Annotated in this window: 53 protein-coding genes (1 of these 53 running past the window's edge); 31 read left to right on the top strand and 22 right to left on the bottom strand. The window is 70.4% G+C overall.

All coding sequences use genetic code 11. From position 1 onward, the window contains the following. A protein-coding gene (locus BWR60_RS10565) for a penicillin-binding protein 1A (RefSeq protein ID WP_088150976.1) crosses the window boundary here: on the bottom strand, positions 1–620 show its beginning. The gene continues 1,960 nt to the left of window position 1, outside the view; the window shows 620 of its 2,580 coding nt (coding positions 1–620); the start codon lies at positions 618–620; its stop codon lies beyond the left edge, outside the window. Positions 621–791: 171 nt separating this feature from the next. Here BWR60_RS10565 and BWR60_RS10560 point away from each other — a divergent pair, with 171 nt between their 5' ends. Beyond that, on the top strand, positions 792–1,259 hold the full coding sequence (locus BWR60_RS10560; RefSeq protein WP_179221713.1) for a phosphatase PAP2 family protein: 468 nt from the start codon (positions 792–794) through the stop codon (positions 1,257–1,259). A gap of 4 nt (positions 1,260–1,263) precedes the next feature. Here the strand turns inward: BWR60_RS10560 and BWR60_RS10555 are convergent, their stop codons facing one another. The 3 genes from BWR60_RS10555 to BWR60_RS10545 form a co-directional block, all read right to left on the bottom strand. Next, positions 1,264–1,686 carry a VOC family protein gene (locus tag BWR60_RS10555; protein ID WP_088150974.1) on the bottom strand — a complete coding sequence of 141 codons (423 nt, stop codon included), beginning with the start codon at positions 1,684–1,686 and terminating at the stop codon, positions 1,264–1,266. A 158-nt stretch (positions 1,687–1,844) separates the two neighbouring features. Beyond that, entirely contained in the window at positions 1,845–2,258 is a 414-nt protein-coding gene (gene irrA / locus BWR60_RS10550; RefSeq protein WP_088150973.1) for an iron response transcriptional regulator IrrA, read from the bottom strand. Between the two features lie 80 nt (positions 2,259–2,338). Next, on the bottom strand, positions 2,339–3,985 hold the full coding sequence (locus tag BWR60_RS10545) for an electron transfer flavoprotein-ubiquinone oxidoreductase (RefSeq protein WP_088150972.1): 1,647 nt from the start codon (positions 3,983–3,985) through the stop codon (positions 2,339–2,341). Between the two features lie 170 nt (positions 3,986–4,155). On the opposite strand from BWR60_RS10545, the gene BWR60_RS10540 reads away from it, so the two are divergent. From BWR60_RS10540 to BWR60_RS10520, 5 genes are all read left to right on the top strand, one after another. Then, a complete protein-coding gene (locus tag BWR60_RS10540; RefSeq protein ID WP_088150971.1) occupies positions 4,156–5,031 on the top strand; it encodes a uracil-DNA glycosylase in 876 nt (291 codons plus the stop codon). Positions 5,032–5,106: 75 nt separating this feature from the next. Next, on the top strand, positions 5,107–5,640 hold the full coding sequence (gene moaB / locus BWR60_RS10535; protein WP_088150970.1) for a molybdenum cofactor biosynthesis protein B: 534 nt from the start codon (positions 5,107–5,109) through the stop codon (positions 5,638–5,640). 5 nt (positions 5,641–5,645) lie between these two features. After that, a complete protein-coding gene (locus BWR60_RS10530) occupies positions 5,646–6,551 on the top strand; it encodes an alpha/beta hydrolase family esterase (protein WP_144445580.1) in 906 nt (301 codons plus the stop codon). 351 nt (positions 6,552–6,902) lie between these two features. Then, positions 6,903–8,564, top strand: a complete 1,662-nt coding sequence (gene leuA / locus BWR60_RS10525; RefSeq protein WP_088150968.1) for a 2-isopropylmalate synthase — start codon at positions 6,903–6,905, stop codon at positions 8,562–8,564. Between the two features lie 107 nt (positions 8,565–8,671). Beyond that, entirely contained in the window at positions 8,672–8,878 is a 207-nt protein-coding gene (locus tag BWR60_RS10520; RefSeq protein WP_088150967.1) for a hypothetical protein, read from the top strand. 7 nt (positions 8,879–8,885) lie between these two features. On the opposite strand, the gene BWR60_RS10515 is transcribed toward BWR60_RS10520, so the two are convergent. Both BWR60_RS10515 and BWR60_RS10510 read right to left on the bottom strand, forming a co-directional pair. Continuing rightward, positions 8,886–10,112, bottom strand: a complete 1,227-nt coding sequence (locus BWR60_RS10515) for a DUF1501 domain-containing protein (protein WP_088150966.1) — start codon at positions 10,110–10,112, stop codon at positions 8,886–8,888. 4 nt (positions 10,113–10,116) lie between these two features. Beyond that, on the bottom strand, positions 10,117–11,436 hold the full coding sequence (locus tag BWR60_RS10510; RefSeq protein WP_088150965.1) for a DUF1800 domain-containing protein: 1,320 nt from the start codon (positions 11,434–11,436) through the stop codon (positions 10,117–10,119). A 196-nt stretch (positions 11,437–11,632) separates the two neighbouring features. Between BWR60_RS10510 and BWR60_RS10505 the strand changes: the two genes are divergently transcribed. Further along, positions 11,633–14,053, top strand: a complete 2,421-nt coding sequence (locus BWR60_RS10505; protein ID WP_230983015.1) for a transketolase — start codon at positions 11,633–11,635, stop codon at positions 14,051–14,053. Positions 14,054–14,088: 35 nt separating this feature from the next. On the opposite strand, the gene BWR60_RS10500 is transcribed toward BWR60_RS10505, so the two are convergent. Further along, complete coding sequence (locus BWR60_RS10500; RefSeq protein WP_088150963.1) at positions 14,089–14,895, bottom strand: class I SAM-dependent methyltransferase; 807 nt, start codon at positions 14,893–14,895, stop codon at positions 14,089–14,091. Between the two features lie 94 nt (positions 14,896–14,989). Continuing rightward, a complete protein-coding gene (locus BWR60_RS10495; protein ID WP_088151018.1) occupies positions 14,990–15,769 on the bottom strand; it encodes a 2-keto-4-pentenoate hydratase in 780 nt (259 codons plus the stop codon). 68 nt (positions 15,770–15,837) lie between these two features. Here BWR60_RS10495 and BWR60_RS10490 point away from each other — a divergent pair, with 68 nt between their 5' ends. From BWR60_RS10490 to BWR60_RS10470, 5 genes are all read left to right on the top strand, one after another. Continuing rightward, positions 15,838–16,590, top strand: coding sequence for an SDR family oxidoreductase (locus BWR60_RS10490; protein ID WP_088150962.1), 753 nt, complete (start codon positions 15,838–15,840; stop codon positions 16,588–16,590). A 49-nt stretch (positions 16,591–16,639) separates the two neighbouring features. After that, the gene (locus BWR60_RS10485) at positions 16,640–17,413 is read left to right on the top strand and encodes a FadR/GntR family transcriptional regulator (RefSeq protein ID WP_088150961.1); all 774 of its coding nucleotides are present in this window, start codon (positions 16,640–16,642) and stop codon (positions 17,411–17,413) included. A 373-nt stretch (positions 17,414–17,786) separates the two neighbouring features. After that, positions 17,787–18,779, top strand: coding sequence for a Bug family tripartite tricarboxylate transporter substrate binding protein (locus BWR60_RS10480; protein ID WP_088150960.1), 993 nt, complete (start codon positions 17,787–17,789; stop codon positions 18,777–18,779). 21 nt (positions 18,780–18,800) lie between these two features. Next, positions 18,801–19,820 (top strand): aldo/keto reductase, encoded by a 1,020-nt coding sequence (locus BWR60_RS10475; protein WP_088150959.1) that lies wholly within the window; start codon positions 18,801–18,803, stop codon positions 19,818–19,820. A gap of 37 nt (positions 19,821–19,857) precedes the next feature. Beyond that, complete coding sequence (locus BWR60_RS10470) at positions 19,858–20,784, top strand: sugar kinase (protein WP_088150958.1); 927 nt, start codon at positions 19,858–19,860, stop codon at positions 20,782–20,784. 84 nt (positions 20,785–20,868) lie between these two features. Here the strand turns inward: BWR60_RS10470 and cobT are convergent, their stop codons facing one another. Continuing rightward, on the bottom strand, positions 20,869–21,897 hold the full coding sequence (gene cobT, locus BWR60_RS10465) for a nicotinate-nucleotide--dimethylbenzimidazole phosphoribosyltransferase (protein WP_088150957.1): 1,029 nt from the start codon (positions 21,895–21,897) through the stop codon (positions 20,869–20,871). A 118-nt stretch (positions 21,898–22,015) separates the two neighbouring features. Between cobT and BWR60_RS10460 the strand changes: the two genes are divergently transcribed. Continuing rightward, positions 22,016–22,666 (top strand): hypothetical protein, encoded by a 651-nt coding sequence (locus BWR60_RS10460; protein WP_088150956.1) that lies wholly within the window; start codon positions 22,016–22,018, stop codon positions 22,664–22,666. Positions 22,667–23,078: 412 nt separating this feature from the next. On the opposite strand, the gene BWR60_RS10455 is transcribed toward BWR60_RS10460, so the two are convergent. Next, positions 23,079–23,531 carry an NUDIX hydrolase gene (locus tag BWR60_RS10455; protein WP_230983014.1) on the bottom strand — a complete coding sequence of 151 codons (453 nt, stop codon included), beginning with the start codon at positions 23,529–23,531 and terminating at the stop codon, positions 23,079–23,081. A gap of 148 nt (positions 23,532–23,679) precedes the next feature. On the opposite strand from BWR60_RS10455, the gene BWR60_RS10450 reads away from it, so the two are divergent. After that, positions 23,680–25,347 (top strand): Na/Pi cotransporter family protein, encoded by a 1,668-nt coding sequence (locus tag BWR60_RS10450; protein ID WP_088150954.1) that lies wholly within the window; start codon positions 23,680–23,682, stop codon positions 25,345–25,347. Between the two features lie 115 nt (positions 25,348–25,462). Here BWR60_RS10450 and BWR60_RS10445 read toward each other — a convergent pair whose 3' ends face one another. Beyond that, entirely contained in the window at positions 25,463–26,107 is a 645-nt protein-coding gene (locus BWR60_RS10445) for a TetR/AcrR family transcriptional regulator (protein WP_088150953.1), read from the bottom strand. A gap of 163 nt (positions 26,108–26,270) precedes the next feature. Between BWR60_RS10445 and BWR60_RS10440 the strand changes: the two genes are divergently transcribed. The 4 genes from BWR60_RS10440 to BWR60_RS10425 are packed head-to-tail and all read left to right on the top strand — an operon-like array spanning position 26,271 to position 29,795. Beyond that, positions 26,271–27,665, top strand: coding sequence for an MATE family efflux transporter (locus tag BWR60_RS10440; protein WP_218823435.1), 1,395 nt, complete (start codon positions 26,271–26,273; stop codon positions 27,663–27,665). 2 nt (positions 27,666–27,667) lie between these two features. Then, positions 27,668–28,420 carry an adenosylcobinamide-GDP ribazoletransferase gene (gene cobS / locus BWR60_RS10435; RefSeq protein ID WP_088150952.1) on the top strand — a complete coding sequence of 251 codons (753 nt, stop codon included), beginning with the start codon at positions 27,668–27,670 and terminating at the stop codon, positions 28,418–28,420. Further along, the gene (locus BWR60_RS10430; protein ID WP_088151016.1) at positions 28,417–29,046 is read left to right on the top strand and encodes a histidine phosphatase family protein; all 630 of its coding nucleotides are present in this window, start codon (positions 28,417–28,419) and stop codon (positions 29,044–29,046) included. The genes cobS and BWR60_RS10430 overlap by 4 nt, the downstream gene beginning before the upstream one ends. 53 nt (positions 29,047–29,099) lie before the next feature. Beyond that, positions 29,100–29,795 carry a lipid-binding SYLF domain-containing protein gene (locus BWR60_RS10425; protein WP_088150951.1) on the top strand — a complete coding sequence of 232 codons (696 nt, stop codon included), beginning with the start codon at positions 29,100–29,102 and terminating at the stop codon, positions 29,793–29,795. A gap of 122 nt (positions 29,796–29,917) precedes the next feature. Here BWR60_RS10425 and BWR60_RS10420 read toward each other — a convergent pair whose 3' ends face one another. After that, complete coding sequence (locus BWR60_RS10420) at positions 29,918–30,580, bottom strand: sulfite oxidase-like oxidoreductase (protein WP_088150950.1); 663 nt, start codon at positions 30,578–30,580, stop codon at positions 29,918–29,920. Positions 30,581–30,746: 166 nt separating this feature from the next. Here BWR60_RS10420 and BWR60_RS10415 point away from each other — a divergent pair, with 166 nt between their 5' ends. Further along, on the top strand, positions 30,747–32,990 hold the full coding sequence (locus BWR60_RS10415; RefSeq protein WP_088150949.1) for a mechanosensitive ion channel domain-containing protein: 2,244 nt from the start codon (positions 30,747–30,749) through the stop codon (positions 32,988–32,990). Here the strand turns inward: BWR60_RS10415 and BWR60_RS36955 are convergent. Next, a complete protein-coding gene (locus tag BWR60_RS36955) occupies positions 32,966–33,127 on the bottom strand; it encodes a hypothetical protein (protein ID WP_161790448.1) in 162 nt (53 codons plus the stop codon). The two genes, BWR60_RS10415 and BWR60_RS36955, sit on opposite strands and share 25 nt — an antisense overlap. 112 nt (positions 33,128–33,239) lie before the next feature. On the opposite strand from BWR60_RS36955, the gene BWR60_RS10410 reads away from it, so the two are divergent. The 3 genes from BWR60_RS10410 (at position 33,240) to BWR60_RS10405 (ending at position 35,558) form a co-directional block, all read left to right on the top strand. Beyond that, on the top strand, positions 33,240–33,641 hold the full coding sequence (locus tag BWR60_RS10410) for a Fur family transcriptional regulator (protein WP_034843967.1): 402 nt from the start codon (positions 33,240–33,242) through the stop codon (positions 33,639–33,641). Beyond that, positions 33,619–33,864: a hypothetical protein gene (locus BWR60_RS36310; protein ID WP_034843963.1), complete on the top strand. Its 246-nt coding sequence runs from the start codon at positions 33,619–33,621 to the stop codon at positions 33,862–33,864. Before BWR60_RS10410 ends, BWR60_RS36310 begins: the two co-directional genes overlap by 23 nt. Positions 33,865–33,926: 62 nt before the next feature. Beyond that, the gene (locus BWR60_RS10405) at positions 33,927–35,558 is read left to right on the top strand and encodes an adenylate/guanylate cyclase domain-containing protein (protein WP_088150948.1); all 1,632 of its coding nucleotides are present in this window, start codon (positions 33,927–33,929) and stop codon (positions 35,556–35,558) included. 149 nt (positions 35,559–35,707) lie between these two features. Here BWR60_RS10405 and BWR60_RS10400 read toward each other — a convergent pair whose 3' ends face one another. The 4 genes from BWR60_RS10400 to BWR60_RS10385 form a co-directional block, all read right to left on the bottom strand. After that, positions 35,708–36,385, bottom strand: coding sequence for an exopolysaccharide biosynthesis protein (locus BWR60_RS10400; protein ID WP_088150947.1), 678 nt, complete (start codon positions 36,383–36,385; stop codon positions 35,708–35,710). A gap of 299 nt (positions 36,386–36,684) precedes the next feature. Next, complete coding sequence (locus BWR60_RS10395; protein WP_088150946.1) at positions 36,685–37,335, bottom strand: ThuA domain-containing protein; 651 nt, start codon at positions 37,333–37,335, stop codon at positions 36,685–36,687. Between the two features lie 22 nt (positions 37,336–37,357). Continuing rightward, positions 37,358–38,461, bottom strand: coding sequence for a Gfo/Idh/MocA family protein (locus BWR60_RS10390; protein WP_088150945.1), 1,104 nt, complete (start codon positions 38,459–38,461; stop codon positions 37,358–37,360). Positions 38,462–38,472: 11 nt separating this feature from the next. Then, positions 38,473–39,696, bottom strand: a complete 1,224-nt coding sequence (locus BWR60_RS10385; RefSeq protein WP_088150944.1) for an ROK family protein — start codon at positions 39,694–39,696, stop codon at positions 38,473–38,475. Positions 39,697–39,925: 229 nt separating this feature from the next. On the opposite strand from BWR60_RS10385, the gene BWR60_RS10380 reads away from it, so the two are divergent. The 7 genes from BWR60_RS10380 to BWR60_RS10350 all read left to right on the top strand — a co-directional run bounded on the left by BWR60_RS10380 (position 39,926) and on the right by BWR60_RS10350 (position 48,324). Beyond that, the gene (locus BWR60_RS10380) at positions 39,926–41,197 is read left to right on the top strand and encodes an ABC transporter substrate-binding protein (protein WP_088150943.1); all 1,272 of its coding nucleotides are present in this window, start codon (positions 39,926–39,928) and stop codon (positions 41,195–41,197) included. After that, positions 41,194–42,126 carry a carbohydrate ABC transporter permease gene (locus BWR60_RS10375; protein ID WP_218823434.1) on the top strand — a complete coding sequence of 311 codons (933 nt, stop codon included), beginning with the start codon at positions 41,194–41,196 and terminating at the stop codon, positions 42,124–42,126. Before BWR60_RS10380 ends, BWR60_RS10375 begins: the two co-directional genes overlap by 4 nt. Continuing rightward, positions 42,126–42,977, top strand: coding sequence for a carbohydrate ABC transporter permease (locus BWR60_RS10370; protein ID WP_088150942.1), 852 nt, complete (start codon positions 42,126–42,128; stop codon positions 42,975–42,977). The genes BWR60_RS10375 and BWR60_RS10370 overlap by 1 nt, the downstream gene beginning before the upstream one ends. A gap of 29 nt (positions 42,978–43,006) precedes the next feature. Then, positions 43,007–44,995 (top strand): aldo/keto reductase, encoded by a 1,989-nt coding sequence (locus BWR60_RS10365; protein WP_088150941.1) that lies wholly within the window; start codon positions 43,007–43,009, stop codon positions 44,993–44,995. A 41-nt stretch (positions 44,996–45,036) separates the two neighbouring features. Further along, complete coding sequence (locus BWR60_RS10360; RefSeq protein ID WP_088150940.1) at positions 45,037–46,296, top strand: ABC transporter substrate-binding protein; 1,260 nt, start codon at positions 45,037–45,039, stop codon at positions 46,294–46,296. 256 nt (positions 46,297–46,552) lie between these two features. After that, on the top strand, positions 46,553–47,485 hold the full coding sequence (locus BWR60_RS10355) for a carbohydrate ABC transporter permease (RefSeq protein ID WP_088150939.1): 933 nt from the start codon (positions 46,553–46,555) through the stop codon (positions 47,483–47,485). A 5-nt stretch (positions 47,486–47,490) separates the two neighbouring features. Then, the gene (locus BWR60_RS10350; protein ID WP_088150938.1) at positions 47,491–48,324 is read left to right on the top strand and encodes a carbohydrate ABC transporter permease; all 834 of its coding nucleotides are present in this window, start codon (positions 47,491–47,493) and stop codon (positions 48,322–48,324) included. A 186-nt stretch (positions 48,325–48,510) separates the two neighbouring features. Here the strand turns inward: BWR60_RS10350 and tauD are convergent, their stop codons facing one another. The 4 genes from tauD to tauA are packed head-to-tail and all read right to left on the bottom strand — an operon-like array spanning position 48,511 to position 52,041. After that, a complete protein-coding gene (gene tauD / locus BWR60_RS10345; RefSeq protein ID WP_343216396.1) occupies positions 48,511–49,359 on the bottom strand; it encodes a taurine dioxygenase in 849 nt (282 codons plus the stop codon). 43 nt (positions 49,360–49,402) lie between these two features. Next, on the bottom strand, positions 49,403–50,224 hold the full coding sequence (gene tauC / locus BWR60_RS10340) for a taurine ABC transporter permease TauC (protein ID WP_275542376.1): 822 nt from the start codon (positions 50,222–50,224) through the stop codon (positions 49,403–49,405). A 12-nt stretch (positions 50,225–50,236) separates the two neighbouring features. Continuing rightward, the gene (tauB, locus tag BWR60_RS10335; RefSeq protein ID WP_088150937.1) at positions 50,237–51,016 is read right to left on the bottom strand and encodes a taurine ABC transporter ATP-binding subunit; all 780 of its coding nucleotides are present in this window, start codon (positions 51,014–51,016) and stop codon (positions 50,237–50,239) included. A gap of 20 nt (positions 51,017–51,036) precedes the next feature. Then, positions 51,037–52,041, bottom strand: a complete 1,005-nt coding sequence (gene tauA / locus BWR60_RS10330; protein WP_088150936.1) for a taurine ABC transporter substrate-binding protein — start codon at positions 52,039–52,041, stop codon at positions 51,037–51,039. A 412-nt stretch (positions 52,042–52,453) separates the two neighbouring features. On the opposite strand from tauA, the gene BWR60_RS10325 reads away from it, so the two are divergent. Together BWR60_RS10325 and BWR60_RS10320 are read left to right on the top strand one after the other, a co-directional pair. Beyond that, positions 52,454–53,164 (top strand): M48 family metallopeptidase, encoded by a 711-nt coding sequence (locus BWR60_RS10325; RefSeq protein ID WP_179221711.1) that lies wholly within the window; start codon positions 52,454–52,456, stop codon positions 53,162–53,164. Then, positions 53,157–54,365 carry a multidrug effflux MFS transporter gene (locus BWR60_RS10320; protein WP_230983013.1) on the top strand — a complete coding sequence of 403 codons (1,209 nt, stop codon included), beginning with the start codon at positions 53,157–53,159 and terminating at the stop codon, positions 54,363–54,365. The genes BWR60_RS10325 and BWR60_RS10320 overlap by 8 nt, the downstream gene beginning before the upstream one ends. Here BWR60_RS10320 and BWR60_RS10315 read toward each other — a convergent pair. Then, positions 54,362–54,658, bottom strand: coding sequence for a YciI family protein (locus BWR60_RS10315; RefSeq protein WP_088150934.1), 297 nt, complete (start codon positions 54,656–54,658; stop codon positions 54,362–54,364). The two genes, BWR60_RS10320 and BWR60_RS10315, sit on opposite strands and share 4 nt — an antisense overlap. Positions 54,659–54,824: the final 166 nt, after the last annotated feature.

The raw sequence follows: 54,824 nt of genomic DNA, 5'->3' as shown, positions 1-54,824 counted from the left end.
ACCGGGTTGTAGTTGTTCGGCGCCTTTGGCAACGCCGCCAGATACGCCGCCTCGGACAGCGACAGCTCGACCGGCGGCTTGCCGAAATAGCGGGCCGAGGCCGCGCCGACGCCATAGGCGCCGCGGCCGAGATAGATCTCGTTGAGGTACATCTCCAGGATCTGGTCCTTGGAGAAATTGTGCTCGATCTCGAAGGCGAGGATCAGCTCACGGATCTTGCGGAGGGCGCTGACCTCGTTGGTCAGCAGTAGGTTCTTGGCCACCTGCTGGGTGATGGTCGAGCCGCCCTCGAGCCGCCGGCCGCTGCGCAGGTTCTTGACATTGGCGACCACGGCGCGGGCCAGGCCGGCGGGATCGACGCCGTGATGGTGCCGGAAATTCTGGTCCTCGGCCGAGATGAAGGCCTGCACCAGATAGGGCGGCAGGCTCGACAGCGGCACCACCACCCGGTTCTCGACGTAATACTCGCGCAGCAGCGACCCGTCGGCGGCGTAGATCCGGGTAGTCTCGGGCGGCTGATAGGCGGCGAGCTGGCTGGCATCGGGCAGGTGCAGCTCCGGTCCGGCGGCGGTGGCCAGGAGCTTCAGCAGGACGGCGGCGACGGAAAAGCTGGCGGACATGCGGGCGGTTCACTGGTCCCAGGGCGTCTCTTACTAAACGTTCGGCCGGCGAATCGGAAACGCCTTCTGCTCGATGAAGCCATGCGGAGGCTGTGGAAAGTGAGATAGGGCGATATCACCTGCGCTGCCATGCCGCTTCATCCGCGGCCCCGCGCATGGGATGATATCGGCATGAAACCGATCGTTCTCCTGATGTCGATCGGCCTGCTGGGCTGGTGGTACGTCGTGGTGCCGCTGCAGGTGATCGTCGCGGCCGTCGCCCTGGCGCACGGCCGTCGGCGGCTGGCCGTGTTCAGCCTGGCGGCGCTGGCCATGGCCGTCGTCACGGTCCGGGCCGCGCGGGCCGCCGTCGACTGGCATCCGGAAGGATTCGGCCAGGTCGGGGTGGTGCTGCCCAGCGGCCACTCGGCACTGGTCGTGGTGGCGGTGACGACGCTGGCGGCGCTGGTCTGGCCACGTTGGACGCGGGCCCGCGTCACGGTCGCGGCGGCGTTGATCCTGGCCGTCGGCGCGGTCATGACGGTTGGCGGCCACACCGTCGGCGACGTCGTGGTGGGCCTGGCGCTGGGCGGCATCTCCGTTCTTGTCGCCGGGACCGTCGCGCGCTTCCGCTGGCCGCGCCGCGCATCGGCGGTTTGAAGCCTCAGTAGTTCGGCCACAGCCCCGGGGTCGCCAGCTCGATGACATGGCCATCGGGGTCGGAGAAGTAGAGGCTGGCGCCGCCGCGCGACCAGCCCATCTCTCCCGTCAGGGCCACGCCGGCCTCGGCCAGGCGCTGGCGCCAGGCGTCGAGGCTGCCGGCCGGCACGGCGAAGGCCATGTGCAGCCGCCCCGTGCCCTCATGCCCCGGGATGGTGCCGGGGGCATCGACCACGTCCTCGGAGGTGGCGCCGGCCAGGAACAGCAGCAGCACGCCCTGGCGGCCGGCATCCAGCGCCACCAGCCGCGGGCTGCGCAGCATCACGGGCAGGCCCAGCACCTGCTCGTAGAAGGCGGCGGACCGGTCCAGATCGGCGACATAGAGCGCGGTCTCGAGCAGGCCGTCGATGCGCGGCGCGGCGGTCATGGGAGGTGACCCTCTTTTGAGGCCGTCCGGAAATGCGCTGGTGTGAGTCGGCTGGCGGTGGTTTCGAGAACCGGAGCGCAGCGCACATTGGGTGCGTGAGCACCGGAAGCGGAGAAACCGCCGTCAGACGGCCGCACCAGTAGCATTTCCGGACGGCCTCACTTGTCGGTGAGGCGGATCACCACATCCACCCGGGCGATGCGGGTGCCGGCCGGGGCGTCCGGCAGGGCCGAGACCACCACGGCGTCGCCATGGACGTCGCGCAGCTCGCCGGTCGATTCGTGGTAGAAATGATGGTGGTCGTGGATGTTGGTGTCGAAGTAGGACCGCCCGGCCTCGACCACCACCTCGCGCAGCAGGCCGGCCTCGGTGAACTGGTGCAGGGTGTTGTAGACGGTCGCCAGCGCCATGGCCTGGCCGGCCGCCAGCGCCGCGCCGTGCAGCGCTTCGGCGGTGACGTGGCGGTCGCAGCCGTCGAACAGCAGCTGCGCCAGCGCCACGCGCTGGCGGGTCGGCCGCAGCCCGGCCTCGATCAGCCGGTCGACGGGGGCGTTGGTAGGGGCGTCCGTCATTCTGATCCTGCAATGATCCATCCGCACAATAATCTGTGCGTGCCGATGGAACAACACCCCCGCGGTAGCGGTGGTTCGCCTCACATCATCTGGTAATTCGGGCCGCCGCCGCCCTCCGGCACGGTCCAGACGATGTTCTGCTTCGGATCCTTGATGTCGCAGGTCTTGCAGTGCACGCAGTTCTGCGCGTTGATCACGAAGCGCGGGTCGCTGCCGTCCTCGTTGCGCACCACCTCGTACACCCCGGCCGGGCAGTAGCGCTGCGCCGGCTCGTCGAACACCTTCAGGGTATAGGCGATCGGGATCGACGGGTCCTTCAGCTTCAGATGCGACGGCTGGTTCTCCTCATGGTTGGTGTTCGACAGGAACACCGAGGAGAGGCGGTCGAAGGTGATCACCCCGTCCGGCTTCGGATAGTCGATCTTCTTCGACTGCGCGGCCGGGCGCAGCGTCTCGTTGTCGGCATGCTTGTGGCGCAGGGTCCAGGGCAGCTTGCCGCGGGTCCACAGCTCCAGGCCGGAATAGAGCGTGCCCAGGAGGGTGCCCCAGCGGAAGGCCGGGCGGCAGTTGCGCACCACCGTCAGCTCCTGCCACAGCCAGCTCGCCTTCAGCCGATCCGGATAGGCGGTGACCTCGTCATGGCCCTCGCGGCCCTCGGCCAGGGCGTCGAACACCGCCTCGGCGCAGACCATGCCGCTCTTCATCGCGGTGTGGTTGCCCTTGATCCGCGGCACGTTGACGAAGCCGGCGGAGCAGCCGATCAGGCAGCCGCCCGGGAAGGTCAGCTTCGGGATCGACTGCAGCCCGCCCTCGTTGATGGCGCGGCCGCCATAGGCCAGGCGCTTGCCGCCCTCCAGCGTCGGCCGGATCAGCGGGTGGGTCTTGAAGCGCTGGAACTCCTCGAACGGCGACAGATACGGGTTCTTGTAGTCCAGCGCGACGACATAGCCGATCGAGACCAGGTTCTCGCCGAAATGGTAGATCCAGCTGCCGCCATAGGTCTCGTTGTCCAGCGGCCAGCCGAAGCCGTGCTGCACCAGGCCGCGCCGGTGGTTCTCCGGCTTCACCTCCCACACTTCCTTCACGCCCAGGCCGAAGGTCTGCGGGTCGCAGTGGGCGCGCAGGGTGAAGCGCTCCATCAGCATCTTGGCCAGGGAGCCGCGCACGCCCTCGCCGATCAGCGTGTATTTGGCGTGCAGCTCCATGCCCGGCGTGTGGTTGCCGGTCGGCTGCCCGTCCTTGCCGATGCCCATGTCGCCGGTGGCCACGCCCTTGACCGACCCGTCCTCGTGGTACAGCACCTCGGCCGCGGCGAAGCCGGGATAGATCTCCACCCCCAGCGCCTCGGCCTGCTGCGCCATCCAGCGCGTCACCAGCCCCATGCTGACGATGTAGTTGCCGTGGTTGTGCAGCTCCTTCGGCAGCCCGAAATTGGGGAAGCGGAAGCTGCTGACGCCGGTGTAGTAGTGGAACTCGTCCTGCGTCACCGGGGTGTCCAGCGGCGCGCCCTTGTCCTTCCAGTCGGGGATCAGCTCGTTCAGCGCGCGCGGGTCCAAGACCGCACCCGACAGGATGTGGGCGCCGACCTCGGACCCCTTCTCCAGCACGCAGACACTGACCTCGCGCCCCGTCTCCGCCGCCTTCTGCTTCAGCCGGATCGCCGCCGCGAGGCCCGCCGGCCCCGCGCCCACGATCACGACGTCGTATTCCATCGATTCGCGTTCCATCGCGCGTCCCTGTCGTTCGGTTGGCGGCATGCTACAGAAATGCATCCCCGGAATCGAATGGCCGATCATGTCGCGCCGGCTTTGGCTCCGGTTGCGACGCCCAGGCCCCGGTGACGCTGCGGCAGGCCGGCCAGGGTTGACAGGCCGGCCGGCCCGGCGGCTTCTAGCGCATGGACAGGATCAGCGAATCAGCCGTGCAGCCCGCCGAGATCATCGCCCTGCTGAGATGGTACCAGGACGCCGGCGTCGACGAGTCGATCGGCGACGATCCGGGCGCGCTCGGCCGGCCGCGCACGGCCGGGCCGGCGCCGATGGCGATGGCTCCCGTCCAGGCGGCACCGCCGCAACCAGTCCAGTCCACTCCCGCTGCTGCCCCTGTCCGCGCGGTCGCCGCCACGGTGCTGCCGGGCAGCGACGCCGCCACCGGCGACGCCCGCCGCATCGCCGCCGGCTGCAATACGCTGGAGGAGCTGGCGGCCGCGCTGGCCGCCTTCGATGGCTGCGGGCTGAAGGCCACCGCCACCCAGATGGTGTTCGCCGACGGCAATCCCGAGGCCGACATCATGATCGTCGGCGAGGCGCCGGGGGCGGAGGAGGACCGGCTGGGCAAGCCCTTCGTCGGCCAGTCCGGCAAGCTCCTGGACCGCATGCTGGCGGCGATCGGCCTCGACCGGACCACGGTCTACATCTCCAACATCGTCAACTGGCGCCCGCCCGGCAACCGCCAGCCGAACGCGTCGGAGATCGCGATCTCGCTGCCCTTCATCGAGCGGCACATCGCCCTGATGCAGCCGAAGATCCTGCTCTGCGCCGGCGGCACCTCGGCCGCGGCGCTGCTGGCGACGCGCGAGGGCATCACCCGCATCCATGGCCGCTGGTACGACCGCTCCTTCCCGGACCTGCCGGCGCCGGTGCCGACCATGCCGATCTACCACCCGGCCTTCATCCTGCGGCAGCCGGGCATGAAACGCGACGTCTGGCGCGACCTCTTGGTGCTGAAGCGCCGGATGCAGGAGCTGGGCTGCGGCTTCGCGTCCGTGACCTGACCGTCGTTTCACTTTTCCCGGCGCATTCCGTCGGCTAGCTTGGCCGCTTCGTTCGACCACCGCTTGGGGGGACGCATGCCGGGCCGGATCGACGACTCACGCCCGTTCATCGCCGTCAACATCGCGCTGCTGACCGTGTCCGACACGCGGACGGCGGCCGACGACAAGTCCGGCGACACGCTGGCCGAGCGCATCGCCGCGGCCGGCCATGCCGTGCGCGACCGGCGCATCGTCAAGGACGACCAGGCCGCGATCGAGGCGCAGCTGCGGGCGTGGATCGCCGACCCCGAGATCGACACGGTGATCGCCACCGGCGGCACCGGCGTCACCGGCCGCGATGTGACGCCCGAGGCATTCCACGCGGTCTATGAGAAGCACATCCCCGGCTTCGGCGAGCTGTTCCGCTGGCTGTCCTACGACAAGATCGGCACCTCGACGATCCAGAGCCGGGCGACCGCGGGCGTCGCCGGCGGCACCTATCTGTTCGCGCTGCCGGGCTCGCCCTCCGCCTGCCGCGACGCCTGGGACCTGATCCTGAAGGACCAGCTCGACAACCGGTTCCGGCCCTGCAACTTCGTCGAGCTGATGCCGCGCCTCCTCGAGAGATGACCGCCATGAACGTCCTTCTCCGCGCCGGCCGGCTGGCCGCCCTCGCCTGCCTGCTCGCCGTGGCCGCCTGTGCCGCGCCGGGCGGCGGCTCCCGCTCCACCACCGCGCCGGGCGCCAATGTGGCCCAGCTGCCGCCGCTTCCGACCAGCGGCTGCGGCATCCCCGCCGCGGAGGGCACCCAGACACTGAAGTTCCAGGGCGCGTCCTGGCGCTACATCGTCGACCTGCCGAGCGGCTACGACAAATCCCGGCCCACCCGGCTGATCCTGGCCTTCCACGGCCGCACCGGCACAGCCGAAAAGGTGAAGACCTATTTCGACCTCGAGGGCTCCACGGCACGCCCGGCGATCGTGGTCTATCCGCAGGCGCAGGGCGGCTGGGGCGGCAGGGCCGATCGCGACATGGCCTATGTCGACACCCTGCTGGCCCGGCTGAAGGCGACGCTGTGCGTCGACCAGAACCAGATCTTCGCCGCCGGCCATTCGATGGGCGGCAGCTTCGTCAACGACCTGTCCTGCGGCCGCGCCGGGGTGTTCCGCGCCACCGCCGTGGTGGCCGGCGGCATCGGCAGCGTCCGGCCCTGCCAGGGCGAGGTGGCGGCGATCCTGCTGCACAACCCGAAGGACAACATGGTGCCCTACAGCCAGGGCATCACCGAGCGCGACAAGCGCATCGCCCAGAACCGGCTGGCCGCCACGCCGGTCGAGGCCGACGCCGCCTTCCGCTGCAAGCGCTGGGGCAAGACCGGCATCGCCGACCCGGTGGTGTTCTGCGACCTGCCGTCGACCTTCAACCGCAAGCGCCCCTATTCCCATGGCTGGCCGGACGGCACCGGCCCGACCATCATCGGCTTCTTCGACCGCGTCACCGACCAGCGGATTCAGTTGACAGAGCGGCCGCCCGCCCCTTAGGTGGGGGCATGGTGATCCGGCTAAGCACGCTTCGACTTATCTGATCGGCGCCCCGCCCGTACAGGGTGGGGGGCGTCGACACCGAAGCTGTTGCGACCTCTTCTCCGGATCCTCTCCATGACTCCCGACCGATCGTACCGACAGGTTTCTTCCCGCACGCATCGGGACCTGCTGCGACTTATCACCGGCCGCTGAGCGGCGCATCGCGCGCCCGGCGGCCCCTTGGCGCATCCATGTCATGCGCCCGTCGTCAATTCGCCCTATCCTGATATTTCCGGCCCCCGCCGGCCGGTGCGAGAGAGAAATCCGATGTCCGCGATCCAATCCAAACCCGGCCCCTCTAAACCCGGAATGCCGATCGACAAGTACCGCCCGGTGCAGACCGTGGCGCTCACCGACCGGCAATGGCCGAACCGCGTCATCGATCGCGCCCCGATCTGGTGCTCGGTCGACCTCCGCGACGGCAACCAGGCCCTGATCGAGCCGATGGGCACCGACCGCAAGCAGCGCATGTGGGACCTGCTGGTCGGCCTGGGCTTCAGGGAGATCGAGGTCGGCTTCCCCGCCGCCTCGCAGACCGATTTCGACTTCGTCCGCCACCTGATCGACAACGGCCTGATCCCCGACGGCGTCACCATCCAGGTGCTGACCCAGTCGCGCGAGGAGCTGATCCGCCGCACCTTCGACGCCATCCGCGGCGCGAAACGGGCGATCGTCCATCTCTACAACTCGACCTCGACGCTGCAGCGCCGGGTGGTGTTCGGCCTCGACCGCGACGGCATCACCGAGATCGCGGTGCGCGGCACCAAGCTGATCAAGGAGCTGGTGCCGACGGTGCCGGAGACCGAGATCGTGTTCCAGTACTCGCCGGAAAGCTTCACCGGCACCGAGCTGGACTATGCCCGCGACATCTGCGGCGCCGTGCTCGACGCCTGGCAGCCGACGCCGGAGAAGAAGGCGATCCTGAACCTGCCGGCGACGGTGGAGATGGCGACGCCGAACGTCTATGCCGACCAGATCGAGTGGTGCCACCGCAACTTCGCCCGGCGCGACAGCTTCGTGCTGTCGGTGCATCCGCACAATGACCGCGGCACCGGCATCGCCGCGACCGAGCTGGCCCTGATGGCCGGCGCCGACCGCGTCGAGGGCACGCTGTTCGGCAATGGCGAGCGCACCGGCAATGTCGACATCGTCACGCTGGGGCTGAACATGTTCACCCAGGGCGTCGACCCCGGGCTCGACCTGCATGATGTCGGCGAGATCGTCCGCACCGTCGAATACTGCAACCAGCTGCCGGTGCATCCGCGCCACCCCTATGGCGGCGAGCTGGTGTTCACCGCCTTCTCCGGCTCGCACCAGGACGCGATCAAGAAGGGCTTCGCGGCCATGGAGAAGAGCAACAGCGGGCTGTGGGAGGTGCCGTATTTGCCGATCGACCCGCAGGACATCGGCTGCAGCTACGAGGCGGTGATCCGGGTCAACAGCCAGTCCGGAAAGGGCGGCGTCGCCTACCTCCTGCTGACCGACCATGGGCTCGATCTGCCGCGCAAGCTGCAGGTGGAGTTCAGCCAGGTGATCCAGAAGCTGGCCGACGAGACCGGCAAGGAGATCTCCTCCAAGGTGATCTGGCAGGAGTTCGAGCAGGAATACCTCGCCCCCGGCCGGGTCGAGGTCGTCGGCCACACCACGCTGCCGACCGGCCGCGGCGAGCGCCACATCGAGGCGCAGGTGAAGATCGACGGGGTGGAGAAGACGATCCGGGGCGAGGGCAACGGCCCGCTCAACGCCTTCGTCGACGCGCTCCATCAGGAGATCGGGGCCGATGTCGACATCGTCGACTATCGCGAGCACGCGCTGCGCAGCGGCTCCGATTCCAGCGCCGCGACCTATGTCGAGGCCCGGGTCGGCGGCAGGACGCTGTTCGGCGTCGGCATCGACAGCAACATCGTCATGGCCTCGCTCAAGGCCGTGGCCGGCGCCGTCAATCGCGGGGCCCGCAAGGGCGCCGTCTGAGGCCCGGGCCGGCCGGGTCCGCTATCCAGGCGGACCCGGATCGGGTCGCCGGGCGTTGTGGAAGGCGCGACGGCAGCCCGCCGGCGCGGCGACCGGAGGAGGGGACCATGCCGCAGCTTCGACCCGAGGACCTGTCCGCCGAGGAAAAGGACGCGCTGGGGCGCATCCACCGCCACGAGCCCGGCGTCGCCGATGCCGTGCGCCTGGGCCTGCAGGCCCGGGGGCTGGTCGAGGAGCGGCAGGGCAAATGGGCGCTGACCAATGACGGCAGCGTCCTCCTCGCCACCATCGGGCTGGGCAAGCTCGACACCTGACGGGCGCTCACGCCTTCCGCACCAGCTCCCGCATCGGCGGCGCCTCGGTGCTGTCGGGGAAGACGACGCGATTCAGCGCGTCCTCCGGCAGGCGCAGATGGTCGCGGAACACGCCCTTGACCACGGCGCGCAGGTCGGTGGTCGGGGCCAGGTCGCGGCCCTGGTACAGCTTGCTTGACGCGAGGCCCGGCCAGTCGGCCAGCACCCGTCCGCCATGCACCGCGCCGCCGGCCAGAAAGGCGACCGAGCCGGTGCCGTGGTCGGTGCCGCCCGAGCCGTTGGCCGCGGCGGTGCGGCCGAACTCCGTCACCGTCAGGATCGCGGTCTGCCTCCAGGATTCGCCCAGCCCGGTGCGCAGCGCCTGCAGCGTCGCGGCATAGGCGGCCAGCAGCCGGTCCAGCCGTTTCACCTGCTGCACATGCGTGTCCCAGCCATACAGCTCCATCACCGCGATGCGCGAGCCGGCGGGGTCGGCCAGGAACCGGCCGGCGGCCTCGGCCAGCTTGAGGTCGGCGCCGGCCGCGGGGGCGGCCATCGCGCCCTGGCCGGAGGAGCCCGCGGAGGCGGTCTGCACCAGCCCCTGGATCTGCCGGCCGAAGGCGGTGGTGTCGAGGCCCGAGGCATAGGCCGCGTGCAGCGCCGGGTCCTGGTCGTACAGCCGGGCGACCAAGTCGGGGAAGCCCGGCGGCAGGCCGGTCGGCTTGTCCGGCAGCCAGGAGGTGACGGGCGTGGCGCCGCGCAGCACCAGCGGGATCTCCTCGGCGAAGGCGATGCCGAAGCGCCGGTCGGTGGCGCCGATCAGGCCCAGCGTGCGGTTCAGCCAGCCGTCGCGGGTGCCGTCCAGCCGCGCGGATCCTGTCTCCAGCAGGTCCTGGCCATCGAAATGTGACCGGTCGCGATAGGGCGAGGCCACGGCGTGCAGTGGCAGGAAGCTGCCCTCGGTGTACCAGTCCTTCAGCGGCGCCAGGGCGGGATGGAGGGCGAAGCGGCCGTCCAGGTCGACCATGCCGCCGTCCCGGCCGAGGTCGGGCGGCACCAGCGCGGCGCGCAGCGCGCGCAGGTCCGGGTCGGCATAGGGCGGCATCGCCGCCAGCCCGTCCAGCGCCCCGCGCATGATGATCAGGACGAAGCGCTGCTCGATCGGCGCCTTGGCCAGCAGCAGCCGGGCCGGCAGCACCGTGGCCGCGGCGGTGGCGGCGAGGCCGCCGAGAAGATGGCGTCGGGTCAGATCCATCCTCTCACCTCCTCTGGAATTCCGGGCTCAGCAGCGCCAGGGCGATGCCCTCCCGCTGGCTCGGCGCGCCGCGCAGCACGCCCTTGGTCTGCTCCGACAAGGTCGGGCCGACCAGCGCCTCGGCGAAGGGCAGGGGCGACTGGTCGGCGACGAGGCGCGGGATCACCTGGTAGCTCCATTCCAGCCGCTCCATCACCAGCTCCGGCGCCAGCCAGTCCGATTCCCGGTCCGGCCAGCCCTGCGGCGACGGTGCGTTCAGGATCTGCTGGCCCAGGCGGCGCACCCAGGCCACCGCAGGCTGGCCAACCTCGCCCAGATCGAAGGCCCGCGCCACCGAGACCACATAGTCCAGCGGCGACTTGAACTTGCGCCGTTCGTGCTGCCAGGCCTCGGGGCTGTCGATCAGCGCCTCGGACACCGCGGCCAGGTCGCCGCCGGTGTCGAGATAGGTCTTCGCCAGCCGGTCGACCGCGGTCTTCGGCGGGTCGTCGGCGATGAAGTGGCGGGCCAGCTGGGTGGCGAGGTGCCGGGCGGTGGCCGGATGCGCCGCCAGCGCGTCCAGCGCCGCCTCGCCCTCGTCCTGCCCGGCCTCCGGATAGGTCCTGCCCAGGAAGGTCTTCGCTCCGGGCTCGTGGCCGGCGGGGCGGAAGGCGAAGACGGTGCCGGGCGGGTCCTTGGCCCGGCCGGGCGTCCAGCCGGTCAGGATCATCGCCAGTGTTCGCACATCGGCCTGGGTGTAGCCGCCGTCGACGCCCAGCGTGTGCAGCTCCATCAGCTCCCGCCCCAGATTCTCGTTCAGCCCGACCCCGGCCTTCCGGCCGTATTTCGAGTTCGGCCCGACCGAGCGGGCATTGTCGAGATAGAACAGCATCGCCGGGTGCTTCACCACCGCGCCCAGCAGGTCGCGGAACCTGCCGGTGACATGGGGGCGGATCGCCTCGTTCTCATAGGCGCCGCCGAAGGGGACGACATAGCTCTGCACATAGGCGACGGTGAAGTGGTTGGTCCAGAACTTGACCAGCCGCTCGCGGAACGGCGTGTCGCTGGCCACCGCCGCCTGGACATGCGCCACGCGGTCGCGGTCGCGCAGGGCGCGCGCCTCCTCCTGGTGCGGCTTGCGGCTGTCCTCGTCCGCCGCCGTCTGCACCGCGATCAGGATCTCCATCCCGGCCCTGGTCAGCGGCAGGTCGCCGGCCGGGGCGGCCGGCTGGCGCACCTGCGCCCGCAGCCAGTCCCAGGGGTTGTCGGCGAGGGTCTCGAGCTGCCCGGGCCGGGCGCCGAACCCGAAGCGATTCGCGGCGATCGCCGCCTCGACGAGAGACATGGTTCTCCGTCCCCGCTTTCGAACGATCGGCTCCCCCTCCGGTCCCTGCACGGCAGGGCGGCGGGATTCCGTCGGCCGGCGTCGTTCCGGTGGGAGCGCGCCGCCGTTGCGTCCGGTTCACTGACGTGCTGATTAAGGTAAGGGCTGATCCGCAGCAGGGCGAGGGTGTCGGGCGATGGGGACGGTTGGTCGCAGGGTGCGTGAGGCGCGCATCGAGACGGATGGCGCGGCGGCAGCGGCGGCGGACCGGCTGCGCCTGCTCAAGGCGCTGGAGAAGAAGATCCTCTGGCTCTCCGCCTGGACGATCCACAACGCCAACCACGTCCGGCCGAACCCGGACGGGCTGAAGGTCGGCGGCCACCAGGCCTCCTCCGCCTCGCTGGTCACGGTGATGACGGCGCTGTATCTCGACGTGCTGCGCCCGCGGGACCGGGTGGCGGTGAAGCCGCATGCCAGCCCGGTGTTCCACGCCATCCAGTACCTGCTGGGCCAGCAGAGCCGCGAGAATCTCGAGGCCTTCCGCTCGCTCGGCGGAGCCCAGTCGTATCCGTCGCGCACCAAGGACGCCGACGACGTCGACTTCTCCACCGGCTCGGTCGGGCTCGGCGTCGCCATGACGCTGTTCGCCTCGATCGCCCAGGACTACGTCGCGCTGAAGGAGTGGGGCCGCGACGCCAAGGCCGGCGGCCGTATGGTCGCCCTGATGGGCGATGCCGAGCTGGACGAGGGCAACATCTACGAGGCCCTGCTGGAGGGCTGGAAGCACGATGTCCGCAATGTCTGGTGGGTGATCGACTACAACCGCCAGAGCCTGGATTCGATCGTCACCGAGCGCCTGTTCGCCCGCATCGACAAGCTGTTCGAGAACATGGGCTGGCGCGTGGTCACGCTGAAGTATGGCGGGCTGCTGGAGGCGGCGTTCAAGCGTCCGGGCGGCGACGCGCTGCGGCGCTGGATCGACGAATGCCCGAACCCGCTCTACTCGGCGCTGGTGTACCAGGGCGGCGCGGCCTGGCGCCGGCAGCTGCAGGCCGATATCGGCGGCACGGCCGGCATCGCCGAGATCCTGGCCGACCATGACGATGCGGCGCTGGCGGCGCTGATGACCAACCTGGCCGGCCACGACATGGAGACGGTGCTGGCGGCGTTCCGCGGCATCGCCGACGACGTGCCGACGGTGTTCATCGCCTACACCATCAAGGGCTTCGGCCTGCCCTTCGCCGGCCACAAGGACAATCATGCCGGGCTGATGAACCCGGAGCAGATGGCCGCCTTCCAGGCCAGCCAGGGCGTGCCCGAGGGGCGGGAGTGGGAGCCCTTCGCCGGCATCGACGACCTGGCCGACGAGCTGCGCGGCTTCCTGGCCGACGTGCCCTTCGCCGCCGAGGGCCGGCGCCGCTACGAGGCGGCGCGGATCCCGGTGCCGGCCGCGCTGGACGTCGCTTTGGCCGAGACCATGTCGACCCAGGAGGGCTTCGGCCGGATCATGGGCGAGCTGGCCAAGCGCGAGGACATGCTGGCCGAGCGCGTGGTCACCACCTCGCCCGACGTCACGGTCTCGACCAATCTCGGCGGCTGGGTGAACCGCCGCGGCATCTTCGACCGCCACGGCCGCGCCGACGTGTTCAAGGAGCAGAAGGTGGTCTCGGCCCAGCGCTGGGGCATGTCGCCGGACGGCCAGCATGTTGAGCTGGGCATCGCCGAGAACAACCTGTTCATCAACCTCGCGGCTTTGGGCCTGACCCATTCGCTGTTCGGCGAGCGGCTGCTGCCGGTGGGCACCCTCTACGACCCGTTCATCGCCCGCGGCCTGGATGCGCTGAACTACGCCTGCTACCAGGATGCCCGCTTCATGCTGGTGGCGACGCCGTCCGGCCTGACCCTGGCGCCGGAGGGTGGGGCGCACCAGTCGATCGGCTCGCCGCTGATCGGCATGGCCCAGGACGGCCTGGCCAGCTTCGAGCCGGCGTATGTCGACGAGCTGGCGGCGATCATGGCCTGGGGCTTCGACTACATGCAGCGCCCCGTGAAAGTAAAAGGGGGGGCGGACCCGGCGACGGGCGACTGGGTGCGCGACCATGATGGCGGCTCGGTCTATCTCCGCCTGTCGACCCGGCCGCTGGAGCAGCCGCGGCGTGACATGACCGACTCGTTGCGCCAGGCGGTGATCGCCGGCGGCTACTGGCTGCGCGAGCCGGCGCCCGGCGCGTCGCTGGCGATCGCCTACACCGGCGCCGTGGCGCCGGAGGCGATCGCCGCCTTCGAGCAGGTGCTGGAGGACATCCCCGGCGCCGGCCTGCTGGCCGTGACCTCGGCCGACCGCCTTAACGCCGGCTGGCATGCCGAGCTGGCGGCGGTGCGCGCCGGCCATGCGGTCGAGCCCTGCCTGGCCCGCCGGCTCTTGGCGCCGCTGGCGCCCGACGCGGCGCTGGTCACGGTGCTGGACGGCCATCCGGCGACCTTGTCCTGGCTCGGCGGGGTGCACGGCCACCGGGTCAAGCCGCTGGGCGTCGAGCATTTCGGCCAGTCCGGCACCATCCCGCAGCTCTACAAGAAGTACGGGCTGGACGCCGACGCCATCCTCGACGCCTGCGCCGCGGCCTTGCTGGGGCGGTGACGGACGACCGGGATCGCGGGTGAACCGCCGGACTCTCAGCGCTCGGCGGTGATCACATGGGCCTGGATCTGGCCGGTGACCGGGCCGGGGCCGAAGCGGGCGGCGATCGCGGTGGCCGCAGCTTCGGTCGCCTCCAACAGCCGGTCGGCGGCGCGGTCCTCGATCTCCTTCCGCATCGGCGTGCCCTGGCAATAGCCGATGGCGACGGTCATCGCATCCGGCGCCGCGCTCTGCCGCGTGACCGTCTCGGACGTGACCGACCCGAACCCCGCGGCGCGCAGCTGGGCCTCCAGCGCCGCGACGTCGTGATGGCCATGCGGCGTGCGCGCCAGGAACAGCGGCGGGTCGTCGGGGAACAGGCGCGCCACCGCGGCCACCACCACATCGGCGAATTCGTTCGCCTCGATCCGGTCCCAGACGTTGAACAGGAAGCGCCCGCCCGGCTTCAGGACGCGATGCGCCTCGGCGAAGGCCCGCACCTTGTCGGGAAAGAACATCGCGCCGAACTGGCAGACCACGGCGTCGAACGCTCCGTCCGGGAAGGGCAGGGACTGGGCATCCGCCGGACGCCAGGTCACCCGGGGCGAGGAGATCAGGCTCGACGCCCGGTCGAGCATCGCCTGGTTGATGTCGGTCGCGTCGATCGACACCTCGTCCGGCAGGGCGGAGAGCAGCGCCCGGGTGACGATGCCGGTTCCGGCCGCCGTCTCCAGCACCCGGCCGCGCCGCAGGCCGGTCAGCCGGGAGGCCAGGTCGCTGGCATAGGGCGCGAAGATCATCGGCCCCAGATGCTGGTCGTACAAGGCAGGGATGGGTCCCTGGAAGATCCGATCGGCTTCCATGTCGTCAGCCTCCCCTTCTCTCGGCACCTCCCACGACTCGACGGCCGGCGGGGCGAAAAGTCCAGCGGGAACGCTTGAGGACCCAAAGGCGGACCTACGCCTCCATCTCCACCCGGCCCAGCGCCTCGATCTCGATGGCCACGTGCGCGCCGGGGGCGGGCCATTGGGTCTGTACCAGGCTGCCCAGCAGCACGATCTCGCCGGCCTTCAGGCTCCTGCCGCGACGGGCCAGCGTGCCGGCCAGCCAGGCCAGCGCGTTCAGCGGATGGCCCAGCACGTCGCGGCCGTGGCCGCGCCCCGCCTCGGCGCCGTCGATCAGCATCCGGCCGGACAGCGCTGCCAGGTCCAGGCCGCGCCAGCCGGCGACCGGCGCGCCCAGCACGCAGCCGACCTGGAAGAAGTCGTCGGCCAGCAGGGTCGGGGCGCCCAGCCCGGCGAAATCGGCATAGCGGTCGTCGACCACCTCGATCGCCGGCAGCACCGCCTCCACCGCCGCCGCCAGGGCGTCGCGGCCGTGCTCGCCGGGCGGCAGGTCGCAGCTCAGGCGGACCGCGATCTCGCACTCCACGCCGATGCGGTGATGCGCCGCCGCCGGGAAGCGGCCGGGGCTCTGCTGGACATTCGCCTGGAAGAGGCCGCCCTCGCAGGGCTCCGGGATTCCGAGGAAGCGCTGCATCACCGGCGTGGTGCAGCCGATCTTCCAGCCGATGCGCGGTCCGAAGCGGTCGGACAGGATGTCGTGCGCCGCGTCCTGCAGCCGGCGCGCTTCGGCGAGATCGGCCGGCCGCAGCCCTTCCGGCAGGCCGGGAAAGGCGCCGGGGCGCAGCCGGTGGGCGGCCAGGATGCCGGCGGCCGCATGGAGATCGATTGCCATCGCGCGCTCCATTGGTAGGGCTTTTATCCTCATGCTACGCTCATTCGTCGGACAAGAGGGAGGACGTCATGGCCGGGGTGCTGCTCGTCACCGGCGCGGGCCGTGGAATCGGCGCCGCCATCGCCCGGCTGGGCTCGGCCCGCGGCTGGCGCGTGGCGGTCAATTACGGCCGGTCGCGCGACGCGGCCGAGGCCCTGGTGGCCGGGATCAAGGCCGCGGGCGGCGAGGCCGCCGCCTTCGCCGCCGATGTCGGCGACAGCGCCGCGGTGACGGCGATGTTCACAGAGGTCGACCGGGCGCTCGGGCCCGTCACCGCCCTGATCAACAATGCCGGGGTGATCGGGCCGGTGACCCGGACCGAGGCGATGGACGACCCGCAGGCCCTGGCCGCGCTCTACGCCGTCAACGTCTTCGGCATGTTCTACTGCAGCCGCGAGGCGATCCGCCGGATGTCGCGGCGGCGCGGCGGGCCGGGCGGCGTGATCGTCAACATCTCCTCGGTCGCGGCCCGGCATGGCGGGCTGCCGCAGGAGGTGGCCTATGCCTCGTCCAAGGGCGCGGTCGATTCCTTCACCACCGGCCTGGCGCGCGAGGTCGCGCCCGACGGCATCCGCGTCGTCGGCCTGCGCCCCGGCCTGACCGACACCGACATCAACGACGACCATATCGGCGGCAAATCGGTGCTGGACGCAGTGGCGCCGAGCATCCCGATCGGCCGGATCGGCCGGCCGGAGGAGATCGCCGAGGCGGCGCTGTTCCTGCTGTCCGACGCCGCCTCCTACATGACGGCGACCACGATCGACGTGTCGGGGGGGCGCTGACACCCCGGTTTTTTGTCAAATCATTGCAACGCGGGAGATTTCGGCGACAATGGCCCAGGATCCAAAGAAGGTCGAAGACCGCGGCATGAAGAAAAACGGGTATCCTTCCGCCGGCCTGCATGGCCGGGTGGTCCACGATATCGGAGCCCGGATCGTATCCGGCCAAATTCCCCCGGGAGACACATTGCCGAGCGAAGGCGAGCTGGCCGAGACCTACGGCGCCAGCCGCTCGGCGATCCGCGAGGCGGTGAAGGTGCTGGCGGCCAAGGGGCTGGTGGAGCCGCGGCGCCGCTCCGGCACCCGGGTCAAGCCGCGCGAGGCGTGGAACCTGCTGGACCCCGACATCCTGGGCTGGCATTCGCCCGAGGCGCTGATCCCCAGCTTCCGGCGCGACCTGGTCGAGCTGCGCTGGGCGATCGAGCCGGCGGCGGCCGAGCTGGCGGCAAGGCGGTCGCAGCCCGAGGACCGGGCGCTGATCCAGGAGGCGCTGGACGAGATGGAGAAGGCGGGCGAGGACCCGCGCGCCTTCTACAGCGCCGATGTCCGCTTCCACCTGGCGGTGTTCGCCGCCAGCCGCAACGCGCTGATCGAGCGGCTCAGCACCATCCTCGGCCCGCTGCTGACCATGAGCTTCCAGGCCCAGGCGCGGCGCAACCGCGCCTTCCCGCTGGCGGTCGGCGACCATCGCGCGGTCTATGAGGGCATCGCCGCCGGCGACGCCCGGGCGGCGCGCAAGGCGATGCAGTTCATCATGAACCAGAGCGCCCGCGAGCTCGAAGCCGCGAGCCCGGAGGCGGCGATCGCCGCGGACGTGCCGGCTTAGGGCGGAATGCATTGAGGGCGGGCCAAGCCGTTGCGTTCGGCGATGGCTGACGGGATGGCGGGTGTCTTCGCGAATTGCCTCTCCCGCCTGGCGGGAGAGGTCGGGCGCCCGCAGGGCGACCGGGTGAGGGCTGGTCCCGGCCTCGACAAACTCCCCTCACCCGGAGCCGCTGCGCGTCTCCGACCTCTCCCGCAAGCGGGAGAGGCAACGCGGAGCAGTTCACCGTCTTTTCGTTCCTATCTCCGGTCGGCAGCGGCGCGGGTTGCCAGCGCCGCCGGCCTCCGCGACAATCGCGGCCCAACGGGCGGTGTCCAGGCCATGCCCGACTCAAAACAATCACATCGCTGATCGACCCAGGGGGAGACGCACCATCATGCTGCATGGCCTGTTCCGACGATCCGTCCTGCTCGCGGGCCTGACGGCCTGCGTTGCGCTGCCGGCCGGCCTGGCCGCAGCCGCCGACGCGTTTCCGTCCCGCACCGTGACGCTGGTGGTGCCGTTCGCGGCCGGAGGCTCGACCGACCTGATCGCCCGCCTGATCGCCGAGAAGATGACCGAGGATCTCGGCCAGACCGTGATCGTCGAGAACAAGGCCGGCGCCGGCGGCAATATCGGCGCCGACGCCGTCGCCAAGGCCGATCCGGACGGCTACACCATCCTGATGGGCACGATCGCGACCCATGCGCTGAACCCGGCGGTCATGAAGCAGATGCCCTATGACCCGGTGAAGGATTTCGCGCCGGTGTCGCTGCTGGTGCTGGTGCCCAACGTGCTGGAGGTCAATCCCGAGCTGCCAGTGAAGTCGGTGCAGGAGCTGATCGCGCTGCTGAAGTCGAAGCCCGGCGAGTACAGCTACGCCTCCTCCGGCATCGGCACGCCGCTGCACCTGTCCGGCGAGCTGTTCAAGAGCCTGGCCGGCGTCGACATGATCCATGTCCCGTATCGCGGCGCCGGGCCGGCGCTGAACGACGTGGTGGCGAACCAGGTGCCGATCATGTTCGACAACCTGCCGTCCTCCACCGCCTTCATCAAGGCGGGGACGCTGCGGCCGCTGGCGGTCACCACCAAGACCCGCTCGGCCAGCTTCCCCGACCTGCCGACGATGGAGGAGGCGGGGGTGCCGGGCTACGAGACCTACACCTGGAACGCGCTGTTCGCCCCGGCCGGCACGCCGCAGGCGGTGATCGACCGGCTGAACGCCGCGGCGATGAAGGCGGTGAAGGACCCGGCAACGCAGCCGCGCCTGGCCGAACTCAGCGCCACCGTCGTCGGCTCGACCCCGGACGAGCTGGCCAAGCATGTGACCGCCGAGCTGGCGAAATGGGCCCCGATCGTGGAAGCCTCCGGCGCCGCCGACTCTCAATAGCCAAGACGCAGGAGCCCGCCGATGCCGATCGACACCCGCCGCCTGGGGCGCACCGACCTCGAGGTGACCACGCTCGGCTTCGGCTCGGCCGCGCTCGGCGAGCTCTTCGTCAAGGTGCCGGAGCCGCAGGCCCATGCCACGCTGCAGGCGGCCTGGGATGCCGGCATCCGCTATTTCGACACCGCGCCCTGGTACGGGCTGGGCCTGGCCGAGCACCGGCTGGGCAGCTTCCTGCACGGCCAGAAGCGCGGCGAGTTCCGCGTCTCCAGCAAGGTCGGGCGCTGGCTCAAGCCGTCGCCCGACCCGGCGAATTTCCATTCCGACAAATGGGCCGGCGGCCTGCCCTTCGATGTCGTCTTCGACTACGGCTATGACGGCATCATGCGGGCGGTGGAGCAGATCTGGATGCGGCTGGCCGTGCCGCGCATCGACCTGCTGCTGATCCACGACCTCGACCTGCCGCACCACAAGACCGATGCCCGGGTGCGCGCCCATCTCGACCAGATCTCCGGCTCCGGCTGGCGGGCGCTGGAGCAGCTGAAATCCTCCGGCGTGGTCGGCGCGGTGGGCGCCGGCATCAATGTCACCGGCATGATCCCGAAGCTGCTCGACGCCGCCGACCTCGACGCCTTCCTGGTGGCGATGCCCTACACGCTGATGGACCAGGAACCGCTGGCGGAGGAGTTCCCGCTGTGCCAGCGGCATGGCGCCGGCATCGTCATCGGCGGTGTCTTCGCCTCCGGCCTCCTCGCCACCGGCCCGGTCGAGGGCGCCAAGTACAACTACCGCGACGCGACGCCGGAGGAGCTGGAGCGCTGCCGCCGGATCGAGCGGGTCTGCGCCGCCCATGGCGTGCCGTTGGCCGCCGCGGCGCTGCAGTTCCCGCTGGGCCATCCCAGCGTCGCCTCGGTCATCCCCGGCGCGCTGTCGCCGGAGCAGGTGACGCGCAACGTCGAGAATTTCCGCTACCCGATCCCGGCCGGGCTGTGGTCGGATCTGAAATCCGAAAGCTTGATTCGCGCAGACGCGCCGACCCCGTGAGCGGGCCCCGGCCGTAAGCCGGGAAGGGATTGTGTCAATGCGGGTGGCATCGATCGGCGAGTGCATGATCGAGATCGCGGTGAAGCCGGGCGGCGACGCCCAGCTGGCCAGCGGCGGGGACACGTTGAACACCGCGGTGTACCTGGCCCGCCAGGGCGTCGCGGTCGACTATGTCACCGCGCTGGGCGACGACCCGTACAGCGACGAGATGCTGGCCCGCTGGCAGGCCGAAGGGGTGGGGACGGGGCTGGTGCCGCGCCTGCCCGGCCGGGTGCCCGGCCTGTACATGATCCGCACCGACGACAGGGGCGAGCGCACCTTCCACTACTGGCGCGACCGGGCGCCGGCGCGCGAGGTGTTCGAACTGCCGGGCGCGGCGGACCTGGCCGGGACGCTGGCCGGCTACGGCCTGCTCTACTTCTCCGGCATCACCCTGTCGCTGTACAGCGACGCCGGCCGCGACGCCTTCCACGCGGCGCTGTCGGCGGCCAAGGCCCGCGGCGCGCGCATCGCCTTCGACGGCAATTACCGGCCGCGCGGCTGGCCCGACAAGGCCAGGGCGCAGGCGGTGTTCGCGCGGTTCCTGGCGCTGGCCACCCATGCCTTGCCGACCTTCGACGACGAGCAGGCGCTGTTCGGCGACGCCGACCCGCAAGCCACCATCGCCCGGCTGCGCGGCTATGGCGTCGGCGAGATCGTGGTGAAGTGCGGCGGCGAGGGCTGCCACATCGCCACGGCCGAGGGCGTGACCACGGTGCCGGTGCCTCGCGTGGTGACCCCGGTCGACACCACCGCGGCCGGCGACAGCTTCAACGCCGGCTACCTGGCCGGCCGCTTCGCCGGGCTGGACCCGGCGGCCGCGGCGCTGCGCGGCCACCGCCTGGCCGCGGTCGTGATCGGCCATCGCGGCGCCGTGGTGCCGCGCGACGCGATGCCCGACTTCGCGGGCGGCCCGTCCGCCTGATCGGCATAGACGGCCGCTTCGTCACTACAGATCAAGTCGTCGGCCGTCACGGTCCCCGGCGGTCGGGGACTGTGCCGCGCCGTCTCAATCCTTGTCGCTGACCCCGGCCTGGGCGAAGGTGGCCATGCCCTCATGGCAGGCCAGGGCGCCGCGGACCAGGCCGATCGCCAGCGCCGCGCCGGAGCCCTCGCCGAGCCGCATGCCGAGATCCAGCAGCGCCGCGCGGCCGAGCTTGTCCAGCAGCCGGCGGTGCCCCGGCTCGGCCGAGACATGGGCCACCTGGCAATGGTCCAGCGCGTGGCGGTCCACGGCCCACAGCACCGCGGCTGCGGCGGTGCAGGTGTAGCCGTCCAGCAGCACCGGGATGCGCGCCATCCGCGCCGCCAGCACCGCGCCGACGATCGCCGCCAGCTCCAGCCCGCCGAGATGGCGCAGCACCTCCAGCGGGTCGGTCATCGCGGCCTTGTGGGCGGCGATGCCCTTGGCCACCACCTCGGCCTTGCGCCGCACCCCGGCGGCGTCGACGCCGGTGCCGGGGCCGACCCAGTCCGTCGCCTCGCCGCCGAACAGCGCCGTCGCCAGCGCCGCGCCGGAGGTGGTGTTGCCGATGCCCATCTCGCCCAGGCACAGCAGGTCGATGCCCGGCTCCACCGCCATCATGCCGTAGGCCATGGCGCGGACGCATTCGGCCTCGGTCATCGCCGGGGCGATGGTGAAGTCGGCGGTCGGGTGCTCCAAATCCAGCTCATAGACCCGCAGGTCGCTGTCGGCGGCTTGGGCCAGCTGGTTCACCGCGGCGCCGCCGGCGACGAAGTTCTTCACCATCTGCGCCGTCACCGCGACGGGATAGGCCGAGACGCCCTGGGCCACGGCGACGCCGTGATTGCCGGCGAACACCGCGACGCGCGGCCGGCGCAGCTGCGGCGGATGTCGGCCCTGCCACACCGCCATCCACTCCGCCAGCTCCTCCAGCCGGCCCAGCGACCCGGGCGGCTTGGTCAGCTGCCGGTCGCGCTCGCGCACCGCCGTGCCGGCCTCCAAATCGGGGCCTGGCAGGTGGCGCAACAGGGCGCGGATCTCGTCGAGGGTGTCGGGCAGGGGCGTCTGGGCCATGGCAAGGGCGTCCGGTTGCGGAAGCGCGGACCCTGCCACCAAAGCGGGGCGGCGTCAAAATCCGCGGGCGGTGCGATCGCGCTGGCATTAATTGCCGATCTAGTTCATGATATGTTCTATGCATGAAGCGCCCTCCGAACCGATCCGGCCGACCGATCCCGACATGCAGTGGACGGGATGGGCGCTGCACCTGGTGCGCGAGGCGGCCGAGATCGACATGCGCAGCAAGCGGATGACCGAGCGGCAGCAGGAGAGGGCGGACAGGGACTCGCCGCTCGATTTCGGTCTGATCCAGTCGCGGCTGTCGCGGTCGCTGCGGCTGTCGGTGGCGATGGTCGAGCGGATCCGCGTCGACTACCTGATGCGGCGGGGCGAGCGCGAGGCCTCGGGCGAGCAGCAGCGCCGGCGCCAACGCCGGGAGCAGGTCACCGAGACCGTGACCAAGGCGATCGCGACGCCCGCGGATGGCGAGGGTGCCGAGCATCTGCGGTCGGTGGTGTGGGAGACGCTGGTCGAGGACGAGATCCTGGACGCGCAGCTGGACACGCTGTCGGAGGAGGCGTTCGTGCAGGCGGTCTGCCGCAAGCTCGGCCGCCCGCCACCCTCGATCCCGCTGCCGCAGGGTTGCGATGAGGGGGCCGAGGACGCTCCGCAGGCGGAGCCCGCTGAGGCTGCCGATCGCGAGCCTGCGGAGGGTTGGGCACCGGTACCGGATGAGTCCGGCACAAGCCGGCCCATGCCGCGACCGTCCACACCCGACAGCAGCTGACCGTCCCGACGCATTTCGTCACCGTCATTGCGAGGAGGCGAAGCCGACGAAGCAATCCATCGTCCCGTGCAAGCTGCTGCATGGATCGCTTCGCTACGCTCGCGATGACGGTCTGAAAAGAGCAGCAAACACGGTCGGAACGGATGGTTTTGCCTCTCCCGCTTGCGGGAGAGGTCGGAGGCGCTCGGCACCTCCGGGTGAGGGGGTTTTGTCGAGGCCGGGGCCCGCCCTCACCCGGTCTCGCTGACGCGAGCCCGGCCTCTCCTCCTCGGGCTTGACCCGGGGACAGGCGGGAGAGGCAATCGATGACCGTGACGACCCTCGCCTCAACCTCTCCCGCGAGCGGAGGGGGAGGATGACCTGGGGCAGGTCCAAGGTGGAAGCGCTGCTGCAATCCGGCGAGACCCGCCCCTCACTCCGCCGCCTTGCGGCCCTCCAGCCGGCGGACGAAGGCGGCGACCACGTCGCGCAGGCCCGCATCGTCCAGCAGGTCCAGCGCCTCCTCCGGGCCGGCCCAGCGGGTCTCGCGCTCATGCGCCTCGGGCCAGGTCCTGTGCTGCCGCTCGACCTTCAGCGGGAAGACGCCGACCTCGCAGGGCACGCTGACGCCCTCCTCCAGCCATTTGTCGTAGATGTAGCTGCCGATCGATTTCGACCCGACGACGCCGCGTACCCCGGCCTCCTCATAGGCCTCGCGCGCTGCCGATTTCCCCGGCTTCAGCCCCTTGATCGGCCAGCCCTTGGGCATGATCCAGCGCCGCGTCCCGCGCGTGGTGACGAGCAGGACCTCGATCCCGCCATCCGGCCGGACGCGGTAGGGCAGGGCGCCGTGCTGCACCCGGACGGCCTTGGTCTTGCCCGGCATCCCCATCCTCCGTCGCGCCCGGCCTTGATCGGCCGGGGTATTTCGGGAACGATCGCGGCATCCCCGTCGTTCCGGCCGTCCCGAGCCGACCGGACCCCAACCCTATGGGAAGACACGAACGGAGGCGAACGGCTTTCGAGACCCGCGGATGAGCTTTTCCATCACCCTGATCGACCTGGCCGGCTATGTCGCCCTGCTGCTGTGGGGCACGCATATGGTGCAGACCGGCATCCAGCGCACCTTCGGGCCGAAGCTGCGCGCCGTGCTGGGCGGGGCGCTGAGGAACCGGTTCCTGGCCGTGCTGGCCGGCATCGGCGTCACCGCGGTGCTGCAGAGCAGCACGGCCACCGGGCTGATGGTGGCGGGATTCGCCGCCGGCGGGCTGGTCGAGCTGGTGCCGGCCCTGGCGGTGATGCTGGGCGCCAATATCGGCACCACGCTGATCGTCCAGGTGCTGTCCTTCGACGTGGCGGCCGCGGCGCCGGCGCTGATCCTGATCGGCTTCGTGCTGTTCCGGCGCGACAGCACCACCCAGACGCATGACCTCGGCCGGGTCTTCATCGGCCTCGGCCTGATGCTGATGGCGCTGCACCAGCTGCTGCAGCTGATGGTGCCCTATGAGGACGCGCCCAGCCTGCGCCTGATGCTGGGCGCCGTCGCCACCACGCCGGTGCTGGCGGCGATCCTGGCCGCGGCCTTCACCTGGGCGGTGCATTCCAGCGTCGCCGTGGTGCTGCTGGTGATGTCGCTGGCCGCCAACGGCGTGGTGCCGCCGGAAAGCGCCTTCGCCCTGGTGCTGGGCGCCAATCTCGGCACCGCGATCAACCCGGTGCTCGAGGGCGCGTCGGGCGACGACCCCGCCAACCGGCGCCTGCCGGTCGGCAACCTGCTGGCCCGCGGCCTCGGCGTGGTCGCGGTGCTGGCGGCGCTCGAGCCGATCGGCGAGTGGATGGTGACGATCGACCCCGACAATGCCCGCGCGGTGGCCGATTTCCACACCCTGTTCAACGTCGTGCTGGCGGTGGTCTTCTTCCCGCTGCTGACGCCCTATTCCAAGCTGCTGCAGCGGCTGATGCCGCGCCGGGTGGACCCGGCGGATCCGTCCCGGCCGCTCTATCTCGACGCCGCGGCGCGGGAGACGCCGATCGTCGCCCTCGGCGGCGCCGCGCGCGAGGCGATGCGCCTGGCCGATGTGCTGGAGACGATGCTGCACGGCGCCCGCGACGCGCTGGTGAAGGGCGACCGCAAGGTGATCGCCGAGACGCGGCGGATGGACGACGTGCTCGACCACCTCAACACCGCGATCAAGACCTACCTGACCTCGCTCGACCCGGAGTCGCTCAGCGAGGCGGACCACCGCCGGCTGGGCGAGATCCTGAACTTCGCCATGAACATGGAGCAGGCGGGCGACGTCGTGGACCGCAACCTGCTGCCGCATTGCGCCAAGCGGATGAAGCGCGGGCTGGAATTCTCGAAGGAGGGCGAGGCCGAGCTGCTGGCGATGATGGACCGGCTGGCCATCAACCTGCGCACCGCCGCCTCGCTGTTCATGACCGACGACCGCCGCGCGGCGCGGCTGCTGGTCGACGAGAAGGTGACGTTCCGCGACCTCGAGGCGGCGGCCACCCAGTCGCATTTCGACCGGCTGCGCGCCGGCCGCCGCGACACGGCCGAGACCAGCGCCCTGCATCTCGACCTGCTGCGCGACATGAAGCGGGTGAACGGCCACATCGTCGCGGCCGCGGCCTATCCGGTGCTGGAGCGTTCGGGCGAGCTGCTGCCCAGCCGGGTCACCGACGGCGAGCAGGAGGGCTGACGCCATGGCCGGGCTTCTGCTCGACGGCCCGGTCAGGGTTCCCCCTCACCCTCCCGCCGCAAGCGGCGGGCCCCTCCCTCTCCCCGAGGAGAGGGGAATCCGAGCCGCGGCCCCTTCACCTCTCCTTGGGGAGAGGTCGAAATCGCGTCAGCGATTTCGGGTGAGGGGGCGGCTCCGGCCCATCCGGCTCGGCATCCGCGGTCGTCCCGACCGCCCGGCAGAATTCCTCCAGCCCGGCCGCCACGGCGTCGCGCAGCGGGCGGCCGCGCTCGAAGCCCCACCACAGCACGGCGCCCTGCCATTGCGCCGCCATCAGCCGGCCGAGATCGGGCCGGGGGCCGTCGGCATCGGCCAGGCGCCGGCCCAGCGCCGCGGCCAGCGCCTCGCCCCAGGCGGCGCCGCGGGCGCGCAGCGCCGGATCGCGCATGTCCTCGCGCAGCACCAGCAGCCCCTCGGCATAATCCGCGCCGGCGTCGTAGTCGCCGGACAGCGCCAGCAGCAGCGCGACGGCTCCGGCCGGGCCCGGCGGCGCCGCGGCGTCGGCCTCGGCCGTGCGCGCGTCCAGCAGGTCCCAGGCGCGCAGCAGCGCCGCCTGCATCAGCGCCGCCTTGCCGCCGAAGCGCTGCACCAGCGTCGCCGCCGACAGCCCGGTCTCGGCCGCCACCGCGGCGAAGGTGATGCCCTCCGGCCCGGCGCGGCGCATCACCGCCAGGGCGCCGTCCAGCAGGGCTTCGTCGGGGATGGTGCGCGGTCTCGGCACGGGGATCGGCCATCGGCTGTAAACGAACAGCCGTTTATATAACACGCGGGAGGCCCCGGGGTTGCGTGCCTCCGGCGCAGCGCCGACCCCGAGAAATCGGGGGCGGACGGGCCGGGGCGTCTAGGATAACGTCCCTGCCGACCGCCAGAGGGGGAGGACCACCATGTCGAACGCGATCGACCGGGACGCGGCCGCGTCCCCGGCCACCGCGGGATCGGCGCCGGCGTTGTGGAAGGCGTTCCTGCTGTTCCTCGGGCCGATGATGCTCAGCAACGTGCTGCAGGCGCTGTCCGGCACGGTCAACAACATCTATCTCGGGCAGATGATCGGCGTCGGGGCGGTGGCCGCCGTCTCCGCCTTCTTCCCGATCCTGTTCTTCTTCATCTCCTTCATCATCGGCCTCGGCGCCGGTGCTTCGGTGCTGATCGGCCAGGCCTGGGGCGCGCGGGAACCGGACAAGGTCAAGGCGGTGGCCGGCACCGCGCTGACGGTCACCATCCTCGCCGGCATCGTCGTCGCCCTGTTCGGCGGGGCCTTCACCCGGCCGCTGCTGGCCGCGGTCGGCACGCCCCCCGACATCCTCGCCGATTCCACCGAATACGCCCGGATCATGCTGATCGCCATGCCGGGGCTGTTCGTCTTCATCCTGTACACCTCGATGATGCGCGGCGTCGGCGACACGGTGACGCCGCTCCTGGTGCTGGCGCTGCAGATCGTGATTGGTCTGGTGCTGACCCCGGCGCTGATCCGCGGCTGGGGCGGGCTGCCGCAACTGGGCGTGCTCAGCGGCGCCTATGCCGCGATCGTGTCCTTCCTCGCCGCCCTGGCCTGGCTGGCCTTCCATCTGCGCCGCCGTGGCCACGCTCTGGCGCCGGATGCCGTGCTGCTGCGGCATCTCTGGATCGACCCGAAGATCCTCCGCGCCGTGCTGCGCATCGGCCTGCCCTCCGGCGTCCAGCTCGTCCTGGTGTCGCTGGCCGAGGTGGCGGTGCTGTCCTTCGTCAACGGCTTCGGCTCGGATGCCACCGCCGCCTATGGCGCGGTGAACCAGGTGATCAGCTACGTCCAGTTCCCGGCGATCTCGATCGCCATCACCGCCTCGATCTTCGGCGCCCAGGCGATCGGCGCCGGGCATGTCGACCGGCTCGGCGCCATCACCCGCACCGGCCTGCTGCTCAACCTCGTCGTCACCGGCGGGCTGGTGGCGATCTGCTACCTGCTGTCGCGCACGCTGATGGGCCTGTTCCTGACCAGCGAGCCGGTGATCGAGCTGGCGCAGGACCTGCTGCACATCACGCTGTGGAGCTACATCGTCTTCGGCATCGCCGGCGTGGTCGCCGCGGTGATGCGGGCCAGCGGCACGGTGCTGGCGCCGACCGCGATCTCGCTCTTCGCCATCCTCTGCGTCGAGGTGCCGGTGGCCTGGCTGCTCAGCCGGCAGATCGGCATCGACGGCGTCTGGATCGCCTATCCGGTCGCCTTCATCGTCATGGCGCTGGGCCAGATTGCCTTCTACCAGCTGGTCTGGAGCAAGCGGGCGATCCGCCGGATGATCTGACCATGGACGACCTGCTGCGCGATCTGCGCGTCGCCGCCTGCTTCCTGACCCGGCTGCCGGTGCCCTGGCCGCCGGGCGCGCCGGCCGACGCGCTGGCGCGGTCGATGCGGCTGTTCCCGCTGGCCGGGGCCGGCATCGGCCTTGCCGCCGGGCTGGTGTGGGCGCTGGCGCTCTGGCTCGGCGCCCCGGCCCTGGTCGCGGCGCTGCTGGCGCTGACGGCGCTGGCGCTGCTGACCGGGGCGCTGCACGAGGACGGGCTGGCCGATGTCGCCGACGGCTTCGGCGGCGGCCGCAGCCGCGAGCGGGCGCTGGAGATCATGCGCGACAGCCGCATCGGCAGCTACGGCACCCTGGCCCTGGTGCTGTCGGTCGGGCTGCGCGCCGCGGCCCTGGCGGCGTTGGCCCGGGATCCGTGGGGAGGGGTTGCCGCGCTGGCCGCGGCCGGGGCGGTGTCGCGGGCGACCTGCCCGGCGCTGCTGGCCTGGCTGCGTCCCGCGCGGCCCGACGGGCTGGGCGCCGGCGCCGGCCGGCCGCCATCGGAGGCCGTGTTAACCGCCCTCGGCCTCGCCCTCTGCTTCGCCCTGCTGCTGCTCGGGCTGCGGCACGGGCTGGCGGCGCTGGCCCTGGCGGTGCTCGTGTCCTGGGCTTTGGCCGGAGTGGCGCGGCGACGCATCGGCGGGCAGACCGGCGATGTGCTCGGAGCCGCCCAGCAGCTGGCGGAGGTCGCGGTGCTGTGCGCCGCGGCGGCGGCATGAGCACGACCCGCTGGTGGTGGATCCGCCACGCTCCCGTGGTCAATCCGGACAAGCTGCTCTACGGCCGGCTTGACCTCGCCGCCGACACCTCCGACGCGGCGGCGGTCACGGCCCTCGCCGCCCGGCTGCCGCGCGGCGCCGCCTGGCTGCACTCGCCGCTGCGCCGCACCGCCGAGACCGCGGCGGCGCTGCTGGGGGCGATGGGCGAGGCGGCGGTGCCGACGGTCGAGCCGGCGCTGATCGAGCAGGATTTCGGTGCCTGGCAGGGCCGGCCGAGCCGCGAGGTCTACGGCGCGCTGCCGCAGGGCGATCCGTTCTGGTCGAAGCCGGCCGCCCATGCAGCGCCGGGCGGGGAGAGCTTCGACGCCGTGCTGCGCCGGGTGCAGCCCGCGGTCCTGGCCCTGTCCGACGCCCATGCCGGCCGCGACATCGTCGCCGTCGCCCATGCCGGCACCATCCGCGCCGCGGCCGCCCAGGCGCTGGATCTCGACGGCGAGCGGGCGCTGCGCCTGGCGGTCGACACGCTGTCGCTGACCCGGATCGACCGCATCCGCTCGCGCTCCGCCGCCGAAAGCTGGCGAGTCGTTGCCCTGAATCTGCCATTTGGAACGGAAAAGATGTATTGATCGTTTTGCGCTACATCGCGATTCTTCATGTAGAATCTGAGGAGAGCCCGAGCATGATCGACCGCCGCAAGTTCCTTCGCCTGACAGGTGCGTCGACCGCAGGGCTGGCCCTGTCGGGCACCCTCGCCGCCTGCGGCTCGAACACCTCGACGCCGAGCGATGCGCAGCTCCTGGTCGATGAGAGCCGCGGCGCGCTGCAGACGCTGCTCTCCTCGCCGGAGCTGACGCAGCTGCCGCGCTACATCCGCGGCGCCAAGGCGGTGCTGATCGCGCCGGAGCTGCTGCGCGGCGGCTTCATCTTCGGCGGTCGCGGCGGCAACGCGCTGATGCTGGTCCGGCTGGCGGACGGCAACTGGAGCTATCCGGCCTTCTACGGCGTCGGCGGCGGCTCCTTCGGCCTGCAGATCGGCGGCCAGGTCTCGCAGCTGGTCCTGACCATCATGACCGACAAGGGCCTGCGGGCGGTGGAGCAGAGCAGCTTCACCGTCGGCGCCGACCTGACCGGCGCGCTGTTCACCCTCGGCGCCGGCGTCGGCGCCTCGACCGGGCTGAACACCAATGCCGACATGTACGCCTTCTCGCAGAACAAGGGGCTGTTCGCCGGCGGCACGCTGGACGGCACGGTGATCAGCGAGGACCAGGGCCGGAACGATGCCTATTACGGCTTCGGCACCGCCGCCCGGACGATCTTCCTCGGCCAGAAGAGCAACCCGGGCGCGGACCAGCTGCGCAACCTGATGCCGAGGTAAGGCTTGGCCTGCTCCCTCACCTGTCATGCCCGGGCTTGACCCGGGCATCCAGAGAGCGTCGACACCCTCTGGATTGCCGGGTCAAGCCCGGCAATGACAAGGGAAGGGGTGGCCCGGGCGTCTCACCCGTAGCGCTGCTCCTGCCAGGGATCGCCCTCATTGTGATAGCCGCGCTCCTCCCAGAAGCCCGGGCGGTCGGCGGCGACGAACTCGATCCGCTTCACCCATTTCGCGCTCTTCCAGAAGTACCAGCGCGGCATGATCACCCGCAGCGGCCCGCCATGCTCGACCGAAATCGGCTCGCCATCGTGATGGGTCGCCAGCAGCACGTCCTCCTCGGCGAAGGCGTCGAGGGCGACGTTGGTGGTGTAGGTGTCGTAGCTGTGGAACACGACGTGCCGCGCCTCGGGCTTCGGCCGCACCAGCGACAGCAGGTGCCGGGCCGAGACGCCGCGCCAGCGGTTGTCGTAGCGCGACCACGACGTGACGCAATGGATGTCCGACACGTCCTCGAATTCGGGCTGGGCCAGGATGTCGGCCCAGCGCCACACCGCCGGGGCCTCGACCAGCCCGTCGATGGTCAGCCGCCACTTGTCGAGCGGGATCTCCGGCTGCACGCCGAGGTCGAGCACCGGCCAGGTCTCCACCAGGCGCTGGCCCGGCGGCAGCCGGTCCCGTTCCGGGTCGGAGGTGCCGCCGGTCAGCAGCCGGCCTTCGCGCGCCCAGCGCTTCTTGCTCTCGACCAGCTTCGGCCGGACCGAACCGAGATCGCCGTCATCCGCCATCGTCGCCTTCCCTCGCCGGCCGCGGTGCCGGCGCCATTCGTGAGGACGTCTCCAACATGGCCTCGACGGACCGGTTGATCCAGAGGGCCGGGCGGGGAAGGATGGAATCAGCCCCCTGCCGGGGCGCCGATCCGGAACGCCGCCCGCCCACAGCCCGCCCGAGCCGATGATCCGCCTGATCCGCCCGCTGCTGCTTCTCCTCCTGCTGCTCGCCCCCGGCCTCGCCGCCGCCCAGGTACCGGGCGCCACGCCGGCCGCCGCGCCTCCCGCCGCCGACCAGCAGGCCGACCCCGAGCGCGTCAAGGCGCTGATCGCCACGCTGCAGGACGACAAGGCCCGGGCCGCGCTGGTCGCCCAGCTGCAGCTGCTGCTGCAGGCCCAGGCGGCGGAGGAGGACAGGAAGACCGCGCTGGAGGCGGTCGGCAGCCAGGCCCTGGTCGCGGTGTCGGAGAAGGTGCGCGACGTCACCAGCGGCGTCGCCGTGATCGGCAGCACCCTGGCGCAGTCGCCGCAGCTGCTGGTCTGGGCGCGCGACCAGCTGGCCGATCCGGCGGCGCGGGCGCGGTGGATCGCGGTGTTCCTCAACGTGCTCGCCGTCTTCGCGGTGGGGCTCGCCGTCGGCTTCCTGGTGTCCGGGCTGCTGCGCGGGGCCCGGGCGGCGCTCGACCGCCATCCGCCGGCCACGCTCTGGGGCAAGCTGCCGCTGATCCTGGGCCAGGCGGTGCTGGACTTCCTGCCGCTGCTCGGCTTCGTGTTCGGCGCCTACGGCATGACCACGGTGCTGGACCCGCCGCAATTCGTCGCCATCGTCGTCACCGCGCTGGTCTATGCCGTGATCATCAGCGGCGTCGCCCTGATGGTCATCCGCATCGTGCTGACGCCGGAGCATCCGCGGCTGCGGCTGGTGCGGGTCGGCGACGAGACCGCCGGCTACCTCTATATCTGGGCGAAGCGGCTGATCCGGCTGACCGTCTTCGGCTACCTGACCATCGTCACCGCCTCGGTGCTGCAGACGCCGTACGGGGCCCTGACGGCGCTGACCTACATCGTCGGCCTGGCCGTCGCGGCGATGGTGATCGTGCTGATCCTGCAGAACCGCGTGCCGGTGGCCGACTGGCTGCGCGGCCGCCGCCGGCACGGGGCCGAGGGTGAGGATGCGGCGGTGACGCGGGCGGTCGGCTCCCTCCGCCGGCGCTCCGCCGATGTCTGGCATCTCGTGGCCATCGCCTATGTCGCCGTCACCTTCGCGATCTGGGCGCTGGGCATCAATGGCGGCTTCGTCTTCGTGCTGCGCGCCACGGTCCTGACCGTGGCGACGCTGGTGCTGGGGCGCCTGATGTCCACCTACGGGCCGCGGCTGATCCACCGCGCCTTCTCGATCGGGCCGGAGCTGAAGGCCCGCTATCCCGGCCTCGAGCATCGCGCCAACCGCTACCTGCCGGTGCTCGACACCGCGCTCAAGGTGATCGTGCTGATCTGCACCGTCCTGGTGCTGCTCGAGGTCTGGCAGCTCGGCGGCATCGCCTGGATGGAGACCGAGACCGGGCGCGCCATCCTGTCCAGCGGCGGCGCCATCCTGTTCATGATCGTCGCCTCGCTGGTGGCATGGGAGGCGGTCAGCCAGCTGATCGAGTTCCACCTCAACCGGCACGATGCCTCGGGCAATCTGGTGCAGCGCAGCGCCCGGGCCCGCACCCTGCTGCCGCTGCTGCGCAACGCCTTCCTGATCCTGCTGATCACCGTCGTGGTGCTGATGGTGCTGTCCGAGGTCGGGCTGAACATCGCGCCGCTCCTGGCCGGCGCCGGCGTGGTCGGCCTGGCGATCGGCTTCGGCGCCCAGACGCTGGTCAAGGACGTCATCACCGGCGTCTTCATCCTGTTCGAGGACACGCTGTCGGTCGGCGACGTGGTCCAGCTCGGCTCCGACAGCGGGGTGGTCGAGACCATCACCATCCGCACCATCCGCCTGCGCGACGAGACCGGGGCGGTGCACACGCTGCCGTTCAGCTCGGTCACCTCGATCATCAACATGACCAAGGACTTCTCCTTCGCCGTGTTCAATATCGGCATCGGCTACGACCAGGATGTCGACCGCGTGCTCGACGTGCTGCGCGAGTTGGGGCGCGAGATGCAGCTCGACCCCGGCTGGGCGCCCGCCATCCTGGCGCCGATCGAGATCATCGGCCTCGACAAGTTCGGCGACAGCGCCGTGACCATCAAGGCGCGGATCAAGACCCCGCCGGCCAAGCAATGGGGCGTGATGCGCGAGTTCAACCGCCGGATGAAGCGGCGCTTCGACGAGCTGGGCATCGACATCCCGTTCCCGCACCGCATGGTGCTGACCCGCAGCCTCGACCGGCCGGAGGACGCCGCCACGGCCGCCGCTCAGGGGGCGTCGTCGGGATCGTGACGGTTCGGGTCGTAATGGGAGTCGTGCTTCTTGCGGGCCAGGTGCATCAGCCCGAGATTGAGCGCGACGATGCCGATCACGGCGATCGCGAGCGCGATCCAGCCGTGGATGCTCATCTCCAGTCCGAAGAGATCCATCGTGGCCGTCCTCCCGGTGCCCTGCGGCGCATTTTCGGGTGCCAAGCGCCGTTGCGATCTGTAATCTCTCTAAATCCGCCAATGGTTCCGCGGCTTAAAGAGGGTTTGAGCCATGACGCTCGAGGAGAGATGTGTCTCCGCCGGCCTGAAGATGACCGATCAGCGTCGTGTCATTCTGCAGGTGCTGACCGAGTCTCTCGACCATCCATCGGTCGAAACCGTCTATCACCGGGCGCGCGAGATCGATCCGTCGATCAGCATCGCGACCGTATACCGCACCCTGCACCTGCTCGACGAGCTTAACCTGGTGCAGCGGCACGACTTCAACGAGAACTACTCCCGCTTCGAGGTCAATCTCGAGCATCACCACCACCTGATCGATCTTGAAACCGGTGAGGTCATCGAGTTCAAGGACCAGGAGCTGGAGCAGCTGAAAGAGAAGATCGCCAAGCGGCTCGGCTTCGAACTCGTCGATCACAGGCTCGAACTCTATGGCCGGAAAAAGAAGTCCTGAAGGCTGCGGCTTCGGCGACCAGCCCTTCGCCGAAGGCTCGGCGGATTGCCGCTGCCAGCAGGCCGTGACCCGCGCCTACAGCGAGCTGGTGGCCCGGGGCGCGCCGCGCTCCGTGGCCATGGAGGCGGCGATCCGCGTCTTCGTCTACCACCATCCCGAGGTCCCGGCGTTCCGCGCCCATGACACCGTGGAGACCTGGGTCTATTCCGGTCCGCTGAACTGAGCGGCCTTCGCGCCTCGGACAGCCCGGGATCGCGGGCCGGGGCGTGGCTGCAGCGGCTGCGGTTGCCCAGCGGGCTGGTCCTTTTCGCCTTCCTGGCGACCCATCTGATCAACCATGCGGCCGGGCTCATCTCGCTGGATGCGATGGAGCGCGGCCTCGGGCTGTTCATCCTGGTGTGGGAGAGGCTGCCGGGCCTGGCCATCCTGGCGGCCGCCTTCCTGGTCCACATCGCCAATGCGCTGGTCTCGATCTGGCAGCGGCACAACTTCCGGCTGAAGCGCTGGCAGGCGGTGCAGCTCGGGCTCGGCCTCGCGGTGCCGTTGCTGCTGGCGGCCCATGTCTTCGGCACCGTCATCGCCTTCGAGCGGTTCGGCGTCGGCACGCCCTATCGCTACGTGCTGTCGGCGATGTGGGCGGGCAACGGCCTGGTCGCGCTGCAGCAGGCGGTGGTGGTGCTGGTCGCCTGGGGCCATGGCTGCATCGGCGTGCACTACTGGCTGCGGCTCAGGCCCTGGTACCCGAAGGCGGTGCCCTATCTCTACGCCGCCGCCCTGCTGATCCCGGCGCTCGGCCTGGCCGGCTTCGTCTCGGCCGGGCTGCAGGTGCGGGACCTCGCGGCCCAGCCCGGCTGGCTCGAGGATCTCCACCGCTCGATCAAGCTGACGCCGGAGGCGCAGGCCTTCGCCGCCGCGGGTGCGCTGTGGACCCGGATCACGATCCTGGCCCTGGTCCTCGCCGCCTTCGCCGGGCCGCTTCTGCGTGCGATCCGGGCCCGCCGCGGCGGGCCGAAGCTGTACTATCGCGACACCCGCGTGCTCGACATCATCCCGGGGGCCACGGCGCTCGAGATCATCGCCGCCGCCGGCATCCCCCAGGCCATGGTCTGCGGCGGCCGCGGCCGCTGCTCGACCTGCCGGATGCGGGTCGGGCTGGGCGCCGAGCACCTGCCGCCGCCGGCGGCCGACGAGGCGCGGGTGCTGCAGCGCATCGGCGCGCCGGAGGGCGTGCGGCTGGCCTGCCAGATCCGGCCGGTCAAGGACCTCGAGGTGACGCCGCTGCTGCCGCCGACCGCGACCGCCCGCGACGGCTTCCAGGGCCCCGGCCATCGCCATGGCCAGGAGCGCGAGATCGCGGTGATGTTCGCCGATCTGCGCGGCTTCACCCGGCTGTCGGAGCACCGCCTGCCCTATGACGTGGTGTTCCTGCTGAACCGGTACTTCGCCGCCATGGGCCAGGCGATCGAAGGGGCGGGCGGCCAGGTCGACAAGTTCATCGGCGACGGGGTGATGGCGCTGTTCGGGGTCGAGGCCGGGCACGCCGCCGGCAGCCGCCAGGCGCTGGACGCCGCCCGGCGGATGGCGGCGCGGCTGGCCGAGCTCAACGAGGCGCTGGCGTCGGACCTGAAGGAGCCGCTGCGCATGGGCATCGGCCTGCATGTCGGCCCGGCGATCGTCGGCGAGATGGGCTATGGCGGGGTCAAGGGCCTGACCGCGGTGGGCGACACGGTCAACACCGCCAGCCGGCTGGAAGGGCTGTGCAAGGGTTATGCGGCGGAGCTGGTGGTGTCGCAGGACCTGCTCGACCAGGCCGGCGCCGACCTCTCCGCCTTCCGGGCCGAGCATGTGGTGATCCGCGGCCGGCGTGACCAGCTGCGCATCCGGGTGGTCGGCAAGATCGCCGAGCTGCCGGGATAACGGCTGCACCCGCTCAGAGGCTTCCTTGATTGTCATTGCCGGGCTTGACCCGGCAATCCAGGGGCCACCAAGAACGGCTCTGGCTGCCACTGGATCCTCGGGTCAAGCCCGAGGATGACAGTTGGGATGGGGCAGGGCGTCGCCTCGTCTCAGATCGTCACGCCCAGCAGCGTCTGCAGGAAGGCGCGCAGGGCGGCCCAGAGGGCGGCGGAGACGGCGGCGAGGATCGCGACCGCCCCGGCGCTGACCGCCCAGCCGGCCGAGACGGCGATGCCGTCGCGCTCGACCAGGCCGATGGCAAAGGCCGAGATCGCCAGCGCCGGCACGATGTTGCCGAGCGGGATCGGCAGGAACAGGATGACGGCCAGCAGCAGGCAGGCGGCGCCGATGAAGCGGTCCTGCACCGGGCCGATCAGCAGCGACAGCCGCGGCCGCAGCAGCCGCTCGGCCTTGGCCAGCCAGGGCACCATGCGGTCGACCAGCCGGGCGAAATCGGCCCGCGCCACCGATCGCTGGGTGATCAGCCGCGGCAGCCACAGCACCGGGCGGCCGATCATCAGCTGGAAGGTGATGAACAGCAGCGGCGCGCCGAGGACCGAGGAGGTGCCCGGCGGCGTCGGCAGCACGTTCGGCGCGGCGAAGACCAGCATCAGCGCGCCGAAGGCCCGGTCTCCGAAGGCGGTCAGGATGTCGCCGATGGCGATGCGCTCGCGGTCCTCCGCCGCCAGGTCCCGCAGCACCTCGGAGAAGCGCCGTCGGCGTTCCGCCCCGGCGGGCACGGGCGCGCCGGGGTCATGCCGGGTCTCGGTCTGGCAGGCGTCGGGCAAGCGGCTCGTCCGGCGTCGTGAAGGATCCAGCCTCCGGTGTTACCGAGTCCGTGGTGACAGGCGCAAGCGCGCGGTTGTCTCAGGCCTGTCCGAGATCAGGCTCCTTCATGTTGCCTCTCCCGCAAGCGAGACCCTTCTTGGAATCCTAAACACCGTCATTGCGAGCGCAGCGAAGCAATCCAGGGGCCGGTGCGAACCGGCCCCTGGATTGCTTCGTCGGCTTCGCCTCCTCGCAATGACGGCGAGGGATGGCATTTCGAAAAGGTCCCGCAAGCGGGAGAGGCAACACGCGCCAGTGTTCAGCCCTCCCGCGCCGCCCACAGCAGGCCGCGGTGCAGGATGGTGTTCATGGCCTTGTTCTCGAACTCCTCCACCCGGTGGCCGAGCGAGCTGTAGAACACCCGGCCGGCGCCGTGCCGGCGCTTCCACACCACCGGCATGGTGTGGCCGGCGATCCAGGGCGCGTGGTCGCCGGTGAAGGTGGTCTCGGCCAGCACCTCGTTGTTCGGGTCGACATGCATGTAGTACTGCTCGGACCGGTAGTCGAAATCCCCGATCCCCTGCATCACCGGGTCGTCCGGCCGGGTCACCCGCACCCGGTAGTCGATGATGTTGCCGGGATGGGCCACCCATTGGCCGCCGGTCATGAACTGGTAGGCCACCTCGTTGCGGAAGGCATCGCACATGCCGCCATGGAAGCCGGCGAGGCCGACCCCGCCCTCGACCGCGGCGGTCAGGTTGGTGACCTCCTCTTTCTCCATGGTCGACATGGTGTAGATCGGCACGATCAGGTGCATGTCCTTCAGGGCCGGGTCGGCGAAGGCCTCGGTGGTGTCCTCGATGAACACCTCGAAGCCGTCGCCGCGCAGCATTTCGGACACCACATCCGCGCATTCCTTCGGGGTGTGGCCGTTCCAGCCGCCCCAGACGATCAGCGCCTGCCTGGTCATCGCTTCCTCTCCTTCGCTTCTCTCAGGCGGCCCGGCCGAAGGCGGGCTCCACCGGCATCGGTTCCGGCCGCGCGCAGCGGCTCTCGATCTCGATCGTGCGGCCGTCATGGCCCGACCGCTCCACCGCCTCCATCACCTCCAGCACATGGAAGGCCAGCTCCGCATTGGCGCGGTGCGGGCGGTTCTCGCGGATGGCATGGGCCAAATCGGCCACGCCGATGATGCGGTAGTTGCCGTCGCCATAGGCGTGGCCCGTGGCCTCGGCCTTCCACTCCGTCCGGTCGACCGACACCAGCACCTCGCCGCCGAAGGTGTTCGGGTCGGGCACGCTCAGCGACGCGGTCTCGCCATAGATCTCGATCGGGGCGTGGCGGTGGGCCGGGATGTCGAAGCTCATCACCATGGTCACCACGGCGCCGGAGGCGAAGGCCAGCGTGCCGGTGATGTGGGTTGGGGTGCCGACCGGCACCGCCTGGCCGGCGCGCGGGCCGCTGGCGATGCGGCGCTCGGTGTAGGCGGCGGACACCGTCCCGGTCACCCGCGCCACCGGGCCCAGCATGTTGACCAGCGTGGTCAGGTAGTAGGGGCCCATGTCGAACAGCGGGCCGCCGCCCTTGGCGTAGTAGAAATCCGGGTTGGGATGCCAGCGCTCATGCCCCGGCACCATCATGAAGGCGGTGCCGGCGACCGGCCGGCCGATCCGCCCCGCATCGATCAGGGCGCGCGCCGTCTGCTGCCCGGCGCCGAGGAAGGTGTCGGGCGCGCTGCCGACGCGCAGCCCCCTGGCCTTCGCCGCCTCCAGCAGCGTGCGGCCCTCGGCGACGCCGACCGCCAGCGGCTTCTCCGCATGAACATGCTTGCCGGCGGCGATCGCCTGCAGCCCCACCGGCACATGCGCCTGCGGCGTGGTCAGGTTCAGCACGATCTCGATCTCGGGGTCGGCCAGCAGCTGCTCGATGCTCTGCGCCACCAGGCCGAACTCCGCCGCCTTGGCCTGCGCCGCCTCCAGGTTCAAATCGGCGCAGGACTTCACCCGCAAGATCGGGAAGTTGGGGGCGGCCTTCAGATAGGCGCCGCTGATGAAGCCGCAGCCGATGATGCCGATTCCGACCGGTCTGTCGCTCATGGTCCTCTCCGCTATCGGGGCATGCCCTGGCCGTTCCAGGGCGCTTCGTAGAGCTGCCGCAGCACCAGGCTGGCCGCACCGCGGGCCCAGGCGTCGTCGCTCCATTCATGCAGGATGATCTCGGTGCCGCGCCGGATCGGCACCGGCACCACGCGGTCGATGGCGGCCAGCAGCGCCGGCTCCATCAGGTCGCGCGCCTGGATGGCGCTGCCGGCGACGATCACCTTGGGCGGGCCCAGCAGCGTGATCAGGTTGCCGATCGCGAAGCCCAGAATCGCGCCTGCTTGCTCGAACAGCGCCCGGATCTCGGCCCGGCCGGCCCGCGCCATGTCGCGCAGCCGGCCGATGGCGCGCGGGTCGTCGGGGGCGATCGCCCCGGCCTCGGCGCCCAGCAAAGCGCGGGCGCGGGTGACGATGCCGTGGTCGGAGACATAGGCGTCCAGGCAGCCGCGCTGGCCGCAGCGGCAGGGCAGCCCGTCCTCGGGCGCGATCTTGGTGTGGCCGAACTCGGTCCCCATCCCGGCGGCGCCGCGATGCACGTCGCCGTTCAGGAACAGGCCGAGCCCGACCGAATCCTCGACCGCGACCACGGCGAAGCTGTCGCTGTCGCGGCCATGGCCGAACCAGTGCTCGGCCAGGGTGACCAGATGGACGTCGTTCTCGACCGTGGTCGGCACGCCCAGCCTCTGACGCACCATCTCGGCCAGCGGCACGTCCGGCGCGCCCAGGATCGGGGTCCAGACGCACAGGCCGCTGCGGCCGTCGATGAATCCCGGCAGGCCGATGCCGATGCCGCCCAGCCGGTCCAGCGCCAGGTCGGCGTCGCCGACGCAGCGGCGGATGCCGTCCTCCAGGATGTCGGCCACCACCTCCGGCGCCTGGCGGGCCAGGCGGATGGGGAGGGACAGGGTCTGCACCACATCAGCCATGTAGTCGGTGACGGCGATGCTGATCTGGTGCGGCGCCAGCTTGACGCCGCAGACGAAGGCGGCCTGGCGGTTCAGCTCCAGCATCACCCGCGGCCGGCCGCGCGCGGCGGTGCCGACGCCCTCGACCGCGCGGGCCAGGATCAGGTTCTCCTCGATCAGCCCGCCGGTGATGGCCGAGATGGTGGCCGGCGCCAGCTCGGTGCGCTGCACGATCTCGACGCGGGAGATCGGGCCGAAGCGCCGCACCACATCCAGCACGTGGAAGCGGTTGATCGCCCGCATCAGCTCCGGGTCGGCGGTCTTCATTCCGTCAGGATCCGAATTTTATGGTGCGACGCACCATGGCCGGATGGCCGGAACAGCCTGGGGCGAAAGGCCTCGCCTGGTCTCGATTCAGCGCTTCCATCCCGTCCGTCCGGCCATTTCGTTTCGAATTCCCGGCAATCATCCGATTTTTTCGGTCTTGACAGGCTCCACCCTAGCCGGTCTGATAAATTCGTAAACCAAAAAAATTAGCTGGCGAGGGAGAAGACGCATGGACCTGTCGCGCTCCATCATCCGCAGCGATCGCCGAACCCTCCTGAAATCCATGGCGGCGGGGGCGGGCGCCCTGGCCGCCGGCCCGCTGCTGGCACGCCCCGCCATCGCCCAGGCGCGCGAGATCACGATGATCAGCGACGCCAGCAACAACCGCCCGGTGGTCGACCGCATCGCCGCCGATTTCGAGCGCGACACCGGCGTCAAGGTCACGATCAACGGCATCGACCACGAATCGAACAAGACCGCGATCCGCAACTACCTGGTCACCAGCCCGCCCGATGTCTGCTTCTGGTTCAGCGGCAACCGCATGCGCGCCTTCGTCAAGCGCGGGCTGTTCGACGACATCACCGACCTGTTCCAGCGCGAGAAGTTCTACGACGTGCTCGGGGTGATGGCCCAGACCGTCACCGTCGACGGCCGGCAATACGGCCTGCCGACCGGCGGCTCCGCCTGGGGGATGCTGTACCGCAAGGACGTCTTCGCCCAGCACGGGCTGACGCCGCCGAAGACCTGGGACGAGCTGATCGCGACCTGCGACAAGGCCGCCGCCGCCGGTCTGGTGCCGCTGGGCATCGGCACCAAGGAGCTGTGGCCGGCGGCCGGCTGGTTCGACTACCTCAACCTGCGGATCAACGGTCTCGACTACCACATGCGGCTGATGGACGGGCAGGCCAGCTACCTGGACCCGGAGCTGACCGCCGTGTTCGACCGGTGGGAAGACCTGATCAAGCGCAACTATTACCTGCCGAACCACACCTCCTATTCCTGGCAGCAGGCGGCGGCCTTCCTGGTCCAGGGCAAGGCGGCGATGTTCTTCCTCGGCAACTTCGCGCGCCGGGTGTTCCCGGACGACCAGGTGGGGCAGCTGGCCTTCATCCCGTTCCCGCAGATCCAGCCGGGGGTCGGGCCGTTCGAGGAGTTCTCGGTCAACTCGGTCCACATCCCGGCGCGGGCCAAGAACAAGGAGCTGGCGCGCGACTTCCTGGCCTATTTCTACCGGCCGGAGAATCTCGGCGCCTATCTGCAGCCGGACGGCAACATCCCGGCGCGCAAGGACGTCAAGATGCAGGTCGACCCGCTGATGCAGTCGGTGATCGACACGGTGCAGGCGGCCAAGGGCACCTCGCAGTTCTACGACCGCGACACCGACCCGGACATGGCCCAGGCCGGGCTGAATGCGTTCCAGGAGTTCATGGTCGCGCCGCAGCGCCGCCAGGCGATCCTCCAGCGGCTCGAGACCACCCGCAAGCGGGTGTTCAAGGCATGAGCCTGGCCGCGCCCATCGCCGCGCGGAGTGCGGGCCATGCCGGGTTGCGGCGGCGCTGGCGGCGCCATCGCGACTGGGTCTGGCCGGTGCTGTTCCTGCTGCCCGGCGGCGTGCTGTTCGGCCTGGTGATCGTGCAGTCCACGGTCGAGAGCCTGTGGATCAGCCTGCATGACTGGGACGGGATGGGCGACAAGGTCTGGATCGGCCTGGCGAACTACGCCGAGCTGCTCGACGACCCGCAGTTCTACACCTCGCTGCAGAACAACCTGATCTGGCTGGTGCTGTTCCTGCTGGCCCCGGCCGCCGGGCTGGGCCTGGCCCTGCTGCTGAACCAGAAGATCGGCGGCATGCGGCTGGTCAAGTCGCTGTTCTTCGTGCCGCTGGTGCTGGCGCCGGTCACGGTCGGCGTGGTCTTCACTTGGTTTTACGACCCGACCTTCGGCCTCTTGGCCCTGATCTTCCAGGCGGTGGGGGCGACCGCCCCGGCGCTGCTGTCGGACGAGCGCTTCGTCACCTTCGCCGTGGTCGCCGCCGCGCTGTGGCCGCAGATCACCTTCTGCATGGTGCTGTTCCTGGCCGGGCTGAACAACCTGGATGACGACATCCTCGGCGCCGGCCGGGTCGACGGCGCCCGCGGCTGGCCGATGTTCTGGAACGTGGTGCTGCCGCAGCTGCGCCAGGTCTCCTTCATCGCCATCGCCGTCACCGTGATCGGCGCGCTGCGCAGCTTCGACCTGGTGGCAGTGATGACCCAGGGCGGTCCCTTCGGCTCCTCCTCCGTCCTCGCCTACCAGATGTATGAGCAGGCGATCTTCAGCTACCGCTTCGGCTACGGCGCGGCCATCGCCTCGGTGCTGTTCCTGATCATGTCGGTGTTTATCGCCTGGTATCTGCGCCGGATGGTGCGGGCCGAGGCGGGGGGCGGCTGATGTATCCGCTGCCAATCGACCGCGCCGGCCCCGGCGCCCGCATCGCCTATCGCGGCTCCATCGGCGTGGTGCTGCTGCTGTGGCTGCTGCCGCTGCTGGCGATCCTCCTCACCTCGGTGCGCAGCCTCGATGATCTGTCGGCCGGCAACTACTGGGGCTGGCCCAGCCGCATCGACCTGCTCGAGAATTACCGGGCGGTGTTCACCGACACGCCGATCCTGCGCTTCATGCTGAACAGCCTGATCATCACCGTGCCCTCGGTGATCGGCGTGCTGATCCTCAGCACCTTTGCCGGCTATGTGCTGTCGCGGCACCGCTTCCCCGGCCACATGCTGGTCTTCGCCATCTTCGTCGGCGGCAATTTCGTGCCGCACCAGATCCTGATGATCCCGGTGCGCGACCTGATGGTGCAGCTCGGCCTCTACGACACCTTCGCCGCGCTGATCGTGTTCCACATCGCCTTCCAGACCGGCTTCGCCACCCTGTTCATGCGCAACTTCATCGCCCGGCTGCCGCATGAGCTGTTCGAGGCGGCGCGGGCGGAGGGGGCGTCGCCGGCGCAGATCCTGGCCCATGTCGTGGTGCCGCTGCTGCGGCCGGCCCTGGCGGCGCTGGCGATCCTGACCTTCACCTTCGTCTGGAACGACTATTTCTGGGCGCTGGTGCTGGCCCAGAGCGACGCGGTCAAGCCGGTGACCTTCGGCCTCGCCACGCTGCGCGGCCAGTATGTCTCGGTCTGGAACCTGATCTCCGCCGCGACGGTGGTTGTGGCGATCCCCCCGGTGGTGATGTTCTTCCTGATGCAGCGCCACTTCATCGCCGGCCTGACCATGGGGGCGGTGAAGGGCTGATGACACTCTCGACAGACGGAAAGACGGGCATGGGTACGGAAGCGAAGCTGCGTTGGGGCATTCTCGGGCCGGGGCGGATCGCCCAGGCCTTCGCCGGCGGCGTCGCCCGGTCGCGCACAGGGCGGCTGGTGGCGATCGGCACGCGCGATGCGGCGAAGCCGGGGCTGGCCGAGGCCTTCCCCGGCGCCCGCATCCATGCCGGCTACGAGGCGCTGCTGGCCGACCCCGAGGTCGACGCCATCTACATCGCCACGCCGCATCCGGGGCATGTGCATTGGGGCATCCGCGCCGCCGAGGCCGGCAAGCACGTGCTGTGCGAGAAGCCGATTGCGGTGAACGCCTACGATGCCATGGCGCTGGTCGACGCGGCCCGCCGCGCCGGCGTGTTCCTGGCCGAGGCCTATATGTACCGCGCCCATCCGCAGACCCGGAAGCTGGCCGAGCTGGTGGCGGGCGGCGCCATCGGCGAGGTGCGGATGATCCAGGCCAGCTTCGGCTTCGCCGCCAAGTTCAACCCGGACCACCGGCTGTTCGCCAATGACCTGGCCGGCGGCGGCATCCTCGATGTCGGCGGCTATCCGGTGTCGATCGCGCGGCTGATCGCCGGCGCCGCCTCGGGCAAGCCGTTCCTGGATCCGGTGAAGGTCACCGGCGCCGGCCATCTCGGCCGCAGCGGCGTCGACGAATGGACCGCGGCGGTGCTGGAATTCCCGGGCGGCATCGTCGCCCAGGTCGCGACCGGCGTGACGCTGGCGCTCGACAACACGGTGCGGATCTTCGGCACCGAGGGCCGGATCGAGGTCGCCTCGCCCTGGTTCTGCAGCGGCAAGGAGGGCGGCAGCAGCGCCATCGTCATCATCCGCCCCGACGGCACGGCCGAGAGCGTGGCGATCGAGGAGCCGGGCTGGCTCTACAGCTTCGAGGCCGACGCGGTCGGCGACGCGGTGGCGGCCGGGCAGCGCGAGGCCGCCTTCATGACCCCGGCCGACAGCCTCGGCAACCTGAAGACCATGGATGCCTGGCGCGCCGCGATCGGCCTGGAATACGCGCTGGAGACGCCGGCCCGCCGCACCGCCCCGGTCGACGGCCGGCCGCTCAAGGCCGGGGCGATGCGCCGGATCGACCTGCCCGGCGCCGCCCGCCCGGCCTCGGCCCTCGCCCTCGGCGCGGTCGGGGTGGAGAATATCAGCCAGGCCGGCCTCTTGTTCGACCGCTTCTTCGAGCGCGGCGGCAACACCTTCGACACTGCCTGGATCTATCGTGCCGGCGGCTCCGACCGCGTGCTCGGCCAGTGGCTGGCCAGCCGCGGCGTGCGTGACGAGATCGTGCTGATCGGCAAGGGCGCCCATGCCCCGCTGTGCTACCCCGACGTGATCCCGCGCCAGCTGACGGAATCGCTCGACCGGCTGCAGACCGGGCGGCTCGACCTCTATCTGATGCACCGCGACAACCCGGACATCCCGGTCGGCGAGTTCGTCGACGTGCTGGATGCCGAGATCCGGGCCGGCCGCATCGGCTCCTGGGGCGGGTCGAACTGGACGCGGGAAAGGCTGGATGAGGCGACCGCCTATGCCCAGGCCAACGGCAAGGCGACGCCCGCCACGGTCAGCAACAATTTCAGCCTGGCGGAGATGATCCAGCCGGTCTGGCCCGGCTGCATCGCCGCGGCGGATGCGGAGTGGAAGGCCTGGCTGCGGCAGCGGCGGATGCCGCTGCTGGCCTGGTCCAGCCAGGCGCGTGGCTTCTTCACCGACCGCGGCGGCCGCGACAAGCATCAGGACCCGGAGCTTGAGCGCTGCTGGTATGGCGAGGCGAATTTCCGCCGCCGCGACCGGGCGGCCGAGCTCGGCGCCAAGCGTGGCAAGTCTGCCAACCAGGTGGCCCTGGCCTATTGCCTGCACCAGGACTTCCCGGTGCTGCCGCTGATCGGCCCGCTGACGCTGGAGGAGTTGGAGGATTCGCTGCAGGCGCTGGACATCGCGCTGACGCCCGAGGAGGTGCGCTGGCTGGAAGGCTGACCACCGGCGCGGCAACCAACCAGAACAGGGAGGACACCAGGATGAGATTTGTGCTGACGGGCCTCGCGGCCCTCGCCACCGCCGGCCTCGTGTCCGGCGGCGCCATGGCCGACGTCACGGTCAAATGGCTGCACATCGAGAACACGCCGGACACGGTGGCCTGGATGGAGAGCGTCGCCAAGGCTTACGAGGCGGCGCATCCCGGCGTCACCATCCAGATGCAGTATCTCGAGAACGAGGCCTACAAGGCCAAGCTGCCGACCACGCTGCAGTCGCCGGACCGCCCGAACATCATCTACAGCTGGGGCGGCGGCGTGCTGCGCGACCAGGTCAAGGCCGGGGTGATCGAGGACCTGACGGAGCCGGTGAAGGGCGAGTGGGCCGACCGGATCAGCCCGGCCGCGCTCGAGGCCTTCACCGTCGACGGCCATGTCTGGGGCGTGCCGGTGCTGGCCTCCCAGGTCGGCTTCTGGGTCAACAAGCCGCTCCTGGCCAAGGCCGGGGTCAAGGCCGAGGACATCAAGAGCTGGGACGACCTGCTGGCGGCGGTGAAGACGATCAAGGCCGCCGGCATCGTGCCGCTGGCGACCGGCGGCGCCGACAAATGGCCGATCCATTTCTACTGGACGCTGCTGGCCATGCGCATCGGCGGCAAGGACGCGTTCCAGGCCGCCTACAACCAGTCCGGCGACGGCTTCGACGGCCCCGTCTTCGTCAAGGCCGGCGAGGATCTGAAGGCCCTGGCGGCGCTGGATCCGTTCGAGCCCGGCTATCTCGGCCTCACCAACCCGCAGGCCGCCGGCTATTTCGGCGACGGCAAGGCGGCGATGCACCTGATGGGCAACTGGGACTATCTGAACGCCAAGAAGAACAGCGCCTCGGGCAAGGGCATCCCGGATGCCGATCTCGGCTGGTTCCCGTTCCCGACCGTGGCCGGCGGCACCGGCGCGCCGACCGATGTGCTGGGCGGCGTCAATGGCTGGCTGGTGACCAAGGGGTCGCCGCCGGAGGCGGTCGATTTCCTGAAGTTCCTGACCAACAAGGAGAACCAGGAGAAGGCGGCGGAGCTCGGCGTCTACATTCCGGTGAACAAGGGCACGGCCGAGAAGCTGAAGAACCCGTATTTCCGGCAGATGGCGGAGAACATCGCCAAGGCCGGCTATTTCCAGGTGTTCTACGACCAGATGCTGGGCGCCAATGTCGGCCGGGTGGTGAACGACGTCACCACCGACATCGCCTCCGGCGGGACCGACCCGAAGGACGCCGCCGACCAGGTCCAGGAAGCCTGGGAGATGCGGTGAGCGGGATGGAGGCGACGCTGGCTTCTCAATATCCAGACAGACTCAGCTTTTTCTTGTCCCCCCTCCCCTTGCGGGAGGGGGATAGGGGGAGGGGTCTGCGCGCGTCTGCGCGCGAATGGTTGGGAGCGCATTCGCCATCGAGGCTGACCTGCCGGATTTCACGCCCGGCTCGGGCTGAGGAAACCCCCTCCCCCTACCCCCCTCCCGCGAGGGGAGGGGGGACTCGTTTGGCGGCGGCCCTCTGGAGGGCAGGCTGATGAGTGTCGCCGCGACTGCCCCGGCCTTCGACCGCTCCACCATCCGCCGTCGCCGCCGCACGGCGCTGCGGACGCAGGTGGCGCCGGTGGTGCTGATGCTGGTGCCGGCGCTGGCCCTGTTCACCATCTTCGTGATCCTGCCGATGGGCGAGGCCGGCTTCTACAGCCTGTTCAAATGGAACGGCTATGGCACCCCGCAGGATTTCGTCGGCCTCAAGAACTTCGAGCTGCTGCTGCGCAACCGAACCTTCTGGTCGGCCCTGACCAACACCGGGCTGATCATCGCGGTGTCGCTGGCGGTCCAGCTGCCGCTGGCGCTGGCCATGGCGCTGCTGCTGGCCGAAAAGCTGCGCGGCCGGGTGGCGTTCCGGATGGTGTTCTTCCTGCCCTACATCCTGGCCGAGGTCGCGACCGGGCTGATCTGGCAGTTCCTCTACGATGGCCGTTACGGCGCCGTGGCGCTGATCTGGAGCTGGTTCGGCGCCGGCACCGACGCGCCCTTCATCCTGGCCGACCGCACCCTGGCGATGGGGGCGGTGTTGCTGCTGGTGGTGTGGAAATATTTCGGCTTCCACATGATGATCTACATCGCCGGGCTGCAGAACATCCCGCCGGAGGTGATCGACGCCGCCCGGATCGACGGCGCCTCGCGCTGGCAGATCGTGCGCCGGATCAAGATCCCGCTGCTGTTCCCGACCATCCGCCTGTCGGTGTTCTTCTCCGTGGTCGGGGCGCTGCAGCTGTTCGACCTGGTGATGGCGCTGACCCGCGGCGGCCCGTCCAACGCCACCCATTCGCTGGTCACCTACCTCTTCACCTTCGGGGTGATGCGGATGGAGGTCGGCTTCGGCAGCGCCGTCGGGGTGGTGCTGTTCCTGATCTGCGTCGTCTTCTCGATCGTCTATCGCCGTACCCTGATGCGGGGGGATTGAAGGCCATGGCCGCACCCACGCTGCGCCCCTCCACCCTGCCGCAATACGCGGTCCTGCTGGCCGTCGCCGCCCTGGTGCTGGTGCCGCTGGCCGCGGCGGCGCTGGGCGGCTTCAAGTCGCTGGGCGAGTTGCGGGTCAACCCGCTCGGCCCCCCGGCCAGCTGGGACGGGACGGTCTATTGGGAGATCCTCAGCTCGGCCCGGCTGTGGCGCATGCTGCTGAACTCCGCCGTCATCGCCGGCCTCACCGTCGCGCTGGTGCTGATCGTCGGGTCGATGGCGGCCTTCATCTTCGCCCATGTGGTGTTCTTCGGCAGCGGCATGCTGCTGAACTACCTGCTGCTGGGGCTGATGTTCCCGGCGGCGACGGCGATGCTGCCGCTGTTCATCCGGGTGCGGGACCTTGGCCTGCTCGACACCTATTGGGGCGTGGTGCTGCCGCAGGTGGCCTTCGGCCTCGGCATGGCGATCCTGATGCTGCGCGGCTTCTTCCGCCAGCTGCCGCACGAGCTGTGGGAGGCGGCGCGGGTCGATGGCTGCGGCTATTTCCAGTTCTACCTGCGCATCACCCTGCCGCTGTCGCGGCCGATCCTGGCGACCGTCGCGGTGTTCGCCCTGGTCGCCAGCTGGAACAGCTACATGCTGCCGCTGATCATGTTCAACGCGCCGGAGATGTATCCCTGGCCGCTCGGGATCATGAACTACCAGGGCGAGTATTCGACCGAGTGGAACAAGATCCTGGCCTTCGTCACCCTGACCCTGGCGCCGGCGATCGCCTTCTTCCTCATCGCCCAGCGCCACATCGTCGCCGGCCTGGCCGGCGGCGCGGTGAAGGGGTAGGGGCGGATAAGATCTTTCAGAATTCCCGACACCGTCATTGCGAGCGCAGCGAAGCAATCCAGGGGCCGGTGCGCACCGGCTCCTGGATTGCTTCGTCGGCTTCGCCTCCTCGCAATGACGGCGAGAGAGCGTCGTGAAAGGGTCCCGCTTACGGGAAAGGCGATGTGAGTGGGTCCCCTGTCCCGATCAAACCGGACGATCACCGAGAATGGTCGCCCGATGCATCACCCGGCGGTTCGGCAGGTAGTCGGCCAGGGCGTAGTGCTGGGTGCAGCGATTGTCCCAGAAGGCGACGTCGCCCGCCTTCCAGCGCCAGCGCACGGTGAATTCCGGCTTGGCCACATGGTCGAACAGGAAGCGCAGCACCGTATCGCTCTCCTTGGCCGAGAAGCCGAGGATGCGGGTGGTGAAGCCCTCGTTGACGAACAGGCCCTTGCGGCCGGTCACCGGATGGGTGCGCACCACCGGGTGGATCACCGGCGGGTTCTTGTCGCGGGCTATCTGCCAGCGCTCGCGGTCCTCGGGCGCGCTGAACCGCTCCGGCGGGAAGGATTTGGCGAAATCGTGCAGGGCGGTCAGCCCGGTCAGGAAGGCCTGCCAGGGGGCCGACAGCGCCTCGAACGCCGCGGTGCTGCTGGACCAGCTGGTGTCGCCGCCGGAGGGCGGCAGCTCCTTCGCCGCCAGCATCGCGCCCAGCGGCGGCGTCTCGATGAAGGTGACGTCGGTGTGCCAGTTGTCGTTGTCCGGCTGGTTGTCCGGATGGGTGTCGAGGATGATGATCTCCGGCACCTCCTTCACATGCGGATACACCGGATGGACATGCAGCGCGCCGAAGCGGGCGGCGAAATCGCGCTGCGCCGCCGGGTTCAACTCCTGCCCCTCGAAGAACAGCACATGGTGCTGCAGCAAGGCGCGGTTGATCGCGGCGATGGTGGCGTCGCCCAGCGGCTGCGCCAGGCTGACGCCACGCACCACGGCGCCGATGGCCGGGTTCAGCGGCTGGACGGAGAGGAGGGTCGACAGGCTGTCGGGCATGGCGGGACCTCTCTGTTGTCGGTTGGTTTTGGTGGATTGGGCCTCAGCCGCGCCCGTGCCAGGGCGTCAGCCGGCGCTGCAGCAGGCGCAGCAGAACTTCCAGCAGGAAGGCGACGACGGCGATCACCAGGATGCCCAGCACCACCACGTCGGTCACCAGGAACTGCGCCGCGCTCTGGATCATGAAGCCCAGGCCGCTGGTGGCGGCGACCAGCTCGGCCGCCACGAGGGTGGACCAGCCGACGCCCAGGCCGATGCGCACCCCGGTCAGGATCTCCGGCAGTGCGTTCGGCAGGATGACGTGGCGCAGCAGCTGGGCCCGGGTGGCGCCGAGCGACCGGGCGGCGCGCAGCCGGTCGGACGGCACGGCGCGCACGCCGGCCGCGGTCGAGATCGCGATCGGCGCGAAGATGGCCAGGAAGATCACCAGGACCTTCGACACCTCGCCGATGCCGAACCAGATCACGATCAGCGGCAGATAGGCCAAGGGCGGGATCGGCCGGTAGAACTCGATCAGCGGGTCCAGGACGCCGCGCACGATCCGGCTGGTGCCGATGGCGATGCCGACCGGGATCGCGATCACCAGCGCCAGGGCCAAAGCGGCGAAGACGCGGCCCAGGCTGGCGGCCAGGTGCTGCAGCAGCGTCGCGTCGGCGAAGCCGTTGACGGCGACGCTGACCAGCTTGGCCCACACCGCCTGGGGCGTCGGCAGGAAGAGGGACGGGACGAGGCCGAGATTGGAGACGAGCCCCCACAGGATGAGGAGGCCCGCCACCGTGGCGAGGCTGATCAGCCTCGTCCCGTGCCGGCGCCGCCGCGGGATCGGCCCCCCGCGAACGGGGGAAGGCGCCGGTTTCTGGAGCACGATATCCGCCACCTAGGCCGCCTCGCGCTCGAAGATCAAATCCATCACCCGCTCGCGCAGGGCGATGAAGCCGGGGTCGGATTTGATCCGACGCGCCGGCTCGCCGGTACAGTAGCGGCGGCCGAAATCCAGCCGCAGCTCCTCGACGATGCGGCCGGGCCGCGGCGACATCACCACCAGCCGGGTCGCCAGGAACAGCGCTTCCTCGATGCTGTGGGTGATCAGGAACAGGCTCTTGCCGGTGCGGTGCCACAGGTCCAGCAGCAGCTCCTGCATCCGCTCCCGCGTCAGCGCGTCGAGCGCGCCGAGAGGCTCGTCCAGCAACAGCACCTCGGGGTCGGCGGCCAAAGCGCGGGCCAGGCCGACCCGCTGCTTCATGCCGCCCGACAGCTCCCACAGCCTCTGCCGCTCGAAGCCTTCCAGCCCGACCAGCCTCAGGATGCGCCGGGCCCGGTCGTCGCGCTCGGCCGGCGCAGTGCCGCGCAGCCGTAGTGCAAAGCCGACATTGCCCAGCACGTCAAGCCAGGGGAACAGGGCGTCGTCCTGGAAGACGACGCCCCGCTCCACCCCAGGGCCGGTCACACGAACGCCGCCGAGTGTGACCGTCCCTGCCTCCGGCGCCAGGAAGCCCGCCATCAGGTTCAACAGCGTGGTCTTGCCGCATCCCGACCGGCCGAGGGCGACGACGAACTCGCCCGGCTCGATCGCGAGGGTGACCCGGTCCAGCGCGCGGACGTCGCCATCCGCCGCGGGATAGGTCACGGATACGGCCTTCACCGCCAGAACCGACATGGGCCTCTCCTGCGCCCGGTTCAGTTCGTCGCTGTAGCCGTAGCGACGAAACGGGCGTCGACGTAAGCGCCGTAGCTCTCCAGCGCCTGGTCGATCTTGCCCTGCTCCTTCAGAAAAGTCGCTGTGTCCGCGATGGCCTTGGCCGTGCCGCCGCCCAGCAGGGCCGGGCCGGCCTGCTCCGCCTTCACCGGGAAGACGCTGCCCTGCAGCAGGGCCGGGATGTCCTCCGGCTTCGCCCCGGTCAGCTTGGCGATCTTGGCGACCTCCGCCGATTCCGCGCTCCAGGCCTTCGGATCGGCGCGGTAGGCCGCGTATTCCTTCAGCGTGACGTCGGTGAAGGCCTGAACCGCCGCAGGATCCTCTGCGATCAGGTCGGCGCGGGCGATCCAGGCGTCGAAGGTCGGCGCGCCCCAGGACGCCACCTCGGTCGAGGTGACCAGGACCTTGCCGCTCTCCTTGATCCTGCCCAGCGCCGGGTCCCAGACATAGGCGGCGTCGATGTCGCCGCGCTGCCAGGCGGCCGCGATCTCCGGCGCCCGCAGGTTCAGGATGCGCAGTGAGGCGGGGTCGATGCCCCAATGCTTCAGCGCCGCCAGCAGGCTGTAATGGGTGGTCGAGACGAAGGGCACCGCCACGGTCTTGCCGGCCAGGTCGGCCGGCTTGTCGATGCCGGCGCCGTTGCGCACCACCAGCGCCTCGGCGTCGCCGATGCCGATGGCGACCAGGATGGTGCGGATCGGCAGCTCGCGGCTGGCCCCGGCGGCCAGCGGGCTGGACCCGACATAGCCGATCTGGACGCCGCCGGAGGCGATGGCGGCGATCACCTCGGCGCCGCTGTCGAACTTCCGCCACTCGATCGGGCGGCCGATCGCCTTCTCGTACAGGCCGTCGGCCTGGGCCACCTTGGCCGGCTCGACCGTGCTCTGGTAGCCGATAGTCAGCGGCTCCGCGGCCCGGGCGTAGTTGCTGATGACGATGGTGGCCGCACCGGCCAACAGGGACCATCGCAGGATCTGGACGAGCATTCGGGGAAGTCCTCGAACGAACAGGCGCACACGCTGGGCCGGTCGCGCATCGAACCCGGTCAGGGAGCGCGGATCAGTCGGCCGGGGCGCCGTTATGGAGTGGGGGAAGGGGCGGGGCTCAGGCCTGGCCGCAACAGCCGGGATGGCAGAAGAGAGACATGGACTTCGACTCCTCGAGACCACGAACCCGGTCGTGGCGCTTAGCGTTTGGTGACGCGGCGCAAGCTTCACCGGAAATTGCCGCGGCGCGATCCATGACAGGACCGACGAGAGTGAGGTTTTCACAGCTCGTGGAGCGAAGTCAACACAATTAACTATCAACAAAGGTTGTTTGTTGAATAAATAACATAACTTCATGGTGCTTATCGCGAGCGCGATTCCCCTGCGGCCCTGGCCCGTCTATGGTCCGGTCATGCCCAGCCGGACCGAAGCTCCCCCCGCCCTTCTCGCCGTGACCGGACTCGACCGGCCGGTGGCGCTGCGCCGCAACGCGCGGGCGCGGCGCCTGTCGCTGCGACTCGACCCCGCGCTGGGCGAGGTGATCGTGGTGGCGCCGCCCCGGGTGTCGGCGCAGGTGATCGCGGATTTCGTCAACCGCCATGCCGAATGGGTGCGCCGCCGCCGTGCCGCCATGCCGGGGCGAACCCCGTTCCTGCCCGGCGCCGAGGTCCCGATCCTCGGCGCCCTGCATAAAATCATACACGACCCCGCCGCCGGCCGCACGGTGCGACTCGGGGGCGGCGAGCTGCGGATCGGCGGCCCGGCCGAGCATGTCGGTGCCCGCCTGGCCGCCTGGCTGCGGGCCGAGGCGCGGCGCCAGCTGCTGGCCCGCAGCCGCGCGGCCGCGCTGAAGCTGGGCGTCACCGTCGCCGCGGTGACGGTGCGCGACACCCGCAGCCGCTGGGGCAGCTGCGCCTCCAGCGGCCGGCTCAGCTATTCCTGGCGCCTGCTGCTGGCGCCCGAGCCGGTGCTGGACTACGTGGTGGCGCATGAGGTCGCGCATCTGGTCGAGATGAACCACTCCGCGCGCTTCTGGGCGGTGGTCGATCGGCTGCATCCGGATGCCGACCGCTGCCGCGCCTGGCTGAAGGCCAAGGGACAGGACCTGCACCTCTATGGCTGACCGGGCCGTCGGAACCATGCAGCCCTCGGTCCTCATCGCCGTCGTCCTGACCCTGCTGACCGGCTTCGGGCCGATGTCGACGGATGTCTACCTGCCGTCGCTGCCGGCGCTGGTCACCGCCTTCGGCACCGATGTCGCCACGGTGCAGCTGACGCTCAGCGTCTTCCTGGTCGGCTTTGCCGTGGCCCAGCTGGTCTACGGGCCCGTCTCCGACCGCTTCGGCCGGCGCCCGGCGATCCTGGCCGGCGTGGCGATCTTCACCGCCGCCAGCATCGCCTGCGCGCTCGCCACCTCGATCGAGATGCTGATCCTGTGCCGGTTCCTGCAGGCGCTCGGCGCCTGCTGCGGGCCGGTGCTGGGCCGGGCCGTGGTGCGCGACCTGTACGGGCCCGAACGCTCGGCCCGCATCCTGGCCTATATGTCGATGGCGATGGCCCTGGCGCCCGCGATCGGGCCGATGATCGGCGGCGTGCTGCAGCAGGAATTCGGCTGGCAGGCGACCTTCTGGCTGCTGGTCGGCTTCGGCGTGCTGATGCTGGCCTCGGTCCTCGGCCTGCTCGGCGAGAGCAACCGCCACCGCGACCCGCTGGCCACCAGCCCGACCCGCCTCGTCCGCAACTACGCCAGCCTGCTGCGGCACCGCCGCTATATCGGCTATGTCGCGATCGTCGCCTGCAGCTACAGCGCGATCTTCACCTTCATCTCCGGCTCGTCCTTCGTGCTGTCCGGCATGCTGGGCCTGTCGCCGCCGGTCTACGGCGCCTGCTTCGGCATCGTCTGCGTCGGCTATATCTGCGGCACCTTCGGCTCCGGCCGGCTGACGCTGCGGCTGGGCATCGACCGCATGATCGCGGCCGGGACCCTGGTGATGCTGGCCGGCGCCGCGGCGATGGCCGGGCTGGCCGCGTCCGGCGTGTTCACCGTCTGGGCGGTGGTCGGCCCGTTCTTCGTGGTGATGATCGGCGTCGGCCTGACCCTGCCCAACGCCATCGCCGGGGCGATCGGGCCGTTCCCGGCCATGGCCGGCACCGCCTCGGCGCTGATGGGCTTCCTGCAGATGACGCTGGCGGCGCTGGTCGGCATCGCCATCGGCCACGCCACCGGCACCGACGGGCTGCCGATGGCGCTGTCGGTGCTGGCGACCACGCTCGGCGCCCTGGCGGCGTTCCGCTTCCTGGTCCGGCCGTCCGCGGCGGCCTAGGTCTTCGAGCGCACGGCCACCCGGAACGGCCGGATCTCGATGTCCTTCCATACCTCGCCGGTGACATAGGGGTCGGCGGCGATCACCGCGTCCAGCGTGGCCCGGTCCGGCACCTCGTAGATGACGGTGGAGCCGACCATCCGGCCCTCATCGTCCAGGATCGCGCCGCCGGCGATGATCACGGCCTCCTCGGCCATCCGGCGGGCGCCGACCAGGTGCTGCTCGCGCACCGCCTGGCGCCGGGCCGGGGCCTCGGCATCCGTCCCGTCCTTCGCGATCACCAGGAACTGCATGGCTCTCCTCCCTCGTCGATCCGGCGAGCATAGCGGCGTTCGGGTCGGTCGCAACCGGGCCGGCGATCTGCTACCCAGGGGCACGAGTTTCGGGTGCCAATCCGGGTGGAGGACGGGATGAAGGTCGAGGGTCTGGCGGCGGTGGTCACCGGGGCGGGGTCGGGCC

Source organism: Inquilinus limosus (assembly GCF_002195995.1).
Classification (GTDB): Bacteria; Pseudomonadota; Alphaproteobacteria; order DSM-16000; family Inquilinaceae; genus Inquilinus; species Inquilinus limosus_C.
Note: the sequence above shows the minus strand (reverse complement) of the source record. Positions and strands in the feature narration are given on the sequence as shown.

Excerpts from the sequence above, each read along its gene's own strand:
- BWR60_RS10395 (WP_088150946.1), bottom strand. The coding sequence starts at position 37,335 with ATGACCAGGCAGGCGCTGATCGTCTGGGGCGGCTGGAACGGCCACACC.
- BWR60_RS10325 (WP_179221711.1), top strand. The coding sequence starts at position 52,454 with ATGCCCAGCCGGACCGAAGCTCCCCCCGCCCTTCTCGCCGTGACCGGA.
- BWR60_RS10380 (WP_088150943.1), top strand. The coding sequence starts at position 39,926 with ATGGACCTGTCGCGCTCCATCATCCGCAGCGATCGCCGAACCCTCCTG.
- BWR60_RS10545 (WP_088150972.1), bottom strand. The coding sequence starts at position 3,985 with ATGGAACGCGAATCGATGGAATACGACGTCGTGATCGTGGGCGCGGGG.
- BWR60_RS10450 (WP_088150954.1), top strand. The coding sequence starts at position 23,680 with ATGAGCTTTTCCATCACCCTGATCGACCTGGCCGGCTATGTCGCCCTG.
- BWR60_RS10540 (WP_088150971.1), top strand. The coding sequence starts at position 4,156 with ATGGACAGGATCAGCGAATCAGCCGTGCAGCCCGCCGAGATCATCGCC.
- BWR60_RS10520 (WP_088150967.1), top strand. The coding sequence starts at position 8,672 with ATGCCGCAGCTTCGACCCGAGGACCTGTCCGCCGAGGAAAAGGACGCG.
- BWR60_RS10530 (WP_144445580.1), top strand. The coding sequence starts at position 5,646 with ATGAACGTCCTTCTCCGCGCCGGCCGGCTGGCCGCCCTCGCCTGCCTG.
- tauB (WP_088150937.1), bottom strand. The coding sequence starts at position 51,016 with ATGTCGGTTCTGGCGGTGAAGGCCGTATCCGTGACCTATCCCGCGGCG.
- BWR60_RS10475 (WP_088150959.1), top strand. The coding sequence starts at position 18,801 with ATGCCGATCGACACCCGCCGCCTGGGGCGCACCGACCTCGAGGTGACC.
- BWR60_RS10360 (WP_088150940.1), top strand. The coding sequence starts at position 45,037 with ATGAGATTTGTGCTGACGGGCCTCGCGGCCCTCGCCACCGCCGGCCTC.
- BWR60_RS10510 (WP_088150965.1), bottom strand. The coding sequence starts at position 11,436 with ATGTCTCTCGTCGAGGCGGCGATCGCCGCGAATCGCTTCGGGTTCGGC.
- BWR60_RS10470 (WP_088150958.1), top strand. The coding sequence starts at position 19,858 with ATGCGGGTGGCATCGATCGGCGAGTGCATGATCGAGATCGCGGTGAAG.
- BWR60_RS10485 (WP_088150961.1), top strand. The coding sequence starts at position 16,640 with ATGGCCCAGGATCCAAAGAAGGTCGAAGACCGCGGCATGAAGAAAAAC.
- BWR60_RS10500 (WP_088150963.1), bottom strand. The coding sequence starts at position 14,895 with ATGGAAGCCGATCGGATCTTCCAGGGACCCATCCCTGCCTTGTACGAC.
- moaB (WP_088150970.1), top strand. The coding sequence starts at position 5,107 with ATGCCGGGCCGGATCGACGACTCACGCCCGTTCATCGCCGTCAACATC.
- BWR60_RS10560 (WP_179221713.1), top strand. The coding sequence starts at position 792 with ATGAAACCGATCGTTCTCCTGATGTCGATCGGCCTGCTGGGCTGGTGG.
- BWR60_RS10375 (WP_218823434.1), top strand. The coding sequence starts at position 41,194 with ATGAGCCTGGCCGCGCCCATCGCCGCGCGGAGTGCGGGCCATGCCGGG.
- BWR60_RS10320 (WP_230983013.1), top strand. The coding sequence starts at position 53,157 with ATGGCTGACCGGGCCGTCGGAACCATGCAGCCCTCGGTCCTCATCGCC.
- BWR60_RS10455 (WP_230983014.1), bottom strand. The coding sequence starts at position 23,531 with ATGCCGGGCAAGACCAAGGCCGTCCGGGTGCAGCACGGCGCCCTGCCC.
- tauD (WP_343216396.1), bottom strand. The coding sequence starts at position 49,359 with ATGCCCGACAGCCTGTCGACCCTCCTCTCCGTCCAGCCGCTGAACCCG.
- BWR60_RS36310 (WP_034843963.1), top strand. The coding sequence starts at position 33,619 with ATGGCCGGAAAAAGAAGTCCTGAAGGCTGCGGCTTCGGCGACCAGCCC.
- cobS (WP_088150952.1), top strand. The coding sequence starts at position 27,668 with ATGGACGACCTGCTGCGCGATCTGCGCGTCGCCGCCTGCTTCCTGACC.
- leuA (WP_088150968.1), top strand. The coding sequence starts at position 6,903 with ATGCCGATCGACAAGTACCGCCCGGTGCAGACCGTGGCGCTCACCGAC.
- BWR60_RS10385 (WP_088150944.1), bottom strand. The coding sequence starts at position 39,696 with ATGAAGACCGCCGACCCGGAGCTGATGCGGGCGATCAACCGCTTCCAC.
- BWR60_RS10490 (WP_088150962.1), top strand. The coding sequence starts at position 15,838 with ATGGCCGGGGTGCTGCTCGTCACCGGCGCGGGCCGTGGAATCGGCGCC.
- BWR60_RS10460 (WP_088150956.1), top strand. The coding sequence starts at position 22,016 with ATGCATGAAGCGCCCTCCGAACCGATCCGGCCGACCGATCCCGACATG.
- BWR60_RS10515 (WP_088150966.1), bottom strand. The coding sequence starts at position 10,112 with ATGGATCTGACCCGACGCCATCTTCTCGGCGGCCTCGCCGCCACCGCC.
- BWR60_RS10365 (WP_088150941.1), top strand. The coding sequence starts at position 43,007 with ATGGGTACGGAAGCGAAGCTGCGTTGGGGCATTCTCGGGCCGGGGCGG.
- BWR60_RS10415 (WP_088150949.1), top strand. The coding sequence starts at position 30,747 with ATGATCCGCCTGATCCGCCCGCTGCTGCTTCTCCTCCTGCTGCTCGCC.
- BWR60_RS36955 (WP_161790448.1), bottom strand. The coding sequence starts at position 33,127 with ATGGATCTCTTCGGACTGGAGATGAGCATCCACGGCTGGATCGCGCTC.
- BWR60_RS10555 (WP_088150974.1), bottom strand. The coding sequence starts at position 1,686 with ATGACCGCCGCGCCGCGCATCGACGGCCTGCTCGAGACCGCGCTCTAT.
- BWR60_RS10430 (WP_088151016.1), top strand. The coding sequence starts at position 28,417 with ATGAGCACGACCCGCTGGTGGTGGATCCGCCACGCTCCCGTGGTCAAT.
- BWR60_RS10370 (WP_088150942.1), top strand. The coding sequence starts at position 42,126 with ATGTATCCGCTGCCAATCGACCGCGCCGGCCCCGGCGCCCGCATCGCC.
- BWR60_RS10355 (WP_088150939.1), top strand. The coding sequence starts at position 46,553 with ATGAGTGTCGCCGCGACTGCCCCGGCCTTCGACCGCTCCACCATCCGC.
- BWR60_RS10425 (WP_088150951.1), top strand. The coding sequence starts at position 29,100 with ATGATCGACCGCCGCAAGTTCCTTCGCCTGACAGGTGCGTCGACCGCA.
- cobT (WP_088150957.1), bottom strand. The coding sequence starts at position 21,897 with ATGGCCCAGACGCCCCTGCCCGACACCCTCGACGAGATCCGCGCCCTG.
- BWR60_RS10420 (WP_088150950.1), bottom strand. The coding sequence starts at position 30,580 with ATGGCGGATGACGGCGATCTCGGTTCGGTCCGGCCGAAGCTGGTCGAG.
- BWR60_RS10315 (WP_088150934.1), bottom strand. The coding sequence starts at position 54,658 with ATGCAGTTCCTGGTGATCGCGAAGGACGGGACGGATGCCGAGGCCCCG.
- BWR60_RS10410 (WP_034843967.1), top strand. The coding sequence starts at position 33,240 with ATGACGCTCGAGGAGAGATGTGTCTCCGCCGGCCTGAAGATGACCGAT.
- BWR60_RS10350 (WP_088150938.1), top strand. The coding sequence starts at position 47,491 with ATGGCCGCACCCACGCTGCGCCCCTCCACCCTGCCGCAATACGCGGTC.
- irrA (WP_088150973.1), bottom strand. The coding sequence starts at position 2,258 with ATGACGGACGCCCCTACCAACGCCCCCGTCGACCGGCTGATCGAGGCC.
- BWR60_RS10480 (WP_088150960.1), top strand. The coding sequence starts at position 17,787 with ATGCTGCATGGCCTGTTCCGACGATCCGTCCTGCTCGCGGGCCTGACG.
- BWR60_RS10390 (WP_088150945.1), bottom strand. The coding sequence starts at position 38,461 with ATGAGCGACAGACCGGTCGGAATCGGCATCATCGGCTGCGGCTTCATC.
- BWR60_RS10495 (WP_088151018.1), bottom strand. The coding sequence starts at position 15,769 with ATGGCAATCGATCTCCATGCGGCCGCCGGCATCCTGGCCGCCCACCGG.
- tauA (WP_088150936.1), bottom strand. The coding sequence starts at position 52,041 with ATGCTCGTCCAGATCCTGCGATGGTCCCTGTTGGCCGGTGCGGCCACC.
- BWR60_RS10440 (WP_218823435.1), top strand. The coding sequence starts at position 26,271 with ATGTCGAACGCGATCGACCGGGACGCGGCCGCGTCCCCGGCCACCGCG.